This window comes from Buttiauxella ferragutiae (genome assembly GCF_022637515.1).
Lineage (GTDB): Bacteria > Pseudomonadota > Gammaproteobacteria > Enterobacterales > Enterobacteriaceae > Buttiauxella > Buttiauxella ferragutiae.
In genome coordinates this window covers 3917937-3975607 of record NZ_CP093332.1, presented here as the reverse complement: position 1 = coordinate 3975607, position 57671 = coordinate 3917937, and the positions used below count along the sequence as shown (strand labels likewise).

Sequence of the window (57671 nt, the reverse complement as noted above, 5' to 3'; positions counted from 1 at the left end):
TTCTTTTTGGCCGTGAAGTCAGCCACAAAACAACGCCACCTAATGCCGCAATCCACAGCCACGAAGCCGCCAGCTCGCTGTAAATTCGCCCTATATCCCCGAGCAATAAACTGCGATGAAGCTGGTCAATCCAGGTGCGTAGCGGGAGCACGCCGCTGGTGCCATAAACCGTCAAATCCCCCTGAATGGCCAGGGTTACCGGTGAGACAAAAATAGCTCTTGACTCCGATTCCCCTAATGCAGAATCAACAAACTGCACGCGCGTAGTATCGCCAGTTTCAGGAGCCGGGCGCACTGCGTAAATCGTGGCATCTTCGCCGATAAACTTGCGTGCTGCGGCAATTTGCTGCGAAAGCGGCTGGTTTTCACCTGTGTCTTGAGTGCGCAATGCCTGGTGATAAAGCGCGTTCTCAATTTGTGGTGTCAGCACATAGAGTGTGCCCGTCAGGGCTGCGACGAAAATAAACGGGCCGACGAACAGGCCAATATAGAAATGCAGGCGACGCAACAGCGTCAGCAGCGCGCCACGACAGGCGAGCTGCGATTGATTTGCAGGCATGATAATCCTTTGTCGAATTGTGACGTTAAATGATGTTTGTATTAACGAAACAGTGCGACAGGAGGGGCGCGGGGCAGGGCTTCGGCATCGTCATGCTGAGCCAGAAGCGGGGCGATAACCGGCGAGGGAGGCGTACGCGAAATTCGCCATGCCAGCCAGATAAAAGGAATAAACAGCCAGACGATGAGCGGGATATGCAGCAGCAACTGGCAGTATCCACAGGCAATATCGTCCATCAATGAAGCGCCCGCACCCGGCATCAGATGTGATGAGGCGGGCATTTTCATCGCCCCCATGTCCATCATCATGCCAGCCGTGTGACTCATCATTTTATGCTCGCCGCCTTGCACTGCACGCTGTTGCTCCAGTGATTTTGAAATCACCGGGGCGATAAAAAGCATCAGCATCGCCAGTAATGCGAGCGCTGATAGCCATTTATGGCGTGAAAGAGTGAAAAGTGACGGCAAGCGGGCAATCTACCAAAGCTGATTATTGTTGCGCGATTGTACATGGAATGGATGAATTGTTAAAAATATAGATGATGGGGAAAATAAAGATTAAGACGCCCTCTCAGTAGCCAGAGAGGGCGCGAATATCAGGCTTTCAGCGACGCCATATCAATCACAAAACGGTACTTCACATCGCTTTTCAGCATTCGCTCATAGGCTTCGTTAATATCCGCAATGTTGACCATTTCGATATCCGACACGATTCCGTGTTCGCCGCAGAAATCCAGCATCTCCTGGGTTTCTTTGATGCCGCCAATGCAGGAACCGGCAACGGAACGACGCCCCAGAATCAGCGGCAAGGTGCTCACGGGTGGCTCAATACTGCCCAACAACCCGACATACACCAGGGTTCCGTCCAGCGTCAGCGTTGGCATATAGGGGTTGATGTCGTGGGCGTAAGACACCGTGTCGATAATCAAATCGAACTGGTTGTGGACTGACGCCATCTGCGCGTCATCGGTAGAAAGTACAATGTGGTGCGCCCCTAAGCGGCGAGCATCCGCCTCTTTGCTGGCCGAACGGGTGAACAGGGTGACTTCCGCACCCATCGCGTTAGCCAGTTTCAACGCCATGTGACCCAGGCCGCCCAGCCCAACCACCGCGACCTTACTCCCTTTACCCACATTCCAGTGGCGCAGCGGCGACCAGGTAGTGATACCGGCACACAGCAACGGTGCCGCGCCTTTCAGGTCCATCCCTTGCGGCATTTTCAGCACAAAATCTTCAGAGGCGACAATGGCTTGTGAATAGCCGCCATACGTGGGCTGGTGGTCATGGCGGTCTACACCATTGTAAGTCTGTATGTTACCTTCTTCGCAATACTGCTCCAGCCCTTCCTGACAGGGATGGCAGGTGCGACAAGAATCCACCATGCAGCCGATTCCGGCGTAATCGCCCGGCTTGAATTTCGTCACGTTGCTGCCCACCGAAGCCACGCGACCGACGACTTCATGGCCTGGCACTAACGGATACTGGCTGAAACCCCAGTCGTTGCGCGCCTGGTGGAGGTCTGAGTGGCACACGCCGCAATACATCACTTCAATGACTACATCATCAGGACGCGGTGAGCGTCGGATAAATTCGAATGGAGCAAGGGGAACCTCTGCGGACTGCGCCGCATAACCGAGCACTTTCATCGTCATGGTATTTCTCCGGGTGAAATGTCGCGACCCGCCATGCGGCGGGCGGTGAGGGAGTTGACGAAATTCGCCGTTTTACTTTTTGTACTGATCGTCGCTAACGTGTTCCATCCACTCAACGGGGCTGCCATTGAGCGACTCAGCAATCGCGATGTGGGTCATGGCGTTATCAGGCGTTGCGCCGTGCCAGTGTTTGATGCCTTCCGGGATCCAGACAACATCACCCTGGTTTATTTCACGAATTCCAGCACCCCATTCCTGTAGCCAGCCATGACCGTGCGTGATGATCAGGGTTTGGCCCAGTGGATGGGTGTGCCAGGCAGTACGAGCGCCGGGTTCAAAAGTGACGGTTGCTCCGCCGGTACGCGCGGGCGGTGTGGTCTGGAAAGGGGCATCAATACGGACTCTTCCTGTGAAGTAACTTTCCGGACCAGATTGTGATGGCTGAGATCCCGCTGGGGTGATTTTCAATTTTTCTTCCATTTTCTCCTCCACTTCGGCATGTGCTGCCGAGGTTAAATGGACAACATGACTCTGAAGTATAGGAAACTCGTTCAGGCTTGCCGTGTTATCCGAAAATGAAACTCTAACACTGCGGGAATTTGTAGATTAGCCTGCTAAATAAGAATGGCACTATGAGCTGGATTCATGAATGGAGAGTGAGGCCGTTCCTCCCCCAAAGGTGGAGGAGGGTAGGGAAGAGGAAACGATCAGTGATGCGGAATGAAAGGATTAATAGTCAAATTACGCAGGTAGTACTCATTAAAGTTTGAGAAACCACTTTTCTTAATCGCGATTTGCTTGTGATGGCTCACCGTTTTAATCGAGATCCCTAACTTGTTTGCGATATTTTTAGGTTGAATACCTTCCAGCAACATCGATACCACTTCAACTTCACGGTGTGAATGCGTATTACGATAGTAAAAATCAGAATTCAGGAGTGTCTCTTTTTCATTACATTTCAGCAGGATCTTACACAGTTCATCCAAATTAACTGTCGGTGGGATGATGATGCCCGCCGGAGATTTATTATTAGACTTCAAAATATAAAATACCTGCTTTTCAGCGATAAAATAGTTAACCGTATTAGCATCATCCTCCTGCTCTTTTAACGCTTCAAAAAAGCAGTGGAGATTATTGTTCGCAATGTGATTAACGCTGAACGTAACGTCTTGTTGGTCAAGGGTTGACAATAGATGCTTCACACCAGGTAGTAAAAAACAATTATCACTCAGAATATAAATGTTTTTCATTACGCAATTTGCTGAGTTGTTCATGCTGTAAATCCTTTTAACAAATACTTGGCACTATCACGGTAAGTTATTACTTTCCGTTCTAAATGGTAGGGGCGTTATTGAGAACGACTTTAGCATGTCTATTCATGAAGTAAATTGCCGGAAATAGTAAGCATTAATTAAGTAATAATTAATGGGCGCTGAATTTATTTATATCTCAATAACTTTGCGCATAATAATAATGCTGCAAAGTATTAAATCAGAAAAAAATTAATCAGTTGCCCAAATTTCACAATGCTTGCGTATCAACTCAGTTAACAGTCCACCTTCGCTAATAAATTGGCGGATACGACGGGTGTCACTGTCATTTATGCGTACATAACCTTCTATCGCTTCTAAAGCAGAGGTCGCCTGAAGTTGTGCTGCATAGGGGGCGAGAGTATCAAGCAGAGGCAAAATATCTTCTGCCAGCGTGCGTTGCTCACCGCAGCGCACATCAGTCAGTTTCCCTTCAAAGCCAAAGCGGCTGGCCTGAAAACGGTTGAAACGGTACAGCAGATAATCTTCGGAACGCGGAACGAAAGGACGTTCGCTCAGCAGCCAATGCGCCAGCGCCTGAATAAAACCGGCAATGTTGACCGCACGAGTCATAGTCAAAGGTGTATCCATCACGCGTACTTCTATGGTGCCAAAATTTGGGCTGGGGCGAATATCCCAGTGCAGGTCTTTCATCGACTGAACGATGCCGCTGGACTCGAGTCGTTGGTACATCCATTTAAACTCTTGCCAGTCGCTAACAAACGGGGCCGGGCCGTTGTCCGGAAACGCCGAGAAAATATTCAGCCGTGATGAAGCATAAGTCGTATCCCCGCCCTGAATATAGGGTGACGAGGCGGAAAGGGCGATAACATGAGGAACAAAGCGCGATAAACCATGCAATAAATAGATAGCGTCTTCTTCATTTTCGCAGCCGACATGCACGTGTTGGCCAAAAACTGTGGCCTGTTTCATTAAATAACCGAATAGCTCCAGCGTCTGGTTATAGCGTTCGCTTTGACATACTTCCTGGCGCTGCCATTTTTGAAACGGATGTGTGCCGCCGCCGCAAATAGTCAGATGATGTTGGCTGGCAGAGTGCAGGACGTGTTGGCGCAAACCAGATAACTGGGAAAATGCCTCGCCGATATCAGCGCAGACTCCGGTGGCAATTTCCAGCATGCTTTCGGTGATGTCATGTTTGACTTCGCCTTCGGTCACCACGCCTTTTAGCGAGTCAATCAGCAGCGAAGAATCCTGGCTGAGGTCGTTGGTTGGCGGATTGATTATTTGCAATTCCAGCTCAATACCAAGGGTGTATGGCTCAGAATGGACAAAATCACTTAGCGGCATACGGTCATCTCGTTTTTGGCACCCGCACTGAGTGCATTCGTGCGTTTAGTATAGTCAGCCGTTTGGTCTTCACCCTCTAAATTTATGTGGGTATATGTCGCTATTATTTTAGCTTAAGAATTATCTTTCATATCAATGCAATGAAAATATTGTAAAGAATATTCAGTGCGTTAAAACTGCAATAATGGTTGCAGATGAATTTATGACCCCGCATTATATGTGTCGTTTATGAAGGAGTTATTATGAAAGATTTGGTTTCATTTTTAAGTACTTTTGGTATTGCCCTTGATCCGACCACTTCGATATTAGTGGTTCTGGGAATTATCTTTATATTTTCATTAGCGGTGCATTTTATTCTCCATAGAATTGTTCTGCGGACGTTTGAACGACGTGCAAACTCCAGCCAGCATTTATGGCTGCAACTTATCACCGAAAACAAATTATTTCATCGGCTTGCACTCACCTTGCAAGGGATTATTGTCAATATTCAGGCGGTATTGTGGTTGCAGAAAGGCAGTGATGTTAGCCAGATACTGATTATCTGTGCGCAACTGTGGATTATGCTCTACTCGTTGCTGTCATTATTCTCCTTGCTGGATGTGATTTATAATTTCTCACAGAAATTTACTATTACCTCAGATATTCCGCTGAAGGGAATATTCCAGGGGGTGAAACTGATCGCCTCGATTATCATTGGTATCATGATTGTCTCGCGTATTATTGGGCAGTCACCCGCCATCTTAATCAGCGGCCTGGGTGCCATGGCGGCGGTACTGATGTTGGTGTTTAAAGACCCGATTCTGGGCCTGGTTGCCGGTATTCAGCTTTCAGCCAACCGCATGTTAAAGCTCGGCGACTGGCTGGAAATGCCCAAGTATGGTGCCGATGGCGCGGTAACTGATATCGGCCTGACCACCGTGAAAGTCCGTAACTGGGATAATACAATTACCACTATTCCCACCTATGCTTTGGTTTCTGATGCTTTTAAAAACTGGAGCGGTATGTCGCAATCAGGTGGCCGTCGTATTAAGCGTAGTATTAATATCGATACCACCAGTATTCATTTTCTTTCTACCGATGAAATAGAACATTTAATGAAGGCGAGACTATTAAAGCCTTATATCGATTCGCGGAGTAAGGAAATTGCAGACTATAACCGTACGCATAATAGTGATGGGGTTTCAGTACTGAATGCGCGCAGCATGACTAACGTCGGGACATTCCGGGTTTATCTGACCGAATATCTGCAAAACCACCCGCGCATTCGCAAAGACATGACATTAATGGTGCGCCAGTTAGCGCCGGGTGCAGAAGGTCTGCCAATAGAGATTTATGCTTTTACTAACACTGTCGCATGGCTGGAATATGAATCCATTCAGGCTGATATTTTTGAGCATATATTTGCTGTGGTTGATCAGTTCGGTTTGCGGATACATCAGGCACCGACCGGTAACGATATTCGTTCGATTGTCACGGTGATGAAAAGCTAATCTATTTCGTAGGGTGGATAAGCGATAGCGTCATCCACCAAAAAAATGCCAGATGGCGCTACGCTTCCCGGTCAATCGAAAACCAACGTCGCCAGATAAAGCGAATCACGAAATACTCAACCGCACCTAACGCCAGAAACCACAGGCAAAAGATGATGGTGTAGAGTTGGTTCATATCCAGCAAATGGAACATCTTGATAAGTTTTTGTGCCAACTCGATAGTCAGCGCTGGAGCAGGTAGCAGCAGGCAAGACAAAAAGGCCAGCAGTAAGATGCCGCCAGCACTCATCAGGGCTTCAAGAGGGTGTTTCATGTCATGGTTACGCCGGGGGGTTAAAAACACAGGCAAAAACACATTGTCCGGGAAAATTACCGCTGTTTCAAATCGCCCTTTGTTCATTCCCGATACAACAAGTCGCGATAAATCTCCGTCAGCAACCCACCTGGCGCAAACTGTTTTTTAATCCACCGTGTCACCTGGCCGGTTGCCGCGTGCTGAGTGGCGAGCAGCATTCGCGAATCCTGGCGCGGGTTGCTTATCTGCTTGGTGACTAACAGGCCACTTTCCTGTGCTTCACGCACCATATAATCAGGCAAAAAACCCACACCTTCACCCAGAATTTGGCACTGGCATTTGGTATTAAAGTCCGGCACCAGAATCGCTTCCTGGCCGTGCAGGAGCCAGCCCACTTTTTTATTCAGCGTCAGCGCGGTGTCTTCCACCATGATATTCGGATACAGGCGCAACTGGCTTTCAGCAATCGGCTCCGGCATAAACGCCAGCGGGTGAGTCGGGGCGATGGCGAACTCCCAGCGGATCGCGCCAATTTCGGTGTAGTCGATACCGCCGCCATCCAACAGCGTATCTGGTGCGCCAATCGCGATATTAGCCTGGTTATTAATAATCGCGTCCCAGACGCCGTTGTACACCTCGGTGGTAATAGTAATCAGGCAGGTCGGGAACTGTTTTTTGAGGATTTGCAGCAGCTTTGCGGTGTGGCGTGGGGTGTAGAGTAACTGATTAATACAGATACGAACCTTGACCTCAATCCCTTGAGAAATGGTATCGACGCCGCGCTTGATGGCATGAAAGTCATTCAGCAACTCGGTGGCTTTGCGATAGAAATAGTACCCGGATTCGGTTAATTCGATGCTGCGCGTGTTACGCACAAACAGCACCACGTCCAGGTAAGTCTCGATTCTTTTAATGGTGTAACTGATGGCCGACGTGGTGACATCTAACTCTACGGCCGCCTTGCTAAAGCTTGAAAGCCGCGCTGCGGTGGTGAAGGCAAGCAGGTTCTCTTCGGTAAAAATGGAATTCATGTGCCGCTCCGCTGTGTCCTTTTGGTGGATGACGCTGTGCTTATCCACCCTACAACAACCCATTTCGTAGATCGGATAAGCGAAGCGTCATCCAACACCCACCCAACTCTATTGTTGAATGTATTTGTAATCCTTATGATCCGCACCCCAGTCTTGAACCATATTTAACACTGCCGTTACAACTGATTTGAAGAGTATCACACTTCTTCAATCCCATTTTTCCCGCGTTCGGCAAGGCCTCGTGGCACACTCGCCAGTGGGGACTAAAGCCATCAGAAACAGGTTTTATCATAGGTAAAAGATTGCGCTAACCCACATTTTTCTCACATTGTTGAGTTTAATTCAATAATGTTGTCATTAACGATGAATGATTTTTAAACGGATGTTAAAGCGACTTGAGTGTTGCTATTCTCAGTTCATCAGCAATAGCAAAGTATCGGAGTATGGATATGTCTCAGAAAGAACTGATTGCCGAATTTCTAAATGCCGCCGAACATGGCCAGCTGGAAAATATAAAACAATGTCTTAATGATGGGGTGGATATTAATGCCACAAACCGTCAGGGGCGCACCGCAATTACACTCGCCAGCTTGCATAAGAAATATGATTGCGTTGAGTATTTAATCTCAGCGGGTGCGGATGTTAATAAGCAAGACCAAACCTGTTTTAACCCCTTCCTGTTAAGTTGCCTGAATAATGACTTAACGTTGCTGCGTTTAATTTTACCGGCTAATCCAGACCTGAACTGTTTATCTCGCTTTGGTGGTGTGGGTATTACCCCGGCCAGTGAAAAAGGTCATGTTGAAATTGTCCGTGAATTAGTGACGCGCACTGAAATTAATGTCAACCACACTAACTTTGTTGGCTGGACACCGTTGCTCGAAGCCATTGTGCTGAATGACGGCGGTGCTAAACAGCAAGAGATCGTCAAGCTACTTCTTGAGCATGGCGCTAACCCGCACATGACCGATAAATACGGCAAATCCCCACTGACGCTGGCGCGTGAAAAAGGTTACCACGAGATTGCCGAACTGCTGGTGAAAGCCGGAGCATAAAACACAGGAGATGCACTATCGCAGGCTATATTCAGCGGCAGTGTTTCTTTGCTCAAACGGCAGATAGCGCGTTTCTAAACTCTGTTCTGACAAATGGATATGTTGAGCAGGTGTTCTCCAGGGCGGTGAATATTCACTTCCCAGAACAGCAACAGATGTTCACCTTGTTGAGCATCGATTGTGATAACGCGCCAAACAGCTGCCGTTTAGCACTTAAGCATTGCCAGCCTTTCTTCCAGCCCGGTGAACGGGTCAATTTTCACCGTAGTGGCATTGATATTGGCGACGATAAACGCATCGATTTATCACGCTGCACACGCTGGCAACCCGATGCACTTTATTTAAACCCACAACGAATACAGGAAATAGACTGGCAAACTGTTGCACAAATCATCCAGGCCAGTGTGAAACACAGTTCGTCGTTATTTTATTTTCGCAGCGATAATATTTTTTATCAGGAAATGAGCCGTTTACTGCAATTGCATCGGGCGAAACTTATTTTAGCGCTACAGGAAGGAAACTGTTCCGCGATTGAAAATGAAATGACCGCATTGCTGGGGTTGGGAGTTGGGTTGACGCCGTCCGGAGATGATTATCTCGCGGGGTTAAGTGCGGTGTTATTTATTGACGGGCATCCGGCGCAACATTATCGCGCGCTATTTATTTCTGTATTAGCACGAAGAAAAAATAAAACAACATTGCTCAGTGTTATTACGCTGCGCGAAGCCATTGAACAACGTTTCCGTGAAAGTATTCACGAGTTTCTTTATCACGTAATTAATGGTGAGCAAAAACCTATTCAGCAGTTTATTAATGAAATTAAAAAAATAGGGTCAAGTTCAGGATGCGACATGCTTTGCGGCATGGCGGACGCCTTCGCGATGACCCGACCTGACGGAGGAAATCATGTCAACCAGGATTGTGATTAAAAAGAATACCTATTTTGATTCTGTCTCACTGATGTCTATTTCAACCAAAGCTAACCAGCTTGACGGGGTTGAACAGGCGTTTGTAGCGATGGCCACCGAGATGAACAAAGGGGTGCTGAAAAACCTCGGCTTGTTAAATGATGAACTGGAACAGGCCAAAAATGGCGACCTGATGATCGTTATCAAAGGGGCGAGCGATGCGGCGAACGTTGCCACGCTTGAAGCCATCGAAGAGTTGTTCACCCGCAAAGACAGCGGCGGTTCTCGTCACGAAGCACGCTATGCCACGATTGCCAGCGCACATAACAACGTCCCTGAAAGTAACCTCGCGGTAATTTCCGTCAACGGTGCATTTGCCGCCCGTGAAGCGCGCCAGGCACTGGAAAACAATCTCAACGTGATGCTGTTTTCCGATAACGTTTCTTTAGATGACGAACTGGCACTGAAACAACTCGCTCATAGCAAAGGTCTGCTGATGATGGGGCCGGATTGCGGTACGGCGATTATCAATGGCGCGGCGTTGTGCTTTGGCAACGCGGTGCGCCGTGGCTCGATTGGTATTGTTGGCGCATCTGGTACCGGCAGCCAGGAATTAAGCGTGCGTATTCATGAGTTTGGCGGCGGTGTTTCCCAGCTTATTGGCACCGGCGGGCGTGACTTAAGCGAGAAAATCGGCGGCATCATGATGCTCGATGCGATAGGGATGCTGGAAGATGACACGCAAACGGAAGTGATTGTGCTGGTTTCTAAGCCGCCTGCTGAATCCGTGGCGCGTAAAGTGCTGGAGCGGGCGAAAGCGTGCCGCAAGCCAGTAGTGGTCTGCTTCCTTGGCACCAAAGACGCCCGTGAAGATGAACCCGGTTTACAGTTTGCTCGCGCCACCAAAGAGGCGGCGCTGAAAGCCGTTCTGCTGACCGGTATCAAAAAAGAGTCACTCGATTTACATCCGCTCAACTGGCCGCTGATTGAAGAAGTGCGCGCACGCCTGAAGCCCGAGCAGAAATACATTCGTGCGCTGTTCTGCGGCGGCACCTTGTGCGACGAAGCGATGTTCGCGGCACTGGAAAAATACCCGGACGTTTACAGCAATATTCAGCCCAACCCGGAATATCGCCTTAAAGACGTGAATGTCAGCGTTGCTCACACCTTCCTCGATTTCGGCGATGACGATTTCACCAACGGCAAACCGCACCCGATGATTGACCCAACCAACCGCATCAGCCGCCTGTTGCAGGAAGCGCGTGACCCGCAGGTGGGCGTGATTGCGATGGATTTCGTGCTCGGTTACGGCTCGCATGAAAACCCGGTCGGCGTGATGCTCGATGCAATCAAAGAAGCGAAAGCCATTGCCGCACGCGACGGGCGGCATCTGGAAATTCTCGGCTACGTGCTGGGCACCGATTTAGATACCCCTTCGCTTGCACAGCAGTGCCAGATGCTGACCGATGCAGGTGTTATCTGGGCAAGCAGCAGCACCAACACCGGTCTGCTGGCGCGTGAGTTTGTCTGCAAGGAGAAAGCACAATGAGTCTGTTCAACCAACCGCTGAACGTGATTAACGTCGGCATTGCGATGTTTAGCGACGATTTGAAAAAGCAGAACGTCCCCGTCACGCAACTGGACTGGACACCGCCGGGGCAGGGCAATCTCGCCGTGGTGAAGGCGCTGGATGCTATTGCCGCGCCAGGGCTTGCGGAAAAAGTAGCGGCGGCCAACAAGCTGGCCGTTGAACGCATTATTCAGTCGCAGCCTGTTTTGGTCGGTTATGACCAGGCGATTAACGTTGTTCCCGGCATGACACGCAACACCATTTTGCACGCCGGGCCGCCTGTCGCCTGGGAAGATATGTGTGGCGCGATGAAAGGCGCGGTTACTGGCGCACTGGTATTTGAAGGGCTGGCGGCAAACCTCGATGAAGCCGCGACACTCGCCGCTTCCGGTGAAATCATCTTCTCGCCTTGCCACGAACACGACTGCGTGGGCTCGATGGCGGGCGTGACGTCTGCCTCAATGTTTATGCACGTCGTTGAGAACAAAACTTACGGCAATCGCGCGTATACCAACCTCAGCGAGCAGATGGCGAAGATCTTGCGCATGGGGGCCAACGACCAGAGCGTAATCGACCGTCTGAACTGGATGCGCGATGTACTTGGCCCAATGCTGCGTGATGCGATGAAGCTCGCCGGTGAAATCGACCTGCGTTTGATGCTGGCGCAAGCGCTGCATATGGGCGACGAGTGCCACAACCGCAACAACGCGGGCACCACGTTGCTGATTCAGGCGCTGACGCCGTGGATTATTCAAACCAACTTCACTGTGACGCAGCAAAAAGAGGTGTTCGATTTTGTCGCCAGCAGTGACTACTTCTCCGGCCCTACGTGGATGGCGATGTGCAAGGCGGCAATGGACGCGGCACACGGCATCGAATACAGCACCGTGGTCACCACCATGGCGCGTAACGGTTTTGAGTTTGGCCTGCGCGTCAGCGGCCTGCCTGGGCACTGGTTTACCGGCCCGGCACAGCAAGTGATCGGCCCGATGTTTGCCGGTTATAAGCCTGCCGATTCTGGCCTCGATATTGGCGACAGCGCAATTACTGAAACCTACGGCATTGGTGGATTTGCTATGGCAACGGCTCCGGCCATTGTTGCACTGGTGGGTGGCACGGTGGATGAAGCCATCGATTTCTCGCGCCAGATGCGCGAGATAACGCTCGGTGAAAACCCTAATGTCACGATCCCGTTGTTGTCGTTTATGGGTATCCCGACTGCCATTGATATTACGCGGGTGGGCGACAGCGGCATTCTGCCGGTGATCAACACCGCCATTGCCCACAAAGACGCGGGTATTGGCATGATTGGCGCCGGGATTGTGCATCCGCCGTTTGAATGTTTTGAGAAGGCTCTGCTCGCCTTTAGCGAGCGTTACTCTTTCTGAGGGAAACAGCGATGAAAAGCATAAAGCTGGAGTGGAAACGTGGTGACTGGGCAGCTTACTTCGGGTTAATGACCAACAACCTGACCAACTTGCTGACCATGATGGGGTTACTGATTTTTGTCGTCGGTATTCCTACTGAAATTGTTTATGGGCGTATTGCGCCAGCCTTCGGGATGGCGGTACTAGTCGCCAGCGTGTGTTATGCGTGGTTTGGTTTGCAACTGGCGAAGGAGACAGGGCGTAAAGACGTGACCGCGCTGCCTTCCGGGCCAAGTGCGCCGTCGATTTTTACCGTGACATTTTTGGTGCTGATGCCGGTCTATCAGCAAACCGGCGATGCCGAATTTGCCATTCAGATTGGCCTGGTGTGGTGCTTTGTTGAAGCGATGATTCTGGTGGGCGGTTCGTTCCTCGGCGAAACCATCCGCAAGATGATCCCGCGTACCGTGCTGCTGTCGTGTTTGTCGGGCTTAGGTTTGTTGCTGCTGGCCATGAACCCAATGCTGCAGGCATTTGAAGCGCCAACGGTTTCCTTCATCGTACTGCTGCTTATCTTCATCAACTGGTTTGGCAAAAAACCGATTTTTGCCCGCATTCCAACGGGTTTATTACTGCTGATTGCTGGTACTGCGCTGGCGTGGGTTTCTGGCCTGCAAAGTCCGGAAGCCATCAAAGCATCGATGTCATCATTCGGCTTTAACCCACCGTCGATTCATGTTGATAGCTTCCTGCAAGGATTGCCGCACGCGTTGCCTTATCTGGCGTCGGCGGTTCCGTTGGGGCTGGCGAACTACATTTTTGACCTGGAAAACATCGAGAGCGCCCACGCGGCAGGTGATGAATATAACACCCGCAAAGTGATGCTGACCAACGGCCTGGCCTCCACGCTTGGCTGCCTGATGGGGAATCCGTTCCCGGTCACGGTATACGTCGGCCATGCTGGCTGGAAAGCGATGGGTGCGAGCATTGGCTATACGCTGGCGTCCGGTGTGACGATGTTTATCGTGCCGTTGTTTGGCCTCGGCGCGTTCATGCTCGCCATTATTCCGATGACCGCGATTGTACCGATTCTGGTGTTTATCGGTGTAGTGACGGCCAACCAGGTGGTGCGCGAAACGCCGAAAATAGAGGTGCCGGTTATCTTCATCTGCCTGTTCCCGTGGATAGCCAACTGGGCGCTGACCATGGTGAATAGCGTGATGGCGGCGGCAGGGACGTCGGCGGCAAAAATCGGCTTTGAGACCCTGGCGCATAAAGGCGTGTTTTATCAAGGCCTGGTACATTTGGGCAACGGCGCACCGCTCGCCAGTATGTTGTGGGGTTGCGTGGCTATCTTCGCCATTATCAACAAGCCGTTACGCGGCGCAATTGCGGCAGCCGTCGGCGCATTGCTGGCGTTGTTTGGTGTGATTCACGCACCGATTGTCGGCTTTGCACAGGGCAGTTCGCTGATGTTTGTCACCGCATATTTGATGATGGGCGCAATGTTTGTGGTGAAGCATGTGCTGGACAGGCGTGAAGCGGCGTCTGAGGTTGCGACTTCCGTTTAATACTCCCCCTCACCCTAGCCCTCTCCCCCTGGAGAGGGAATTGTCCGGTTTTCTCCCTCTCCAGGGGGAGAGGGCCGGGGTGAGGGCGTCCGTACCCTAAAGGATAAAAATAATGAAACAACTCGTGGTAGTGGCGATTGGCGGCAACAGCATCATCAAAGACAATGCCAGCCAGTCGGTTGAACATCAGCAAATCGCCGTCAAAGAAGTCGCGCAAACCGTGCTGGAAATGCTCTCATCGGACTACGATATTGTGCTGACCCACGGCAATGGCCCGCAGGTGGGGCTGGATCTGCGCCGCGCAGAGATTGCCCATGAGAAAGAAGGCTTGCCGCTCACGCCGCTGGCTAACTGCGTGGCGGATACCCAAGGCGGCATCGGCTATTTGATTCAGCAAGCGTTGAATAACCAGTTGGGGAAACACGGCGACAAGAAAGCGGTCACCGTGATCACTCAGGTGGAAGTCGATCCCAATGATCCTAATTTCACTCATCCAACCAAACCAATTGGCGCGTTCTTTAGCGAACCGCAGTGCGAAGCGCTGAAAGTTGCGCATCCTGACTGGCAATTTGTGGAGGATTCCGGGCGCGGATACCGTCGCGTGGTGGCGTCACCTGAACCGCTGCGCATTGTCGAAGCGGATGCCATCAGTGCGCTGATTAAACAAGGGTTTGTGGTGATTGGTGCGGGCGGCGGCGGTATTCCGGTGATTCGCACCGCACAGGGCGATTACCAGAGCGTGGATGCAGTCATCGACAAAGATCTCTCTACGGCTCTACTGGCACGCGAAGTGAAGGCTGACATCTTAGTCATCACCACCGGTGTTGCGAAAGTGTGCATTCACTTCGGCAAACCGGAACAGCGTGCATTAGACGAAGTGACGGTTGAGCAGATGGCGCGTTTTAGCGAAGAAGGGCATTTCCCTCCGGGAAGTATGCTACCGAAAATTACCGCAAGCCTGGCGTTCCTGCGCAATGGCGGCAAACGGGTGATTATCACCACTCCTGAAAAATTACCCGCAGCTCTGCGTGGCGAAACCGGGACTCATATTGTTAATGCTTAATAGCGGGAGAATTCGATGAATAATGCAGAAAAAAGTCGTCGTGAATTTTTAAGCAGCAGCGGCAAAGTTGCCGCCGCCTGCGCACTCTTTGGCGCGACGGGCTCCATGGCGTATGCTGCAAAACCAGCATCCACAACCTGTGAGACGGGCAATCGCATGAGCGCCATTAAAGAATCGCACTATTACCTCGACAACGTTCTGCTGGAAGCCGGGTTCCGCCGCGACGGGCAGAATGTGGTGGGCACCGAAACTGAGCTAAAAACACTCGAAATCAAAGACGGCGTTATTGCGGCATTGCTCGCAAATAAACAACATCCGGACGCCACGCTTGCGCACTATGATGCTTCGGGAAAATTGCTGCTGCCTGCGATGCGCGACATGCACATCCACCTTGATAAGACCTTTTACGGCGGCCCGTGGCGTGTGCATAACCGCCCGGCGGGCACCACCATCCTCGATATGATTGCCCTTGAGCAAAAACTGCTGCCGGAACTGCAACCGGTCACTCAGGAACGGGCAGAAAAGCTGATTGATTTGATTCAGTCGAAAGGCTCGACCATTGCGCGTAGCCATTGCAACGTCGAGCCGGTTTCCGGGTTAAAGAACCTGGAGAATCTGCAAGCGGTTCTGGAGCGTCGCAAAGCGGGTTTTAGCTGTGAAATCGTTGCGTTTCCGCAGCACGGTTTGCTGCATTCCAACTCCGTTCAACTGATGCGTGACGCAATGCAAGCGGGCGCGCACTACGTTGGTGGGCTTGACCCGACCAACGTCGACGGCGCGATGGAAAAATCGTTAGATACCATGTTCCAGATAGCCATCGACTACAAAAAAGGCGTTGATATTCACCTGCATGAAACCAGCCCTGCGGGCATTGCGGCGGTGAAATACATGGTGGAAACGGTGGAGAAAACCCCAGAGCTGAAAGGCAAGCTGACCATCAGCCATGCGTTTGCACTGGCGGTGATGAACGAACAAGAAGTGGATGCAATTGCCACGCGCATGGCCGCACAGCAAATCACCATCGCTTCAACGGTGCCGATTGGCACTATGCACATGCCGCTCAAAAAGTTACAAGAAAAGGGCGTGTTTGTGATGACCGGCACTGACAGTGTTATCGACCACTGGTCGCCGTATGGCCTGGGCGACATGCTGGAAAAAGCCAACCTGTATGCACAGCTCTATATGCGCGTGAGTGAAGTGAATCTTTCCCGTTCACTGGCGATTGCCACCGGCAACGTGCTGCCGCTAAACGACAGGGGCGAACGCGTGTGGCCGAAAGCGCAAGATGAAGCCAGCTTCGTGCTCGTGGACGCCTCGTGTTCCGCTGAAGCCGTCGCACGTATCTCGCCACGCACAGCCACATTCCATAAAGGCAATTTGGTGTGGGGTGAGCTTAGCGTGTAATTTTGTCGGATGACGCTGGCGCTTATCCAACCTACCCCAGAATGGGGTTTGTAGGGTGGATAAGCGCCCGTTCTGTCTGATAATTAACTCCTCCAGAACGTCCTCGAGAACAAAATCAGCACCGGGTAAATCTCAAGTCGGCCCAATAACATCGCGGCGCACATCAAATATTTAGCGCTATCGCTTAGCGTCCCAAAACCTGCCGCGGTCTCGCCAAAACCTAATCCCATGTTGTTAATACAGGCCGCAACAGTGGCGAAAGAGGTTAACAGGTCATATCCCTGTAAGTTGAGCATCCAAATAAAGAAGCAGGTGCACACCACATAAAGGAAGAAAAAGCTCCAGACCGAGCGCAATACCCGGTCGTTCACCGGTGAGTTCCCGACACGAATACTCATAATGGCGCGCGGGTGTGCCAGTTGATGGACTTCATGGCGGCTTTGCTTAAATAGCACCAGGAAACGCAGCGCTTTAATCCCACCGCAGGTAGACCCCACACAGCCGCCAAAAAAACTGGCTGACAACAGCAAAACGATGGTGTGTACCGGCCAGGACGCGTAATCCGCCGTCGCCAGGCCGTTGTCGGTAATCATCGAACTGGTGAGGAAAAAGGCGTGTACGAAGGACGCAGGCAAGGAGTACATACCTGCTCGCCACACTTCCAGGGTAATAATCAGAATGACAATACTGGCGATCATCAGGAAGAATCGCAGCTCAGCACTCTTGATAAATGGGGTAATGCTGCGGCGGGATAGCGCCACAAAATAGAGCGTAAAGTTTATCGCCGAAAGTAACGAAAACCCGCCAGCAACCAGTTCAATGGCGTAGCTGTTGTAGAAACCAATACTGTCTGTTTGGGTCGAGAATCCGCCAAGTGACACGGTAGAAAGGCCGTGACAAAGCGAATCAAATAAAGGCATTCCCGCCAGCCAGAAGGCAAGGGTACAAGTACCGCCCAATAGCAAGTAAGTCAGCCACAGGCTTTTCGCGGTATCAGCAAGGCGAGGGGTGAGGCGTTCTTCTTTAAATGGCCCTGGCATTTCGGACTGATAAAGTTTCATCCCCCCAATACCGAGCAGCGGCAGCACCGCAACGGCCAGCACGATAACCCCTAAACCGCCAACGAAATTGAGCTGTGCGCGATAATAGAGAATCGATTTCGGCAAACTTGAGACATCGTGAAAAACAGAGGCTCCGGTGGTGGTAATCCCCGAAACACCTTCAAAGATGGCATCGGCAAGCGACACATTGTAGCTGTCATCAAGCCATAGCGGCATTGCACTGATAAGAGAAAAAAGCAGCCAAAACAACACGATGATGATAAATCCATCACGTGTTTCGAGCTGTATATTTGTGCGCCCGGTTAATCCCCAGCCAATGCTTCCCAGCGTAAAAGTGATGATAAACGTATAAAGAAAACCAAACAGGCTGCGATCTTTCTCAATCAATGCCAGCAACATGGGGGGAATCATGGTCAAACTGTAGAGCACCACCAAAAAAGCGCAGAGGTGGATCACAATTCTAAAACGGGTTGATATATACATCAGATAAACCCAAATACCTGTGTTATTCAGGTATATCAATCAGGTACGGATGGCAAAGTATAGGGTATTTTGGGGGAATCTGGCGACAAAGCAGATTCGGAAGTTTGAAATGAATGGCTAACGAGAGCATTCGTATGGTTGTTTATTGTGCAGAAGGACTGGGGTGGGACAGAATGAGCAACACGGTGGTTGCCCATTCTTAATTAGCTGAAGCGGTGATTACTTCTTGTTATACACGTCCGCAGTACCGTGAATTTTATTCTCGGTGTCCGCAGAGGTGACAACATAGAACTTGCCGCCCAGAGCATCCGCTTTCTTAGACAACTCGTCTTTAGCGTCGCTCGGTGACATTTCACCACTGGTGGTGATTGTCCCGACTTTCACATACTGATCTTTGTGGTCGTTATAAGCTTCTTTCGTCAGCAACTCTGCTGAAACTGCACCGAATGATACTGCACCCAAAGTTAATGCTACCAAAATACCCTTAGCTATCTTCATGAAAAACCTCATCTTTGATAATGGTAGATAGACTCTTGATAGCTCCCGTTGCAGGTTTGCCTGCAGCGTTGTCTATTTAGAGTAAAAAATGCAATCCCTACCCTAAGACTATGGTCGAGGATTTCGTATTTCGCCACCCCGAAAAGCGGATATTTTGGTGTAAAAATAGAAACCTACAATCATTTATGCTGGTCTTGTCGGGTGTTGCTAGCGCTAACGCGACCTGCGAAGAGCAGTTATAGGGAGGATGAGCGCCAGCAGCATTAGAATGCACTTTTTAAAGTTTCCAGAAGAATATGTTCATCAGCAACCTGCGGCAGTGCATTAGATTTACTGTAGAGTTGGCGAGCCAGTGTTTATTGTTGGCACCATGAAAATTCCTAAATAATAAATTTATTTTAATCCAGATAATTAATGTTTAATTAAAAATAAAAAACAAATTGCATTGTTATGTGCTACTGGTGGTAATTTTAATTACCCTGCTAATGGAATGAGGTAAGTAATTCTATTGTTTGGGTTTGCCTGCTCAATGCCACTTTTTATCTATCCTTAAGGCAAATTTATTAGCTATTACATGCCATATAACGCTTATGTATGTTGGGCGGTAAATGCTATCGGGCTAATTCTTTAGTAGTATTTTTATCGGATTTGGGAGTATTACAACTGCTTACATAACACATACCATTAAACAAGTGGTTACATACAGGATTTAACGCTGCATTATTGTTTTAAGTCTCGTTGTTAATGCTGCTGGGAAATGAAAATACGATTATATTGAATGGTTTTTTATCTTTGTTATTAGATATTAAACTGTTCATTCATCCTTGCTGCTCCATTCTTTGCAAGAATGCCTGATTGTTCTATCATGGAAATAGTGGAATGAATTCAATCATTATTGAGTTGATTCTTATTACTGTAATAACACTCACCTATTTTATTGCAATACCAGTTATCGGCTGGCCTGCCTTTATTGTGTCCGGCCAGGATAACTACGTGGTCACTATTAATTGGAATAACCTCATCATGGAAAATAACGAACTATCCACCGTCGTCGAGAAAAGACTGGTTGCCAGATTTCTGGATATGTTCATCAAGCTCGGTCTTATCCTGGCACTAGGTTCCTTCTGTTTTACTATCATTTCACCTTTCATGAATATGTTGCTGTGGGCGCTAATTTTGGCGGTCACGCTGTATCCGCTGCATCAGCGTTTTGCAGCTCGAATGGGGGAAAAACAAGGCAGGGCTGCAACGGTACTGGTATTACTGGGCGTGTTGTTGATCGTGGCACCAACCGTTGCCATGGTCAGCTCTTTGGGTGATAGCGTAAGTAGCGTTGTGGATAAAGCCACCAGCGATAGCCTGGTTATCCCGGCACCTTCCGCTGACGTCGCTTCTATTCCTGTGGTCGGTGGCAAAGTTCACGCATTGTGGAGCAAAGCCTCGACGGATTTACCTGGCCTTATCAACAACTATCGCCCGCAGTTAGGGGATATCACCAAGCAGGTTGTTGGTGTGCTGGCTAGCATGGGTGGTGGGTTAATCGGTTTTGTCTTCTCCTTCATCGTGGCCGGTATCATGATGGCCTGGGGTGCGCCGGGTGCAAGGAGTGCTGAACGCATTGCTATGCGTATCACCGATGAACGCCGCGGCATGGCGTTGACCAAACTGTGTACCAGTACCATTCGTGCCGTTGCGATGGGGGTTATTGGTGTGGCCTTCATTCAGGCATTGCTGGCAGGTGTCGTGATGGCGATTGCCGGTATTCCTGCAGTGGGGATCTTCTTTGTCCTGGCGCTGATTCTGGGTATCGCTCAGGTTCCTGTCATCCTGGTGACGGCTCCGGCTATCGCCATTATGTGGATGACCGGCGATAACGGTACGGTGATGAATATCATCTTCTCCGTGCTGCTGGTGATTGCGGGTATGGCAGATAACGTGCTCAAACCATTATTGCTGGGACGCGGTGTAGATGCGCCGATGCCAGTGGTGCTGTTGGGTGCGTTGGGAGGCATGGCAGCCAGTGGGATCCTCGGCATGTTCGTTGGTGCGACCTTGCTGTCCATTGGTTATCGTATCTTTATGGCCTGGGTCAACCAGGGTCCAGATGGCGCGGCGGTGAGCGGAACAGATGCTCGATGATTGTCGCTTTGGGCGCTCCCTGTTAGCAGGGGGCGCCTGCCTGGTCTTGTCCGCGTGTACTGTTTTGGGGCCTGATTATAAAACCCCACAGGTTCCGGAAATGAACCAATGGCAACCTACAACTAAAGGCATGTCTTCCAGGACATCCTCGCAGAACTACGACCAGTGGTGGATCCAACTCAACGATCCGACGCTGACGGCGCTGATTAACGAAGCTTTACGCAAGAACCCTGACGTGAAAATCGCCGGGCTGCGGCTGTTAGAATCCCGCGCCCAACTAGGGATTGCCGAGAGCTTACTTGGCCCGCAGGCGACCATTGGTACTGGCGAGGTGATTACTGGCGGCCAGCGTCGTGATAACCGCTACATTTCCAGCACCACCTATGGCGCAGGTTTCAACCTGGGCTGGGAAATTGATTTTTGGGGTAAGTTCCAGCGCGGCGTTGAATCTGCCGATGCGAGCTACTTCGCAACCCTTGCGCAGTACGATGACATTCAAGTGCTGATGGCCGCACAGGTGGCACAGATTTATGTGAACATCCGTACGCTTGAAGCGCGGTTAGATATCACGCAGAGCAACGCCAAAATTCAGCGGCGTAGCCTCGAGATTACCGAAAAGCTATTCCTCAGCGGTAACAGTGCCGAGCTGGATGTGCAACAAGCGAAAACTCAATACTTGTCGACTCTTTCCAGCATTCCGCAACTTGAAACTAGCCTGCGTCAAAGCCAGAACGCCTTGAGCGTATTGCTGGCGCGCAAACCAGGCCCGCTACCAGAAATGGCGACCAACACTGGCGAGCTGCCGCAAGGCAATCTGGCGCTGGTTTCCGAACTACCTGCCGACTTGTTACGCCGTCGTCCTGATGTGCGAGTTGCCGAAAATCAACTGGCTGCGCAGTCGGCGCTAATCGGTGTGGCAGAAAGCGAACTTTATCCTTCCATTTCGCTTATCGGTAGTGTCGGGATTAACGGGCGTAATGGCGACAGCAGCACGCTGTCCTGGGCTGCGGGGCCAACGTTCAGCTGGAACCTGCTGGACCAGGGGCGGCTGGGCAACCAGGTACTGGTGCAAGATGCCCGCTTCCTGCAACTGCACGAACGCTATCGCGATACCGTATTCCAGGCCGCGCGTGAAGTTGACGATGCCGCCGTCGCCTATGCCAATGACAAAGATGAAATCGAGTTGCTGACCCAAACGGGGGAGGCGGCGAACCGTTCTCTGGATATCGCCAATACGCAATATCGTGAGGGGATGGCCGACTTCCAGCGCGTGCTGGATTCGCAAAGAGCCTTGTTCAATCAACAGGAACGTCTGGTGAACAGCCGGGGTGCTCTGATGCGTGATCTGATCACCCTCTACAAAGCACTGGGTGGCGGTTGGGAAAAAGGGCGTCAGCGTCCATTGGTTGACTCAGCCACTGACGCCCACTTACGTGAGCGTGATGACTGGGTTCCTCTGCTTGATGCCCCTCTGCCTGCAGCAACTGATTCTAAAGAAGGTAAACAGCAATGACCGAACCCTCATCCCCGGCGGGAAAAGCCAGTCGTCGCGGAGTCTTCACTCTGCTCGGCGTGATCGTTTTACTGCTTTGCTGGTATTTAGCGGCGGACAGGCTCACGCCCTATACCTCGCAGGCCAGAATTCAGGCGTTTGTGATCCCAATCTCTGCCGAGGTTTCCGGCCAGATCCAGAAAGTGTATGTGAAGGACAACCAGCGGGTGGCACCAGGCGATCCGCTGTTTGAACTTGATCCTGAGCCTTACGACATCGCGCTGGCAAAAGCGCGCTCGGACTATGAAACCGTGCTCAGTTCGGTCAAGGCTAACAATGAAACGATTGCCGCCGCCAAAGCGGGTTTGCAAGCGGCGACAGCGGCTTATCAGAATGCTGCCAAAGATGCTGAGCGCCAGGAACGACTGTACCGCGAAGACCCCGGCACGATTTCAGTGCGCCGTCTTGAAGTCGCACAAGCCACTCGTGAAACCGCGCGTAGCCAGATGGCGGCTGCGGCTGCCGATTTACGCCGTGCCACTGAAGCCGCAGGTATTGCCGGTGAAAACAACTCACAACTTCTGAGTGCTCGCTCTGCGGTGCGCAAAGCCGAGTTGGATCGCAAAAATACCGTAGTCATTGCCACCAACCCAGGTCTGGTGACAGATCTGCGCACTGACATCGGCCAGTTCCTTGGTGCAGGTGCACCAGTGATGACGCTGGTGGCGATTAACGATGTCTGGATTAGCGCCGACATGACGGAGAACAACATTGGCAATGTGAAGCCGGGTGCTGAAGTGGCGATCCTGCTCGACAGTATGCCAGGGCATATCTTCAAAGGGCAGGTACGCAGTATCGGTTATGGCGTTAGTGCGGCGCAAAGCCAGCCTGCGGGCGTGCTGCCAACTGTCGACAATAACCGCGATTGGTTGCGTCAGGCGCAGCGTTTCCCGGTGAAGATTGCCTTCTCTAAAGATGACCTGCCACCGGTTGAAGGTTTGCGGGTGGGTGGGCAAGTCGATGTGCTGGTGTACGCCAATGGCAGTGGCCTGATGAGCTTCTTAGGTAGCATCTACATACGGTTTATGAGCCTCTTCTCGTATATCTACTAAGGTGCTGCACCATGCATAACGGAGATCGCGCGGTACTGAGAATTAGCAGCGGAACCGCCGTTGCGGCGCTGGTCTGTTATGGGCTGGCGCTACCGATGCCCCATCTTGGGGTCATCATGGCGTGGATTGTGCTGTGCCAGGGCAAACCGTTACCGATCAAAAAGGGGATTGTCGTTGGCGTGGTGCTAATGGCGACCATGATTGGTGGGGTATTGATGGTGCCTTTGCTGACGCACTATCCGATGCCTGCACTGCTGTTCACCGCCTTGCTGCTTTATCTGCTGATGCTGATGGGGCTGGCGGGCAAAAGCACGCAGGCAATGTTACTGACTACCGCACTTACCGTCATTCCGATCGCCGGTCTGATTGAACAGTCGCTAGCCATTGGCATAGCCCAGATGATGGGGCTGGGCATCATTATTGGCACCGTGGTAAACCGCTTTGCGCTGGCACTCTTTCCGCCGCATCCCACTCCGGCTGCGGCTGCGAAAGTGGTGCTGCCTCCTGAGTCGCCGCACCAGTTGGCCTTTCGCGCGGTGCTGATTGTCATGCCCGTCTGGCTTCTGGCCCTGAGCAATCCTGCTTTCTATATCCCGGCAGTCATGAAAACCGTGATGCTGGCACAGCAAACCAACACGCTGTCCGCCAAACAGGTGGGGAGAGAGTTGGTGTTTTCGACTCTGATGGGGGCGGTGTTGGCGGTGGTGTTGTGGTTCGGGCTGAGTATTTGGCCATCGCTGTTGATGTTGGTGCTTTGGCTGGCGCTGGTCAGCCTGTGGGTTGCACGCCGCATGGTGCGGCTGGTGGCTAACCGGTTCACGCCATCTTTCTGGAGTAACGCCTGGATAACCTGTCTCATCCTGTTTGGCCCGGCCATTCAGGATAGCGCTTCCGGCAAAGATGTCTGGCTGGCATCGGCCATGCGTTGTTCTTTGTATGTTGCGGTTGCCCTCTACGGTTGGGCATGTGTTGTGATTCTTGAGCGCTGGCACCCGAGTGGCCGGCCTGCGGTGGAAGCCACCCCTGGAGATTAATATGTTACTGGTTTTACTGACCGGGATGCCTGTCATCCTGCTGAATATGTTGTTGCAGTCGTGGGTGTCTATCGGTTGTATTCGCTTTTATATCAAACACTTTCACCAGCGCGAGGGGATGGTGGCTGGGGTGCTGGCGCTGTTCGGCATCATTATGATTGTCCTGATCGGCAACCTGCTGCAAATCATGCTCTGGGGAATGTTGTTCCTGTGGCTGGGGGAGTTTTCCACCCTGCAAGAAGCCGTTTACCATTCGGGCGTTAACTTCGCCACGCTGGGATATGGTGACATCGTGATGAGCGCGGAATGGAAGTTGTTAGGCCCACTGGAAGCGGTAAATGGTGCGCTGATGATTGGTTTGTCTGGTGCCAGTATGTTGGCGGTTTTACAGCATCATATTCGCAAGCAATTTGGGCACTCTGCATAATTTAATTATCGACGTTTCGCTTTGAAAAACAATATCGATGAAGAGAACATCTTCATCGATATCTGCAATAAAACCCCCGCTTCCTCACCCCTTATTTATTGAAATTATAACGATTAATTGAATGTCGAGTTTCATACCTTTTTTGTTGTGTAACTCATTGATATTTATTGTTTATTTTTCTGTTTTTTATTTTTGATATTTTAAAGCAGATATTGAGTTTTCTTTAAATAACCACACTGGTCCTGTGGCTGGAATGTAAATTAATTCACTTTTCAGGTATACTGCGCTCGCTAAATTCATCTGGCGACTGATTGTCCATATTGTTGTTTAATTTTTTACCAGTTATCGAATGCTCTAAACGAAATAATCAAAAGGTATTTTATGAGTCAAAACGACACGGAAAACGTGGCCCGTCGTAGTCATATCAATCCCCCGGTATTTTTTATCTCTTCTGCTCTTATCGTCGCCCTTGTGGCATTTTCCTCACTGTATCCGGAACTTGCCGATCGCAAATTCAAAGCGCTGCAACAGGGCATTTTCGCTAACGCCAGTTGGTTCTACATTCTGGCGGTGGCGCTGATCCTGATGGCTGTGACGTTTTTGGGACTATCGCGTTACGGCAATATCAAACTGGGGCTGGATCACTCGCAACCTGACTTCAGCTACGTTTCGTGGTTTGCGATGTTGTTCTCTGCGGGAATGGGCATCGGCCTGATGTTCTTTGGCGTCGCGGAACCTGTGATGCACTACCTTTCTCCGCCGGTCGGTACGCCGGAAACAGTGGAAGCGGCCAAACAAGCTATGCGCTTGACCTTCTTCCACTGGGGCCTGCACGCCTGGGCGATTTACGCCATCGTGGCATTGATTCTGGCGTTCTTTAGCTATCGCCACAATTTGCCGCTGACGTTACGCTCAGCACTGTATCCGCTTATCGGCAATCGTATTTATGGGCCGATTGGCCATGCGGTCGATATTTTTGCCGTGATTGGCACCGTGTTCGGCGTGGCAACCTCGTTGGGTTATGGCGTGTTGCAGGTTAACGCGGGTCTGAATCATCTGTTCGGTCTGCCAATTAACGAAACCGTGCAGGTGGTGTTGATTGTGACGATAACCGGGCTGGCTACGCTGTCGGTGGTTTCGGGACTGGATAAAGGCATCCGTATTTTGTCCGAATTAAACCTTGGCCTGGCGGTGTTGTTGCTGGCGCTGGTGATGATTCTTGGCCCGACAGTGTTGCTGCTGAAATCGTTTGTCGAAAACACCGGCGGCTATCTTTCTGAGATAGTTAGCAAAACCTTTAATTTATATGCCTACGAGCCGAAATCCAGCAACTGGCTGGGTGGCTGGACGCTGCTGTATTGGGGCTGGTGGCTGTCCTGGTCACCGTTTGTGGGGATGTTTATCGCCCGTGTTTCGCGCGGGCGGACCATCCGTGAATTCGTGACTGGCGTGCTGTTCGTCCCGGCGGGCTTCACGCTGCTGTGGATGACCGTGTTCGGCAATAGCGCCATTCACCTGATCATGAATGAGGGCGCAACGGATCTGGCAACCACGGTGCAAAGCGACGTTTCGCTGGCGTTGTTTAACTTCCTCGAACACTTCCCGTTCTCGAATATTTTGTCGTGCATTGCGATGGCTATGGTGGTGGTGTTCTTTGTCACCTCTGCGGATTCTGGCGCGTTGGTTGTCGATTCTCTGGCTTCCGGCGGTTCGGACCAAACCCCTATCTGGCAGCGGATTTTCTGGGCGGCCATGATGGGCGCGGTGGCTATTGCTTTGTTGATTGCCGGTGGCCTGGGGGCGTTGCAAACCGTGACCATCGCCAGTGCGTTGCCGTTCTCGGTCATCCTGCTGGTGTCGATTTACGGTTTATTGAAAGCGTTGCGCATCGACGCTTATAAACAAGACAGCCAGATGATGACCACCATTGCGCCAACGGCGGCACGCAACCCTATCTCGTGGCAGCGCCGTTTGCGTAATATCGCCTACTTCCCGAAACGTTCTCAGGTAAAGCGCTTTGTCGGTGAAGTCGTGCAACCGGCTATGTCGCTGGTAGAAGCTGAGCTGGCAAAACAAGGCTCGGTTGCCACCATCGATGAGTCGGACGATGACCGTATTCGTTTCGAAGTCGACTTTGGTGAGGATTTGAATTTTGTTTATGAAGTGCGCCTGCGAGCTTATATCCAGCCCGCTTTTGCGATGTCCGGATTAAGCGATGATGAGCGCGTAGAAGAGCTGAAATATTATCGCGGCGAAGTGCATTTGAAAGAGGGCGGGCAGGATTACGACGTAATGGGCTGGACGCAAGAACAGATCATTCACGATATTCTCGACCAGTACGAGAAACACCTGCATTTCCTGCATTTGGTTCGATAATTTGTACCGCCCCTCTTGTGGGGCGGCTATTTCAACAAAACTTCATACTGCGGGTTAAATTCATCGAAGATCGGTAATGCGGCGGCACCTAAAGCAGGCGTGTCGCTGCCGGACATTCCAATACGAATTCTGGCACTTTTCGGATAACGGCTACGCACGGAATTGTACAGCGGTGTCAGGCGGTTAATCAGTTTTTCAACCAGCGGTTGCGGCATCATCCCACCAATAATCACGCACTGCGCGTCGAACACACATTCCATAATATTGATGGCCTGGCAGGCAGGCTCTACGGCAGTATCCAGCCAGCTATCGAACAACGCTTCATCGACGCCTAATAGGTCTTCAGGCATCGCCGACATGGGATCCAGCCCGCAGGCTTCGTATGCCGACTGTAACGACACATAGCGTTCGAGGCAGCCCTTGTTTCCGCAATAACAGTCGCGGCCGCCCGGTTGCACCACCATGTGGCCGATTTCGCCCGCATTGTGTGCATGCCCGGTGTAAATTCGCCCATCGGTAAAGATCCCGGCCCCCAGCCCCGTGCCAATATACAGGTACACGAATGAGGATAATTGCCTGGCGACCCCGTGAAAACGCTCACCAATAGCGGCGACCGTGGCGTCATTTTCGAGGGTGACAGGCCAGCCGGTTAGCGCACTCAAACGTGCCTCAATATCCACATTATCCCAGCCGTGCAGCGTGGTTGGCCCTTGTGAGGAAATACCTTCAACACCAAAAGGGCCTGGCATCACCACGCCGATGCCTAACATTTTTCGCCAGTCGATTTTCACTTGTTGGCGCATTTCTTGCTGTATTTGATCAATCAGGGCCAGAGTGGGTTCCGGCTGGGGTTTTTGCACATGGACCAGTTTGCGAAAGCGAACCTGGCCCGCAAGATCCACCAGTACAACCAGCAGCGATTGATGATCAAGATGGATGCCGATGGAATAGGCGCTATCGGGATTGAGTGTCAGTGGCGTTGCTGGTTGACCCCGCCCGCCGGCACGGCGCGGCAGATGAGCGGAGATAATCCCCACCTGTTCAAGTTCCGTGGCGATGTTAGAAACGGTTTGCGGTGTTAACGAGGTCAGACGGGCAATTTCAGCGCGGGTAAGTTCGCCATTAAGGCGAATCACTTCAATAACCACCCGCCGATTGTGGGCGCGAGCGTGTTCGAGATTGGTGCCAGAAGTTGTTATCACATCACTCTCCCCACGGAAAACCTTACCGGCAGTATGCGGAGTGTGAATACAGCAATCAATTTGATTTTATTAATACGGCGATATGAATTTGACGGTCGCATCACAGCTTTGAATGTTATTGACGTGTTAATGATATTCGTCAGTAATTATTTGTTTTTAACATGCTTCGATTTTTAATGCCCAGTAGCAAAGCATCATCCGGCAGGGACGCAGGGCTGGCTAACGCCATGCCATTTTTTTTAGTCAATTAAAGCAATCAAATTGATTTAATCAACTTAACCCTGTTTCGGAGAATGACGATGAGCCTACGATTTACCCCTGCGGCCACCCTGTGCGCCCTCTCTTTATTCACTCTGGGATACAGCGCCAGTGCGCTGGCTGAAACCACGCTCAGTGCGCTGTTTATGACCCAGGCGGCGTACAGTGAAGCCGATATCCGCGCGATGACCGCAGATTTCACTAAGCAGCATCCTGACATCAAAGTGAACCTCGAATTTGTCCCTTACGAAGCGCTGCACGACAAGATTGTTGCCGCTCGCGGTGCCGGTGATAAAGGTTATGACGTGGTGCTTTTCGATGCCATCTGGCCTGCTGAATTCAACAAATTTGGGCTATTGCAGGACGTGACCACCCGTATTCCGGCAGACGTCAGCAGCAAAATTTTTGATGGCGCGATTTCCACCGTGACCTACAAAGACAAACGCTGGGGCATGCCGTGGATCCTCGATACCAAATATCTGTATTACAACAAAGCGATGCTGGCAAAAGCGGGGATCACCACGCCGCCCGTCACCTGGGCTGATGTTGAGAAGCAGTCGGCGATCCTGAAAGAAAAAGGCATTGTGAAATACCCGCTGGTCTGGAGCTGGTCGCAGTCCGAAGCGCTGCTGTGCGACTACACCACGCTGGTGTCGGCGTTTAAAGGTGAGTTTTATAAAGACGGCAAGCTGAACTTCACCAATGCCGGAGCCATGAAAGCTATCGATTACATGAAACAAACGCTGGATAAAGGGCTGACCAACCCGAATTCCCGTGAATATCTGGAAGAAGATGTGCGTAAGTCCTTCTCCAACGGTGATGCCGCTTTCGCCCTGAACTGGACGTATATGTACAACATGGCGAACGACCCGAAACAGAGCAAAGTCGCGGGTGATGTTGGCGTGGTTCCGGCACCGGGTGAAACCGCAGGCGGTGCGGCTGGTGTGAATGGTTCGATGGGGCTGGGTATCGCCAAAGCCAGTGCGCATCCGGATCAGGCGTGGGAATACATCAGTTACATGACTTCGCAGCCGGTACAGGACAAATACGCCAAATTGAGCCTGCCTATCTGGAAATCGTCTTACGATGATCCGGCGGTACAGAAAGGCCAGGAGACACTGATTGCTGCCGCGAAAACCTCGCTCAACGTGATGTTGTCTCGTCCGGTCACCGCGGATTACTCGCGTTTGTCGAACATTTTGCAGCAAAACATCCAGGCAGTATTGCAGGGTAAAACCCCGGCGAAAGAGGGGATGGAAGCGGCAACCGCCGCCGCCGATCGTTTGCGTTAATTATTCACCAACACGCCCGCCATAGTCTGGCTATGGCGGGCCGGGAACACTGAATGCTCACATTACCGCAACGCGAGAAACGCCAGGCCTGGTTACTTCTGGCCCCTATGCTTCTGATGATGTTCTTGCTCACCGCCTGGCCACTGGCTCGCACGTTGTGGCTCAGCTTTACCGATGCCGGATTAATTGGCGATGGCAGCGCACCGGGCTGGGTGGGCAGTGATAACTTTCTCTATGCGCTGACTGACCCCGACTTTCGCGAAGCACTGTGGCGAACGCTCTATTTCACCGCTGTCTCCGTGATTTTCGAAGGGATTCTTGGCGTGCTGACGGCGCTGTTGCTCAACCAGCAGTTTTGGGGGCGTAGCATTCTGCGCGTGCTGGTTATTTTACCGTGGGCGCTGCCGACTATCGTCAATGCCACGATGTGGCGGCTGAACTTCAATCCGGATTACGGCAGCATCAACGCCTTGCTAACCCAGCTCGGGCTGATTGATAACTACCGTAGCTGGCTTGGCGACCCGTCATCCGCCATTAACGCGGTGATGTTTGCCGACATCTGGAAGAACTATCCGCTGGTCACGTTACTGGTACTGGCAGCATTGCAGACTATCCCGGACGACCTCTTTGAAGCAGCACGACTGGACGGCGCATCGGCCTTCCGGCGTTTTCGCAAAATTACCTTGCCGGCGATTGCCGCACCGTTGGCAGTGGCGCTGATTTTACGCACCATCGACGCCTTTAAAGTGTTCGACATTATCTACGTGATGACCCGTGGCGGGCCGCTCGACAGCACCAAAACCGTCAGCTTCTTTGTCTACCAGGAATCGTTCAGCTATTTGCGTGCCGGTAGCGGCGCGGCTTACGCGATTCTGATGACGCTGATTTGTGCTGTGCTGATTCTGATTTATATGCTGATGTTATTGCGCCAGCGCCGTTCAGGGAGCGTCGAATGAAACAGAAAATCCGCCTTATTCTGCGTTATCTGGCCGCGCTGGTGTTAGCTGTGTCGATTCTTGCGCCGTTGTTATGGATGTTCCTGATGAGCGTCAGTTCGGCTGCCGACTTGACCCGAGTTCCGCTGGAATGGCTGCCACGCCAGTGGGATTTCAGCCGCTATGCCAGCCTGCTGACGTTAGAGGAGGGCAAACCAGGCGCGCTGTTCCTGCATGCGCTGGGCAACAGTTTGCTGGTGGCTTGCGGTTCGACAGTGATTTCGCTGCTGCTGGCAATTCCGGCGGCGTACAGCTTTTCACGCTATCCGGGGCGCGACATCTGGCTGTTTGGCGGGCTGGCGATTTACATGGTGCCACCCGTGGCGTTCGTGCTGCCGCTCTATTTCATCCTCGAAAAGCTGACGCTACTTAATACACACCTTGGGCTGATTCTGGTGTATTGCTCGATGATTATTCCGTTCCTCACCTGGATGCTGAAAAACCAGTTTGATGCGCTGCCGATTGATATTGAGCAAGCCGCGCGTCTGGACGGTTTGCGTTACTGGCAAGTGTTGCTGCGGATTACGTTACCGCTGGCAAAACCGGCACTCGGCGCCTCGGCAATGTTTGGCTGGCTGCTGGCGTGGGATGAATTCTTTTACGCGCTGCTGTTTACCAACAATATCAACGCCCAGACGCTGCCGGTCACCATTGCCGGTTTCACCGCCGGGCGTGCTACCGACGACGGGTTAATTGCCGCCGTTGGTATTCTTGCGGCTATACCGCCGCTCTTTATTGCGCTTTGGCTGCAAAAAACACTGGTCAGCGGATTAACTGCCGGTGGCAGCAAAGGCTGATGATGGACACGGAGAATCCTCACCCATGAAAGCAAAACCTGACACCCGCGCCACGCTGTATGTGGTGGGCAATATCAATGTGGATTTGATCATGAGCACGCTGCACGAGTGGCCGAAAAAGGGCACCGAAGCAATGCTCGAAAGCAGCTCGCTGCGCCCCGGTGGTTCTGCCGGAAACTGTGCGCTGGCGTTGGCGGCACTGGAATCGCCCTATCGTTTAGTCGCCAATCAGGGCAACGATCAGTTCACCGGTTGGCTGGCGAGCCTGTTTCCGGAGAGTGCACCGCACTGGCCAACCTGTGAGTGCGAAACGTCACTGACCTTTGGCGTCACTCATCCCGACCACGAACGTACCTTTTTCAGTAACCAGGGACATATTGTCCGTCTTTCGATGCAGGATGTTCTGGCGCAAATCCCGGAAGCCGCCCAGCCTGGCGATTGGGTTTTGCTGTGCGGCACCTGGCTTTGTACCGCGCTGTATGCCGAGTATCCGCAACTGCTGGCCACGCTCAAACAGCGTGGTTATCGGGTCGCCGTTGATAGCGGTTGGCCGCCGCAGGGCTGGAATAATACGTTGCGTGAGCAAACCGCCACATGGCTGCCGTTCTGCGATGCGTTGCTGCTTAATGAAGTTGAAACGTTAGGGCTGGCGGATAAGCCAACGCTTGATGAAGCCGCGCGTAGCCTGTTGGCTAACATGTCAGAAAATGCCTTTTGCATTGCAAAATGTGGCCCTGATGGCGCGCGTTTATGGGCGGCGAACCTGGCGCTGACTCAGTCAGCCGAGCCGGTTGCGGTGGTGGACACCATCGGTGCCGGAGACAGTTTTAATGCTGGCTTTTTATCCGCGCTGATTTATGGCCTGCCGCCTGCCACGGCGCTGCACTGGGGGGGTCGCGTCGCGGGTTGTGCGATTAGCAGTTCCCCGCGCCGTTATCCCGATTGGCAATCGCTTTTTGGCCTTGTGGAGAAAAACTGAATGGCTCAGGTTGAACTGGTAAAAGTCGCGAAGAATTACGGCAAAGTGCAGGTGCTAAAACCGCTGAATCTGACTATTCCGGATGGCAGTTTCACCGTGCTGGTCGGCCCGTCGGGGTGTGGAAAATCCACTTTACTGCGCCTGCTGGCAGGGCTGGAGTCGTTATCTGACGGTGACATTCTGCTCGATAAGCAGCAAATCAATAATTTTGACCCGGCCGACCGCGATATTGCGATGGTGTTCCAAAGTTATGCGCTCTATCCACACCTGACCGTGGCTGAAAATATGGCCTTCCATATGCAGGTGAAGAAAGTGCCCAAGGCCGAGCAACAGGCGAAGGTGCAGCAGGCAGCGAAAGTGCTGGGCATTGATCATCTGCTCAAACGGTTGCCGAAAGATTTGTCCGGCGGCCAACGCCAGCGTGTGGCGATGGGCAGGGCGCTGGTGCGTAACCCGAAAGTGTTTCTGTTCGACGAGCCGCTGTCCAACCTTGATGCGCAGTTGCGCATGGAATTGCGTGCTGAAATTAAATCGCTGCATCAGCAGTTTCGTACCACCACGGTGTATGTGACACACGATCAGATTGAGGCAATGACGCTGGCGGATAACATCGTGGTGATGAAAGACGGTTTGATCGTTCAGCAGGGCGACCCGTTGTCGATTTACGACAAGCCGGTGAACACCTTTGTGGCGCGGTTTATTGGCTCGCCACCGATGAACCTGTTGAGCGGCGTGTTCCAGAATATCGGCGGTAAAGCGGGCGTGAGCTGCAATCAGCTGTGGTTTGGGCTGCCGGAAAAATGGGCGCGCCAGGCCATGGATTGTGCGGGCAAACCGGTGACGCTTGGCTTGCGCCCGCATGATCTGAAACCCGTCGCGCACAGTGAGCAACCCGCCGCCACGCTGCGCTTGCTGGAAGTGACCGGAGAGAGCAGTTTGCTGCACATTGACTGGAGTGGTTTCCCGCTACATGTGCAGTTCGCCGGACGCGCGCGCGCCAGTACCGAACAACCTTTGTATCTGGAAGCCAACAGCGAAGCGATTCATTTGTTCGATGCCCAGACCGGTGAGCGGCTCGCGGAAGAAACTGATTTTGTCGGATGACGCTGGCGCTTATCCGACCTACGAGCTTGGTGATGTTGTGTCGGATGACGCTGGCGCTTAGCCGACCTACAGGCCTGGTGATGTTGTGTCGGATGACGCTGGCGCTTATTCGACCTACGAGCTTGGTGATGTTGTGTCGGATGACGCTGGAGCTTTTCCGACCTACGGGGCTGGTGATGTTGTGTCATCCATCAAATTGTCATAGTTGTTAATATTGTGTTTCAGTTTGTTTTAAGGATCAAAAACTGCCTTATTGAAATAAATCCAGAAGGACATAACGTGTAAAGGGTGATGACCCCTATCAAAGTTAGGGGGTGGAATTGTGCTATCATCGCGCCTTTTCCTTTTGGGCTCTTTTTTATGCAGCAACCTGTTGTTCGCGTGGGGCAGTGGCTGGTTACACCTTCTGATAACCAAATCAGCCGGAAGGGACGCCAGCTTACGCTAGAACCGCGTCTTATTGATCTCCTGGTTTTCTTTGCCCGCCACCCTGATGAAGTGCTCAGCAGGGACGAGCTTATCGATAACGTCTGGACGCGTAACGTGGTCACCAGCCACGTCGTCACGCAGAGTATTTCTGAGCTTCGTAAATCGCTGAAAGATGGCGAGGACGGCAGCCTGGAATACATTGCGACGGTGCCAAAACGCGGCTATAAGCTAACGGTACCGGTAGTCTGGTGTACCGAAGAGGGTGAAGCGCCAGCGCCTGTGATTACACCCGCGGCGTCTGCGTCAGCAGTGGATCTTCCTGCCCCAAAGTCCGCAGCAGCAATAACGCAAGATCAACCGCCTCGCGTGAAACCGGTGAAGCCGAAACGTATCGCCACCATCTGGGTCTGGCTGCTGTTTTTACTGGCGTTAGGCACTTGTGTGGCGCTGGTTGCACTATCGACGATGGACTCGCAACTGCCGCGTACCAAAGCGCGTTTGCTTTTGAATCCGCGCGATATTGATATCCATCTGCTCAAAGGTAATTCATGTGTTAACCGGGCCTCACAAGATGCCTATGCGGTAGGACTGGGCAGCCTGATGACCACTTCGCTGAACACCTTCTCCACTTTTATGGTGCATGATAAAACCAACTACAACGCCAATGAGCCAAGTAGTTCAGGTAAAACGCTGACCATTGAGTTCGTTAATCAGCGGCACTATCGTGCGCAGCAGTGCTTTATGTCTGTGCAATTGGTGGATAATGCTGACGGTTCAACGATGATGGATAAGCGTTATTTCATCACCAGCGACAATCAGTTATCGATTCAGAGCGACTTGTTGAGCAGCTTATCGGAAGCATTGAAGCAGCCGTGGCCGGACCGCATGTTGACGATGCTCAAACTTTACCAACCGTCGCATGGCTCGGCGTTAATACACTTCTACCAGGCGCATCAGTTATTAATGAATGGCGATGTCGATTCATTAGATAAAGCCAGTGCGCTACTGGACGATGTGCTGGCAGATTCTCCTGACTTTTCTTACGCCTTTGCAGAAAAAATGCTGGTGGATGTATTACGTCATTCGCAACAAACGCTGGATAAAGAACAACTCAAAACGCTTTATACAGAGGTCGCCAAATTAGGCGAGATGCCCGGCGCTAAAGAACTGGCGGTTTACTATCAAATCAAAACCGTCTATCTGCTAGGTCAGGGAAAAATAGATGAAGCCTATGCGGCTATTAATAGCGGTATCGACCTGGAAATGTCATGGATGAATTATGTGCTGCTTGGCAAAGTCTACGAAATGAAAGGAAAGAACCGTGAAGCTGCGGATGCTTATCTGACCGCTTTCAATTTACGCCCAGGTGATAATACATTTTACTGGATTCAAAATGCGGTATTCCAGACCTCAGTGACCAGTGTTGTTCCTTATTTAGACAACTTCCTCGCTTCAGAATAAGTAAACCCTCATCATGCTCATGGTTTTGAGTATGATGAGGTTAAACTTATGTTTCTCACCAGCACTCTGAATGTTACCTGTATTTGGCATTTTAACACCTGCATACAACACAATTCTAACACTGTAAGGTGTATGTAAGTTGCTGTAAATAAACTATGTTTATCTTTTTATGATATCAACATGTCATCCTTATATGTTAATTAAAAAAGGTCAAGATGTCATTTGTCTGATGTTTGCTGTTATTTCACTTTATCTTTAGGACTTATCTTTTATGAATCTTTAATCTTGTTGGCAGTAGGTCGGGTCAATACCAGTTTCAATATCATGACCTGTACCGCCCAAATAAACTTAGGAGATAAGCAACATGGGTTCTGCCAAGAAAATAGGGCTATTTGCATGTACCGGCGTTGTCGCTGGTAATATGATGGGGAGCGGTATTGCATTATTACCTGCCAACCTCGCTGGCATCGGTGGTATTGCTATTTGGGGTTGGGTTATTTCTATTATTGGTGCAATGTCTCTGGCTTATGTTTATGCCCGACTGGCAACCAAGAATCCACAGCAAGGTGGCCCAATTGCTTATGCCGGGGAAATATCTCCAGCATTCGGTTTCCAGACTGGTGTACTTTATTATCACGCAAACTGGATTGGTAATCTGGCAATCGGTATTACCGCTGTTTCTTATCTCTCTACATTCTTCCCAATTCTGAATGACCCCATTCCGGCTGGCATCGCCTGTATTGCTATCGTCTGGATATTTACCTTCGTGAATATGCTCGGTGGTACCTGGGTGAGCCGTTTGACCACTATTGGTCTGGTGCTGGTATTAATTCCGGTGCTGATTACTGCGATTGTCGGTTGGCATTGGTTTGACGCGGCAACCTATCAGGCGAACTGGAACACTTCCAACACCACTGATAGCCACGCGGTCATCAAAAGTATCCTGCTCTGCCTGTGGGCCTTCGTGGGTGTTGAATCCGCTGCGGTCAGTACCGGTATGGTGAAAAATCCTAAGCGTACTGTTCCACTAGCAACCATGCTGGGAACAGCGATGGCGGGTGTGGTTTATATCGCAGCCACTCAGGTTATCGCCGGTATGTATCCTGCGGCTCAGATGGCGGCATCCGGTGCGCCGTTCGCTATCAGTGCTTCAACGATTATGGGCAGCTGGGCGGCTCCAATGGTTTCCGCATTCACCGCCTTTGCGTGTCTGACTTCTCTCGGTTCCTGGATGATGCTGGTGGGTCAAGCCGGTGTTCGTGCAGCAAGTGACGGTAACTTCCCGAAAATTTACGGTGAAGTGGATAACAACGGTATTCCTAAGAAAGGTCTGTTGCTGGCTGCCGTGAAAATGACTGCGCTGATGGTGCTGATCACCTTGATGAACTCCAGCGGTGGTAAAGCTTCTGACCTGTTTGGCGAGCTGACTGGTATCGCGGTACTGCTGACCATGCTGCCTTACTTCTACTCCTGCGTTGACCTGATTCGTTTCGAAGGCTTCAACATTCGCAACTTCGTGAGCCTGATTTGCTCGGTACTGGGTTGTGCGTTCTGCTTCATCGCGCTGATGGGTGCAAGCTCCTTCGAACTGGCCGGCACCTTTATCGTCAGCCTGATCATCCTGATGTTCTACGGCCGCAAAATGCACCAGCGTCAACATGCTAACGACGCAACCGACAGCTCTACCGCTGACGCGCTTTAATCGCTAACCCCTTTTCCTGGAGCACCTTCCTGACCTGTCACTTCGTGATGGGAGGGGCTCCCCATACCTGGAGATTCTACTATGAACGTTATCGCAATCATGAATCACATGGGCGTCTACTTTAAAGAAGAGCCTATCCGTGAACTGCATCGCGCCCTTGAACGCCTGGACTTCCGTATTGTCTATCCGAATGACCGCGAAGACTTATTGAAGCTTATCGAAAACAACGCCCGCCTGTGCGGTGTGATTTTCGACTGGGATAAATACAATCTCGAGCTGTGCGAAGAAATCAGCAAATGCAATGAATACATGCCGTTATACGCATTTGCGAACACCTACTCTACGCTGGACGTTAGCCTGAACGATCTGCGTTTGCAGGTTCGCTTCTTCGAATACGCGCTGGGTGCTGCTGAAGATATCGCGAATAAAATCAAACAGAACACCGATGAATACATCGACACTATTCTGCCGCCACTGACCAAAGCACTGTTCAAATATGTCCGTGAAGGTAAATACACTTTCTGTACTCCAGGCCATATGGGCGGCACCGCTTTCCAGAAAAGCCCGGTAGGCAGCATCTTCTATGATTTCTTTGGTTCCAATACCATGAAATCAGATATCTCAATTTCAGTTTCTGAACTGGGTTCTTTGCTGGATCACAGCGGCCCGCATAAAGAAGCAGAAGAGTATATCGCTCGTGTGTTTAACGCTGAACGCAGCTACATGGTGACTAACGGGACTTCAACGGCTAACAAAATTGTTGGCATGTATTCGGCACCTGCCGGTAGCACCGTGCTGATTGACCGTAACTGCCACAAATCGCTGACCCATCTGATGATGATGAGCGATATTACGCCGATTTATTTCCGTCCGACTCGTAATGCTTACGGTATTTTGGGTGGTATTCCGCAGAGTGAATTCCAGCGCGCCACTATCGCCAAACGTGTGAAAGAGACCCCGAACGCGAGCTGGCCGGTGCACGCGGTTATCACTAACTCCACCTATGATGGCCTGCTGTACAACACTGATTTCATCAAGAAAACCCTCGATGTTAAGTCAATCCACTTTGACTCAGCATGGGTGCCATACACCAACTTCTCACCAATTTATGCTGGCAAATGCGGTATGAGCGGTGGCCGTGTGGAAGGGAAAGTGATTTATGAAACTCAGTCCACGCACAAACTGCTGGCGGCGTTCTCTCAGGCTTCAATGATTCACGTGAAAGGTGATGTCAACGAAGAGACCTTCAACGAAACCTACATGATGCACACCACCACTTCTCCGCATTATGGTGTGGTTGCGTCGACAGAAACCGCTGCGGCGATGATGAAAGGCAACTCTGGTAAGCGTCTGATTGATGGCTCAATTGAGCGTTCTATCAAGTTCCGTAAAGAGATCAAACGCCTGAAAGGCGAGTCTGAAGGCTGGTTCTTCGACGTCTGGCAGCCAGAACATATCGATGGTGCGGAATGCTGGCCGCTGCGCTCTGACAGCGCATGGCACGGTTTCAAAAACATCGACAACGAACACATGTATCTTGACCCGATCAAAGTCACCATGTTGACGCCGGGGATGAAGAAAGATGGCACCATGGATGAGTTCGGTATTCCGGCCAGCATCGTAGCGAAATATCTCGATGAGCACGGCATCATTGTTGAGAAAACCGGCCCGTACAATCTGCTGTTCCTGTTCAGCATCGGTATCGACAAGACCAAAGCTCTGAGCCTGCTGCGTGCGCTGACCGACTTCAAACGTGAGTTCGACCTGAACCTGCGCGTGAAAAACATGCTGCCGTCTCTGTACCGTGAAGATCCTGAATTCTATGAAAACATGCGTGTTCAGGATCTGGCGCAAAATATTCACAAACTGGTCGCGCATCATAACTTGCCGGACCTGATGTTCCGTGCATTCGAAGTGCTGCCAGCCATGATGATGACTCCGTACGTGGCATTCCAGAAAGAGCTGCACGGTCAAACCGAAGAAGTGTATCTCGAAGAGATGGTGGGCCGCGTCAACGCCAACATGATCCTTCCGTATCCTCCTGGTGTTCCGCTGGTTATGCCTGGTGAGATGATCACCGAGGAAAGCCGTCCGGTACTGGAATTCTTGCAGATGCTGTGTGAAATCGGCGCTCACTATCCGGGCTTCGAAACCGACATCCATGGCGCATATCGCCAGGCGGATGGTCGTTACACCGTTAAAGTGCTGAAAGAAGAAAACAACAAGTAATTGAAGTTCCAGGGGAAGTGGCTTGCCACTTCCCTTTAGATTGCGGACAAAGGTCACTAAACAGGTGTTGTAGGGTGGATAAGCGATAGCGCCATCCACCATTTTCGCCTGTTGTTACAGATAAAAGTGTCGGATGACGCTGCGCTTATCCGACCTACGCATAAAGGTTTGCTATCAACCATTTCCCTCTTTACCTGCACCAGGGAGACTTCATGAAAACACCCTCACAGCCGCGCGCGATCTATTACATCGTCGCGATTCAAATCTGGGAATACTTCAGCTTTTACGGCATGCGTGCCTTACTTATCCTCTATCTCACCCATCAGCTTGGCTTTGATGACAGCCATGCCATCAGTCTATTCAGCGCGTACGCTTCTCTGGTTTATGTCACACCCATTCTCGGCGGCTGGCTTGCCGACCGCCTGCTCGGCAATCGCACGGCTGTGATTGCCGGTGCACTGTTGATGACGCTCGGCCACGTAGTGCTGGGCTTCGAATCAGACTCAACCTGGAGCCTCTATCTCGCGCTGGCGATCATTATTTGTGGCTATGGTCTGTTCAAATCCAATATCAGCTGCCTGCTGGGCGAACTGTACGCCGCGGACGATCATCGTCGCGACGGCGGTTTTTCGCTGCTTTATGCGGCGGGAAATGTGGGCTCAATCGCCGCACCCATCGCCTGCGGGTTGACGGCACAGTGGTACGGTTGGCACATCGGTTTTGCGCTGGCGGGGATCGGCATGTTTATCGGTCTGCTGATTTTTTTAAGCGGCCATCGCCATTTCAGCAATACCCGTGGCGTCGACAAGCAGGGGCTGTGCGCGGTGAAGTTTGTGCTGCCAACCTGGGGCTGGCTGGTGGTGATGTTATGCGTGGCTCCGGTTTTTTTCACGTTGCTGCTGGAAAATAACTGGTCAGGATATCTGCTGGCGATCGTTTGTGTCTTTGCCGCTCAGATGGTGGCGCGGATCATGATTTCATCCCCGCATCACCGGCGCGCGTTGTGGCAAATCGTCCTGCTGATGCTGACTGGCACACTGTTCTGGGTTCTGGCACAGCAGGGCGGCAGCTCTATCAGTCTGTTTATCGATAACTTTGTTAACCGCCGCTTGTTCAATATTGAAGTGCCAACGGCGCTGTTCCAGTCGGTCAATGCTGTTGCGGTGATGACCGGAGGCGTAGTCCTGGCCTGGCTGATTCGCCCAGATGGAAAAACGCGTTCCGTGTTCCGTGTGTGGCTGAAATTCGCCTTCGGCCTGCTGATGATGGGCTGCGGATTTATGATGCTGGCCCTCAACGCCCGTCACGGCACGGTTGATGGCCAGGCCTCGATGGGGCTGATGGTGGGTGGACTGGCGCTGATGGGTTTTGCCGAACTGTTTATCGACCCGGTCGCCATGGCGCAGATCACACGTCTGAATATGCCTGGCGTAACCGGAATGTTGACTGGCATCTACATGCTGGCAACGGGTGCGGTGGCGAACTGGCTGGCGGGGTTGGTGGCGCAACAGACCACTGAATCCAGTATCAGTGAAACGGCAATTGCCGCTTACCAGCACTTCTTCTCACAAATGGGTGAGTGGACGATTGGCTGTGTGGCGGTGATTGTGCTGCTGGCTGTTGGTGCCCGATTGCTGTTTTCCCCACCGGTGCCTTGCCTGCATGAACCTCACAGTGATTGATTTTTATCCATACAAGGAGCAGGTGTAAACCTGCTCCTTGCACCGTTTGGCTGTTAGGAGGAGGATGTTCTGGTGGTGGTGTAAGCCAGCGATTAAATAACTTAAGTTTGGCTATTGCTGAGTGAAATCAGCCTGAAATGAATCTAAGAGCGCCATTATTATATCGTGCAATTTTTTGGCAATGATGCCTGAAATGAGGAACCAACATGTCTGAACAACAAGCACAATGTGCCGATGAGGCAATTGACCTTAATAATGAACTGAAAACTCGTCGTGAAAAGCTGGCTGCGCTGCGTGAGCAGGGTATTCCTTTCCCGAATGATTTTCGTCGTGACCATACTTCTGACCAATTGCATGCGCAATTCGATGGCAAGGATAACGAAGAACTGACCTCCTTGAACGTTGAAGTTTCTGTTGCTGGGCGAATGATGACTCGCCGCATCATGGGGAAAGCTTCCTTCGTGACTTTGCAGGATATGGGCGGTCGTATTCAGTTATACGTTGCACGTGATGCTTTGCCTGAAGGTGTCTATAACGAACAGTTTAAAAAATGGGACCTTGGCGACATTATTGCCGCTCGCGGTACGCTGTTCAAAACCCAAACTGGCGAGCTGTCTATCCATTGTACCGAGCTGCGTTTGCTGACCAAATCGCTGCGCCCGCTGCCGGACAAATTCCACGGTTTGCAGGATCAGGAAGCCCGCTATCGCCAGCGCTACCTGGATCTGATCGCCAACGACAAATCGCGTCACAATTTTAAAGTCCGTTCGCAGATCCTCGCCACTATGCGCGAGTTCATGGTGGCTCGCGGCTTTATGGAAGTCGAAACCCCAATGATGCAGGTGATCCCTGGCGGCGCATCTGCACGGCCGTTCATCACCCATCACAACGCTTTAGACATGGACATGTACCTGCGTATCGCGCCGGAACTGTACCTGAAACGTCTGGTGGTTGGCGGCTTCGAACGGGTATTTGAGATCAACCGTAACTTCCGTAACGAAGGGATCTCCGTGCGCCACAACCCAGAGTTCACCATGATGGAACTCTATATGGCGTATGCGGATTACAAAGATCTGATCGAACTGACCGAATCGTTGTTCCGTACTCTGGCGCTGACTGTGTTGGGTAAAACGGAAGTGCCATATGGCGAACAGACTTTCGACTTCGGCAAACCGTTTGAAAAACTGACGATGCGTGAAGCTATCAAAAAGCATCGCCCGGAAACGGATATGGCGGATTTGGATAACTTCGATTCGGCAAAAGCTATCGCCGAGTCTATTGGTATCAAGGTTGAGAAGAGCTGGGGCCTGGGCCGCATTGTTACTGAAATCTTTGACGAAGTGGCAGAAGCACACCTGATTCAGCCGACTTTCATCACTGAGTATCCGGCCGAAGTTTCTCCGCTGGCGCGCCGTAACGACGTGAACCCGGAAGTGACTGACCGCTTTGAGTTCTTCATCGGCGGACGTGAAATCGGTAATGGCTTTAGCGAGCTCAACGACGCTGAAGACCAGGCTGAGCGCTTCCTCGAGCAGGTGAACGCGAAAGCAACCGGTGACGACGAAGCAATGTTCTATGACGAAGACTACGTGACCGCGCTGGAATATGGCCTGCCGCCAACCGCTGGCCTGGGCATCGGTATCGACCGGATGGTGATGCTGTTTACTAACAGCCACACCATTCGCGACGTTATCTTGTTCCCTGCGATGCGTCCGCAGAAGTAACTTGCTATAAAGATAAGGCCCCCTCGCTCAGACAGGTGAGGGGGCTTTTTTGTGGTGCATTAGTGTGTGACGACTTTGGTTGTCAGTGTCGGTATCTCCCAGGCACCGCCTGGCCGGATCATCTGACAACGCCCGGTGCTCCGGGCTGCACTGTGCACAAAATGTTTACCATCCCATACCCATTGTTCCACACTCAGGCAGTCACCCAGACCACGGCCTTTCATGAAAAATTCAACGATGCCATCGTCCCAGGAGGTTGCGCTGTCGGTCACTATTTCTGGTGGGCTGGACATATCGTTGCTAATCACAAAATACATATCCCCGGAGTTGTAGGCAGCCATCCAGCATGGCGCAATCACCAGTGACTGGTTTTCATTGAGGCTGGCAATTTGCCAGGTGCCATTGATTCGCTCTTCATCGCAGTCACTATCTGCACCGGTAAACTTGATGATAGAAGGTTTAATCAGCGCAGTTTCCTGCGGTGTCATGTCACGGCTTTGTTTATCGCGCACCGGGGCTTTCACTATCACCGGTTCCGGGACGGGCATTTTGACCGCCGATTCGTTGTTGTTCCCTTTCTTTATCAGCGCACCGGTGGTACCCACGCGGCCCTGAACATCATCCATTTTCAGCAGTACTGCACTGGAACCTGCACCGGAGAAAACGTATTCATGAAGATTGTTTTTAAAGCTGATTTTGCTGTCGCGACGCAAAGCCTGCTTAAAAGCTGTGAACTGCGTTTCACTCATTGTCCAGACATCGCCATCCGCTGTGGAAAGTTTGCCCAGCGATTGGTTATCTATTAGCAGCAGGGGTTGCCCTGGTGTTTTGCTGGCGGCTTCACTGTCATAGTCGGCAAGCATAACCTGGTTGATAACAGTGGTCGATGGCCCCGCTTTGCGGGTTATCAAGACGGTTGATGCAGGATCGACATCGTTTGCTGAATAGCCAGCTGCACGGCAGGTCAGCGTGTTATCACACACCAAATCCCAGTCTTTATGTGTGAAACTTAACGCATCCGATGAAGAAGCTGCGCCAGCGCTCTGAGATATGGCTAATACCAGACCCGCGATACAAATACGGGCGCTGTGCTTACTAAAAACGTTGGGCGTGTATTTCCATTTAGTCATAGTGCATCCATTGAATTATTTAATGTTTCTGAATCGGATATAATTGTGCACTTTTTTTGCTAAAAGCTCTGTGATTAATGGTATGAATCTCAATCGTTTCTGTTTTTTGCTTTTGGCCTTAGCGGCTATGGGCAGCGCATTCTTGCCTCACCCTGTGGTGATGTGGTTCCTGTTTGCTAACCTGCTGACGGTAGTGATTTACGGTGCGGATAAAATGGCGGCTCGTAAAGCCTGGCGCAGAGTGCCTGAGTCCACTCTGCTGATGTTTGGTTTGGTTGGCGGATGGCCTGGCGCGATTGTCGGTCAGCAGGTTTTCCGCCATAAAACGCAAAAGCAGCCGTTTAAAACCTGGTTCATCATTAGTGTGATGGTGAATATCGTGGTGCTGGTGGCGTTATCACGCTATGTCTGGCAATGAAAAAGGCCAGTCGTCTGACCGGCCTCTTTCATTAATTGCGGGTGAAGATATTACAAATCAGGCATGGGTCGCCGGTTTTTGTTGGGCATTTTCCAGCATTCTGCGTACTGGAATAATCAGGACGAACAGCACCGCCGCACAAATCAGTAACGCAATAGAACAACGTGCGAACAGATCAGGCAGCATATCCAACTGGTCGGCTTTCACATGGCCGCCAATCAGGCCTGCCGCCAGGTTACCCAGCGCACTGGCGCAGAACCAAAGTCCCATCATCTGGCCACGCATTCTTTCTGGTGCCAGCAATGTCATGGTCGCAAGCCCAATTGGGCTCAGGCACAGCTCGCCTAGTGTCAGCATCAGGATGCTTCCCACCAGCCAAAGTGGCGATACACCCGCTCCGCCGCTGTTCAAGACATTTTGTGCCGCCAGCATCATCAAACCAAAGCCCGCAGCGGCGCATAAAATACCGATGATAAACTTGGTGATACTGCTTGGGCGGATGTTATTTCGTGCAAGGCGCGGCCACGCCCAGCTAAACACCGGTGCCAGTAAAATGATAAACAGCGCATTGATTGACTGGAACCACACGGCAGGGATCTCAAAATCGCCGATCATGCGGTCGGTATAGTCGTTCGCAAACAGGTTGAACGAAGTGGGTTTTTGCTCAAACGCAGACCAGAAGAAGGCCGCAGAAACCAGCAGAATAAAGCAAACCAGCAGCCTGGCGCGCTCTTTGCGGTTAAGCCCGGCGAACATGAACAGATAGATAAAATAGAGCGCTACCGACGCCGCAATCACGTATACCAGCACACTGGCAACCGCCACGGGGTTAATGACGATCACACCTTGTGCAATCAGTGTAACGATAACCGCCGTGCCGGCAGCCAGTACCAGCAACCAGCCACCGACACCTTTTTTCTTAGCAACAGGGCTGTTCCAGGTTGAATCCAGGCCCACTTCACTGTCGTAACGTTTCATTGCCGGAACGGCGAACACGCGGAAAATAACCAGCGCAACCAGCATTCCGATACCACCGATGCCGAAGCCCCAGTGCCAGCCGTGGGTTTTTATCAGCCAGCCGGAAATCAGTGGTGCGATAAACGAACCCATGTTGATGCCCATATAGAACAACGAGAAACCGCCGTCCCGACGCGCATCACCTTTTTTATACAGCGTCCCAACCATGACCGAGATGCATGTTTTGAACAGGCCAGAGCCAAGAACGATAAACATCAGGCCGATGAAGAACAGGTTGTCGCCGAACACAGCAGACAAGGCTATCGACAGGTGGCCGAGGGCAATGAGAATCGAGCCATACCAGACCGCTTTCTGCTGCCCGAGCCAGTTATCGGCAAGCCACCCACCAGGCAGTGCTGCCAGATACATACAGCCAGCAAAGATACCGACGATGGCTGACGCGTTTTCACGCGCAAGCCCCATACCGCCGTCGTAAACCGTCGCCGCCATAAACAGAATGAGTAAGGGACGGATCCCGTAAAACGAGAATCGCTCCCACATTTCAGTGAAAAACAGTGAGCCTAGTGGGTAAGGGTGACCGAAGAAGGTTCGGCTCTCGTTGTGGTTAACCGAGGATTGCATAAATTCTCCAAAGAAGGTGCGTCGTTGTTTTTATGAGTGGCGAAATGCCCGGCGGCTAGCTGACTTGCCGCTCTTTAACATTCAGCAATTATTATTAGATAGCTGGATTTGTCTAATGCCAACCGCAGAACTTTTAGATGAAAAGTCGAGAAATGTCCACTTTTACAGATTTTATAGCGGAAGATATGAGATGTAGATTGGCATCCAGGGGGGAGTTTTGAAGTTATGCTAACGCGGCAAAAACCGCCATATGGCGCTCAGTGTGATTGAAAGCTAGTCGGCTTAGAGAGATCCTGGCGGGAGATAGTGCTTAACACTCAGGAAGAACGGACGCTCACATATTTTGAAGGTGAGCGTCCGGAAAAATTAATCTGTTTGCGAAGGGGATACTCACACTAGCTCTCGGAGTTGCTCCCGCATATATGAAGTAAAGTATTCAGGGTTTTTAATAATCACACGGTTGCCAGACTCTATCTTCTCAGCCCAACCAGCCATTTTTTTCGTGAAGTCACTATTCCATCCCTCCTGATCGCCTCGTGCGGTAACATCAGCAGCGCTTGCCGGTACCCCCAACTCCTTCAGATATTTAAACATCCCCTTAGCTGTGCTTTCGTCCATGGAATGTGGCACTGACACTGATGTGTTCATACCGCCAATGTAGTCCAATGCTTTATCAACGACTGCTGGCATATTCTTATCCTTAAAATTAACCATGTAAAAAACAAGCCTTTGTATACATTGATATCTATCAGCTAACCATATGAGATAAAAGTCACCTCTGCTCAGGATAAGCATTTTTTTTTAATATTTGTGATGTGCGTAGGATGGACCTGTCTGGGCTGGCCAGAAACGAAGCGTTCAGGTTCATTCCCACTGATACCCGTCATTCTGAAATCATGGATTCGATGTTATCTGAAACTTGTTGTTGATCCATCACGTGGCGTTCATTGATGCCGATACCAAATGTTGCCAGGCTTGAAAGTAATTTTTCCAGTGATTCTTTATCATCACGCAGACAGAGAATATAGGCATTTTCAAAAGGCGTAAGATCGACCAATCTCACGCCATGAGGCTTCAGATAAAAATTAATATGCTCAAACCACGGCATAATATAGGGCAACTCGTAGGGGTCAATACTGGCTGTTGACCAGTCAATCTTTTCTATAAGAGTGAAAATAAAATCTGCTGGTTCCTCAGAGAGGAATACGTTATCCAGAGGCTTTAATTCAGGAATATAACCGCTATATTCTGTCCATTCCTCATAGACCATCAGATTCTGTTCTGCGAGATGTTCATACAACCACTCCAGTACAGAATATTGTTCAATATTTACAGGTAAGTTTGCATACAGTGGTGCTGTTTCCAGTTCTGGAATACATTGCTGTAAGGCGGTGATCAAATTTTTTATCTGTTCCATTTAATATTCCCTTTTGTTAGTCGTCAGATGAGAGAAACACACTGCCTTTATCGTCACGCTTGAGCAGCTTCCAACAGGCATGGTGTTTCTTACCGTATTTATCCTCAAACGCTGGCATTTTCTGTCCTTCGCGCGTCTGGATATACTCGGTTGTTCCGTTAACAATCGATGCCCACTGCCCGGCGTGGGGCGCAATTTCATCAGTCCAGCGGGTAATACGCACCGGTTCGTAGGATTTACCGAGATCGTCTTTATCCAGCAGGGCGCTGGCTTCGTCGAAACGGGCAAACCATTTCATTGAAGACGCTTCTTCAAACTGAAGTCCTTCATATTCTGAGTAAAAATGCAGACCATTGTGTCCATCATAGCGAATGGGACGAATAATCTGGTTCACCTTCACCAGCAGCGGCGATAAACCTTCTGTTTTCATCTCGCCCAGTGGCGGGGGAAGTTCACCGGCTTTAAGTACGACACCATTGTTATAGGGCAGCAAGTTGATTTCGGGGATTTTGGCTAAACGGTGCTTTAATTTTTCTGCTCCGCCCAGTTTTTCCAGCCACGGTGTGCCCAGAATGGTATACCAGCAGGCACCTTTCAGCCCCTCAATGGCTTCCCCGCCTTCAAGCGTCCCAAGAGAATCCACCATCACGCCGGAAAAACGCTGCGCCAGCGCATATTCATACGGGAACATCCGTTCACGGGCATAAGGGAGTGCAAACGACAGCCCGGCATAACCGCTTTCTACCGCAAAGGAGTCACAGAGCCACATCAGCCAGGCTTCATAACGCTGCTTTCCATCAGGTTCTTTCAGCAATGAGAACGGGAGTGTTAACTTAATGACGGAGCGATCATTGTCATTATGAAAAACTCGTTCCCCCAGTATCAAAATACTGTAATCAGGGGCCAAAAAATCCTTCTCCGCGCTACCCAGATACCAGGAAAAAATCTCTTCGGGTGTTGAGTCGAGGATCTCCTGCCGCTTTTTGGCGTAATTCTTTTCAGTAATACCCACCCAGTTTTTGGTGATCGTTTTTTTCAGCCAGGGCTTAAACTCGCCATAGAAGCGATCCACGCACTCCACCATCCTGCGGCGGACTTCTGGTGTATGCCCGTCTTTAAAAAAGACGGTGATAATCAGACCGAGATTGACCGCCGGGCTGCCGTCTTTGTACTTCACGGAGGCTTCCGGTAGCCATTTCTCAATGTAGCTCAGCTCAAAATCCTGCAATTCCATACCTGCTCCTGTTTAACCGGCTGCCAGTGCCGCTGTACCCGTACCGAGAATAGCCGCCAGTGTTCCCCAGGCGCTTATTGCCAGACGAACAATCAGTAAAAATGCCCCAATAATGGCTTCCGGTATACCCAGCGTCACCACCAGAACGCCGATACCCACGGCAACCAGAATAACGCCGACCGTTTTAGCCACATTGGTTAAAACCTGTACCCAGTCCACCTGTTTGAGCATATCGAGCGTCATATCGGTGGCGTACTGTATTTCTGCCCATGCGGCTTTAATCTGGGCGTTGGTCCAGGACTTCACCGACTTACCGGTTTTGCTGGCCCAGACCCAGGCCTCGCTTCCCTGATAGTAAACCCACTCACCGCCGTCGTTAAGCCAGTCTGCCGCTGAATTCAGGGCCTGCTGTGTCTCTTTTGATAATGCGTTCCAGCCTTCAGCTACGCCACGCACCGCACCCTCACTGAGGTCGGCCACGGCTTTACCGGCATAAGTCCAGGGGTCTATTCTGGCAGCAACGGGTGTGGATGGTGGACGGGGCATAAAGATTGGCGGGTAAAGAACCAGCGGCCAGTATTTCGCGCCGCTGGTCTGCCAGGCTTTCATCGTCACGTTGACCACCTGGTCAACCCACTGCTGCTCTTCCGGGCGGCAGTCGTGGATCTCCAGAATGGTCATGCGATCTTCGTGACCAAATCCCCCGACAATTTTCATGTAATCCCTATATTGACCTTCACCCAAATCATCCCCCGGAAATTTCACTTCCACCAGACGGGCCAGATTGTCACTGTGCATATTCCCTTCGGTATCTGGCCCCGCCAGTCACGCCCAGCGATCATCCTTGTCCTTAACGATAATGACATCTGGGCGACGATAGATACCCTTTCCCGTCACAGGGAATGGGTTGGTGGTATGACGCCTTTTTGCGCCGTATTTGCCCAGCAATGTACTGCTCATAAAAGGACGGGGCGGCGTGGTGCGCATGTCAAACGCCACCTCCGCCTTGTAGTACCAGCAGTAGTTTCGCGCGATTTCATCCACGCGAATAGGCCCAGTGGGAGCGAAGCTGCGATTTGACGACATTTGACTTCGACCCATGAAGCCAAACCGCACGCTATAGATAATTATTAGCCAAGTGGAGTGTCAAAACCCAGAAAATTCCTGACATATGATGTTGTTAGTGATCTTTCGGTACATCAATAACTCCATCAGCAATACCCTGAGCCAGTCGTTCCATCCACTTTGCAAAGCGCAAATATCCAGGGTATTGCAGGCAGATATAGTCCATCTGGACTTTTGAAGCGCTGTCCATCACCCGTTTAAAGGCTTCCATATAGTCATAGCAGCCCTGCAATAGCTGAGCGTCACCATTCTCTGTCGGAGGAAATTGGCTGGCGTAGTCATGAACTATCTTCGCCAACTGTTGCTGCTCTGCGGTTAAGTCGATCATTCTTTTCCTCGTGAAAGCGCCAGATATTTCCTGCATGCAACCTAAGAATACTTTGATGCCGGCACCCTCTATGAGAATGATTTAGCACATGACGTTACTCAGGAAGTGTATAGACGCTACCTTTATCATCACGTTTCAACAGCTTCCAGCACGCGCGATGCTGCTTACCGTATTTATCCTCAAAGGGTGGCATCTTCTGCCCTTCACGAGTCTGGATATACTCGGTTGTGCCGTTAACAATCGATGCCCATTGTCCGGCATAGGGCGCGGTTTCATCGGTCCAGCGGGTGATGCGTACCGGTTCGTAGGATTTACCGATATCGTCTTGATCCAGCAGGGCGCTGGCTTCGTCGAAACGCCTGTACCACTTCATGGTGGATTCTTTGTTAAATTGAAGCCCTTCATATTCCGAATAGAAATGAAGGGATCTCGAACCATTAAACCGGACAGGACGAATAATCTGGTTCACCTTCACCAGCAGGGGCGACAGGCCTTCGGTTTTCATCTCGCCCAGTGGCGGGGGAAGTTCACCAGCTTTAAGTACGACCCCATTGTTGTATGGCAACAGGCTGATTTCAGGTGTTCTGGCCAAACGATGCGTTAACTTTTCCGCGCCACCCAGTTTTTCCAGCCACGGTGTGCCCAGAATGGTATACCAGCAGGCACCTTTCAGGCCTATGAGGGCTCCACCACCTTCAAGCGTGCCGATGGAGTCCACCATCACGCCGGAAAAACGCTGCGCCAGGGCATATTCATACGGGAACATTCGCTCACGAGCATAAGGGAGTGCAAACGACAACCCTGCATAACCACTTTCCACCGAAAAGGTGTCACAGAGCCACATCAGCCAGGCTTCATAACGCTGCTTTCCATCAGGTTCTTTCAGCAATGAGAACGGGAGAGTTAACTTAATGACGGAGCGATCATTGTCATTATGAAAAACTCGTTCCCCCAGTATCAAAATACTGTAATCAGGGGCCAAAAAATCCTTCTCCGCGCTACCCAGATACCAGGAAAAAATCTCTTCGGGTGTTGAGTCGAGGATCTCCTGCCGCTTTTTGGCGTAATTCTTTTCAGTAATACCCACCCAGTTTTTGGTGATCGTTTTTTTCAGCCAGGGCTTAAACTCGCCATAGAAGCGATCCACGCACTCCACCATCCTGCGGCGGACTTCTGGTGTATGCCCGTCTTTAAAAAAGACGGTGATAATCAGACCGAGATTGACCGCCGGGCTGCCGTCTTTGTACTTCACGGAGGCTTCCGGTAGCCATTTCTCAATGTAGTTCAGCTCAAAATCCTGCAATTCCATACCTGCTCCTGTTTAACCGGCTGCCAGTGCCGCCGTCCCCGTACCGAGAATAGCCGCCAGTGTTCCCCAGGCACTTATTGCCAGACGAACAATCAGTAAAAATGCCCCAATAATGGCTTCCGGGATACCCAGCGTCACCACCAGAACGCCGATACCCACGGCAACCAGAATAACGCCGACCGTTTTAGCCACATTGGTTAAAACCTGTACCCAGTCCACCTGTTTGAGCATATCGAGCGTCATATCGGTGGCGTACTGTATTTCTGCCCATGCGGCTTTAATCTGGGCGTTGGTCCAGGACTTCACCGACTTACCGGTTTTGCTGGCCCAGACCCAGGCCTCGCTTCCCTGATAGTAAACCCACTCACCGCCGTCGTTAAGCCAGCCTGCCGCTGAATTCAGGGCCTGCTGTGTCTCTTTTGATAATGCGTTCCAGCCTTCAGCTACGCCACGCACCGCACCCTCACTGAGGTCGGCCACGGCTTTACCGGCATAAGTCCAGGGCTCTATTCTGGCAGCAACGGGTGTGGATGGTGGACGGGGCATAAAGATTGGCGGGTAAAGAACCAGCGGCCAGTATTTCGCGCCGCTGGTCTGCCAGGCTTTCATCGTCACGTTGACCATCTGGTCAACCCACTGCTGTTCTTCCGGACGGCAGTCGTGGATCTCCAGAATGGTCATGCGATCTTCGTGACCAAATCCCCCGACAATTTTCATATATTCTTTATATTGATCTTCATACAGCGTATCGCCCGGAAACTTCACCTCAACCAGGCGGGCCAGATTGTCACCGTGCATATTGTCTTCACTATCCGGCCCTGCCAGTCCCGGCCAGCGATCCTGTTTGTCTTTCACAATAATGATGTCAGGACGGCGGTAAATTCCCCTGCCAGTCACCGGGAAGGGATTGGTGGTATGGCGCCTGCCTGCGCCGTCTTTTTTCAGCAGCGTACTGCTCATAAAAGGACGGGGTGGCGTGGTGCGCATATCAAATGACACTTCGGCCTTGTAATACCATTTGTAATCGCGGGCGATTTCATCGGCACGGATCAGGCCGCTCATCATTAATTGCTTGAGGCTCATTTGATATGTGCGACCCTTACGGCGGATCATTGCCGACAGCCTGGGGAACCGCATGGCGTATTCCACTTTGAGATGCAGGTACTGACGGTTTTCAGTGGTTGGCAGACGAGACTGCTTCTCGACCATTTCGACGCCCGTCGTGGTGCAGTCCCACGGCTGGTTAGTCGCCCTGGTGGGCGTATCAGGTGTACCTGTCGGTAAATCGGGTAGTTCCATTATGATTTTACCTCCCTGAGTTCGGTTTCTAGTTGCTGGGTATCGGTTTCACCAATAAACCACATTGCTTCTTCAGGCTGTGCCGCTTTCGTCAGAACATGCAGTTCAACATTTTCCTGCTGGCGGGTATAAATGGGTACGGAACGACCTTCGTCATCGCTGTACCCCGTTGCCGTATGGCCTGATGGCGTGGTGAGACGGTAGGGTGTATTGACCAGAATATTGCCGTGTTTATCCTGCAACTGATAAATTGCCGAGTAAATATATGCCGTTCCCATACGGGGCATTTTCATCGGCATACTCAGTGCAGCCGCCGCCATCGTTCGCTTTACCCGCCGCAAATACGTTCCGGTGGTGCCGTATTCCACTTTCCCCGCTTCCAGCTTCAGATAACTTCCGCCACCAATCAGCGTGATGCGTTTCTTGCCGGTAAACGAGATATCATCTTCAGACGTCAGGGTGAGCTTTTTCTCAGCAAACAGACGCATGTTGCCGTTCTGGGCCTGCATCTCTATCGCACCTTCACTGGCTTTCAGGCTCAGTTGACCGGTACGGGCGAACATACCGATTTTGTCACCCGCCAGCGCCGTCATATTGCCCATCACGCCCATGCTGATATCGCCTCCGGCATTGATAGCGACGTTTTTACTGGCGGCAAGTTGCATATGTTCACCGGAGGTGAACGCTATACCTTCCGGGGCGGAGAAGAGCAGCGTTTCATTGAGGGGCTTGAGGCGTTCATTGAACATGCGGATCTGGCTGTCCACGTCAGCTTTCAGGGCCTGCGCCTGTTCTGCCGCCATTTCCAGTTGCTGGAGCTGTTGCAGACAGAGGTCGATTTCCCGCAGCGCGGTGTCCATATCCAGCACGTCTCCGGCGGCTTTTTTTTGCCCGTCGGCGCTGATAAACAGACCCTTTGCGACACGAATAACGCCCCGTTCATCAGTCCTGAGTTCAAAGCCCTGACCACGCGGTTTGTCCTGCGCATCGGTGATATGCCCCAGGTTTTGCTGGCTTTTAGCGAACTCAGTGGAGAGAGCGATATGCTCCTCGCCGCGCTGGTCTTCCATGCGAAATTCATTACGGGCAGCGGTGCGCAGGATGTTCTGGCTACGATTATCGCGATTAACCACATCGCGGTGTTCTGAGTCGTGGAAGGCGTGTGAGATATACGGCAGGTCGATATCACCGTTGCTGTAAGCAATCGCCACTTCTGTCCCGTCGATAAGAGGCGTGTGCCAGCCGTAGCTATCGCCGGTATAGGGTTTTGCCATCCGAAGCCAGGGGTGTGCGTAGCCCGGCTCGCAGTCGTCCAGATTGAAATCCAGCCGCACCCGGTAGCGCCCGCAGTCATCAAGATGAGCGTAAGTGTCGCTCTTTTCGCGGCTTTCCACCCGCCCCGGAAGGGTGCCGTGAATTTCCGGGCGGGAAATTTCAGCCGGGCGGAAGCAGTATTCTTCACGGTACGGCATTCCCCACACAGAAACGTGCAGCCGGGAGTCGCGGGAGCCAATAAATGATGTAAAAGTGATAATCACACCGTCGTGCAGGTCACGAAGGTTAACGCCTTGCGGCTCAATCACCGTCCCCGGGCAAACCCCGTACGCATTGCTGAACAGATGCACGCGGGCAGATTTATTCAGCTCACGTTCATGGTGAAGGCGGGCGTAGAACGCACCACTTTCGGTTTCCGGCTCAGAGGTGGTGTCGTCTCCGGCATCACGATACGGTTCAGCGTAACGGTAATGCTCGCCTGTGGTCACGGCAGGAGAACGGGCAGAAACAGTGGTATCCATTGGCTCTGATGCGGCTCGGGGATTGTAATCACGGGTACTGACCGCCCCCGTCACCGTATTATGCCAGGTGCGAATCCCCCAGCAACACAGCTCTGCGCCGTCATAAAGACCTGAAGGCTCGTGATACGGCAGGGCACCGTTAAACAGATAATGAAGCTGACTGTCGCCAAACACCGTCACATCCATTTCAGTGACGTCGTTCATCGTCTGACGAAACCAGATACCGACTTCAGAAAGGATACGCTGAATAAATTCAAGGTCAGTTTCACGCCACTGTGTTATCAGCTCACGGACAGGATACTGCCGTGACAGACGAAACTCGAAGTCAGCACCTTCCAGACCATGTTTACGCAGCACCTGCTCCACCACCTCGGGTACAGAAAGGTTCTGGTAAAGGGCACAGCGGCGGGAGCGGGATAAAAGGGCGAGGCGGGATTCGAGGACAATGCTGTAGTGGGATTCATCGGCACTGGTAGAAAGCCACTCCAGGCGGGTAATGATGCCATGCACCACCTTGCTGTTTCGCATGGTGAAGCTGGCGTATTTCATCAACACCTGTTCGGGGAGAATATTGCTCTGCGGGGTGGTGAATTCAATACACCAAGAGAAAGGTTTGCTTAATGCCTCAGTCCCCCGAAAGCGCAACACATCGGGTTTTACAGGGCTGTCGTTGATATCAAGGGCATAGAATGAAAGCGTCATGGTTCAATCCTGAATACAATCAGCAGATTAGCCATGAATTTTCTATGACTTATTTAGCGTAGGCAAGCCATCTGGTGACTAATCCCTCAAAACAGCACTCTTTATGCAAAAATCAGATTAATCATAGAGGTGCTTTCCCTCCCTTTATGGTCTGGCATTCTCCCTCTCGTGATATCGACATTATTTTTTGTCTAAAATATTCGGCTTACAGTCACTCTTTCATGTGATAACCAGGAAAACTACACTTCACCTGAACATCAGTCGGACATCAATGCCAGCCGGAAAGGGCTGGCATTTGTTTTTATATTAAGGAGAAAATTTATGACAGATTACAGACCAGGACATAATGTCCGATCACACTGATATTATTTGCTCTACCAGTATTGAACGAGTGGTCACTGGTCGAGATGCCGCACTGAAACAGATAGAACAACTACCCGCAATATTGACCGTAGTATCTGGCGAGACTTGATGATGAAGTCTGGCATGATGGCCTTGATGGATGCTCAGGCCCGTGAACAGTGGCATAAGAACCTGGAGGAGGGCGATCTTCCTGCTATCAGCGAGGTGAATATCCTCAGTACCTTTGAGCAGTTACATCTGAACAAAATGGATGTTTTTGAGCGAGGTATTATCAATGTATTTAAGGGACTTAGTTGGGATTACAAAACTAATAGTCCTTGCAGTTTCGGTAAGAAGATTATCATTAACAGTCTGGTGACACATAACCGCTGGGGATTTAGTCTGAACTGGGGCTGGAGGCGGGATCAATTGACAGATTTGGAGCGGATGCTGTTTTTACTTGATGGCAAACCGATACCTGACAACCGTAGTGATATCTCTACCCGATTGATGGAGCATATTCGGGATAATCCGACTAAGGAAGTTTACGAGGATGAGTTCTTCAGCATTCGCTACTTTCAGAAGGGAACAGCACACATCACTTTAAAGCGGTACGATCTGATTGAAAGGATGAATGACATCATCGCTAAGTACTATCCGGGAATGCCGGCTAAGCCACGCTAATGTTGATGGGCGTTGAGAAATTTTACTTACACCAGCCGTTACATAAACTTTTTGGGTGCGTGGTTTTTAGTGAGGGGCTTTGCGTAACTCATTGTTTTAAATGGTACGCCCTACAGGGCTCGAACCTGTGACCTACGGCTTAGAAGGCCGTTGCTCTATCCAACTGAGCTAAGGGCGCACTGTATTCCTTTCGGAAGCATTGCGGACTCGGATTATACGGTCAGTACCTTACGAGTCAATGGCTTTTCAACTGCCTGCGCGACAATTGAGCATAAACACTTAACAATGCCTGACAGCGAGCCGCGCTTCTGACAAAATAGAAACAATCCCCTCCCTTTTCGATTACAGACGGAATCATCTGACTGATGGCAGCAAAGATTATTGACGGTAAAACGATTGCGCAGCAGGTACGGCTTGAAGTTGCTGAAAAAGTGAAAGCCCGAATTGCCGCAGGAAAACGCGCCCCTGGACTTGCAGTTGTGCTGGTTGGCGAGAACCCTGCATCGCAGATTTATGTCGGTAGTAAACGTAAAGCATGTGAAGAAGTTGGCTTTATTTCTCGCTCCTACGATTTGCCTGACACCACCTCCGAAGCAGAACTGCTGGAGCTGATTGATACGCTCAACGCAGATAAAGAAATCGATGGCATTCTGGTTCAGTTACCGCTGCCTGCGGGCATTGATAACGTGAAAGTTCTGGAACGTATTGACCCGGATAAAGACGTTGATGGTTTCCATCCCTATAATGTGGGCCGCCTGTGCCAGCGTGCGCCGCGTCTGCGTCCTTGTACACCGCGTGGTATCGTGACGCTGCTTGAGCGTTACGGTATTGATACCTACGGCCTGAACGCCGTGGTGATTGGCGCATCCAACATTGTTGGCCGCCCAATGAGCATGGAACTGCTGCTGGCAGGGTGTACCACCACAGTGACGCATCGCTTCACTAAAAACTTACGCCAACATGTCGAGAACGCCGATCTGGTGATTGTTGCGGTCGGCAAACCTGGCTTTATCCCGGGCGAGTGGATCAAGGAAGGGGCGATTGTGGTGGACGTGGGGATTAACCGTCTGGAGAGCGGTAAAGTCGTCGGTGACGTAAATTATGATGAAGCCGCAGTCAAAGCCTCGTATATTACGCCGGTTCCGGGTGGCGTTGGCCCAATGACCGTCGCCACTCTTATCCAGAATACCTTGCAGGCTTGCGAGGAATATCATGATGTCGATGGAG

The 57671-nt window shown here is 51.2% G+C and carries 46 protein-coding genes, 1 tRNA gene and 2 pseudogenes (2 of these 49 cut by a window edge); 27 read left to right on the top strand and 22 right to left on the bottom strand.

Going from position 1 to position 57671, the window contains the following annotated elements; genetic code table 11:
- The 6 genes from MNO13_RS18350 to MNO13_RS18325 form a co-directional block, all read right to left on the bottom strand.
- Positions 1-559, bottom strand: partial view of a PepSY-associated TM helix domain-containing protein gene (locus MNO13_RS18350; RefSeq protein ID WP_241939110.1) — the 5' end (the start) only. Its footprint begins 821 nt before the window's first position; only the first 559 of its 1380 coding nucleotides appear in the window; its start codon is at positions 557-559; the stop codon falls past the left edge of the window.
- A gap of 41 nt (positions 560-600) precedes the next feature.
- Positions 601-960 carry a DUF2946 domain-containing protein gene (locus MNO13_RS18345; protein WP_232886103.1) on the bottom strand — a complete coding sequence of 120 codons (360 nt, stop codon included), beginning with the start codon at positions 958-960 and terminating at the stop codon, positions 601-603.
- 194 nt (positions 961-1154) lie between these two features.
- Positions 1155-2210, bottom strand: a complete 1056-nt coding sequence (locus tag MNO13_RS18340) for an NAD(P)-dependent alcohol dehydrogenase (protein WP_277881110.1) — start codon at positions 2208-2210, stop codon at positions 1155-1157.
- A gap of 72 nt (positions 2211-2282) precedes the next feature.
- Positions 2283-2690: a (R)-mandelonitrile lyase gene (locus tag MNO13_RS18335; protein WP_064548872.1), complete on the bottom strand. Its 408-nt coding sequence runs from the start codon at positions 2688-2690 to the stop codon at positions 2283-2285.
- A 227-nt stretch (positions 2691-2917) separates the two neighbouring features.
- Complete coding sequence (locus MNO13_RS18330) at positions 2918-3484, bottom strand: response regulator transcription factor (protein ID WP_064548870.1); 567 nt, start codon at positions 3482-3484, stop codon at positions 2918-2920.
- Between the two features lie 228 nt (positions 3485-3712).
- Positions 3713-4831, bottom strand: coding sequence for a YbdK family carboxylate-amine ligase (locus tag MNO13_RS18325; protein WP_241939109.1), 1119 nt, complete (start codon positions 4829-4831; stop codon positions 3713-3715).
- Positions 4832-5073: 242 nt separating this feature from the next.
- On the opposite strand from MNO13_RS18325, the gene MNO13_RS18320 reads away from it, so the two are divergent.
- On the top strand, positions 5074-6321 hold the full coding sequence (locus tag MNO13_RS18320; protein ID WP_241939108.1) for a mechanosensitive ion channel family protein: 1248 nt from the start codon (positions 5074-5076) through the stop codon (positions 6319-6321).
- A gap of 58 nt (positions 6322-6379) precedes the next feature.
- Here the strand turns inward: MNO13_RS18320 and MNO13_RS18315 are convergent, their stop codons facing one another.
- Both MNO13_RS18315 and MNO13_RS18310 read right to left on the bottom strand, forming a co-directional pair.
- On the bottom strand, positions 6380-6634 hold the full coding sequence (locus tag MNO13_RS18315; protein WP_064549024.1) for a DUF1158 domain-containing protein: 255 nt from the start codon (positions 6632-6634) through the stop codon (positions 6380-6382).
- Positions 6635-6717: 83 nt separating this feature from the next.
- A complete protein-coding gene (locus tag MNO13_RS18310; protein ID WP_064548865.1) occupies positions 6718-7647 on the bottom strand; it encodes a LysR substrate-binding domain-containing protein in 930 nt (309 codons plus the stop codon).
- Positions 7648-8096: 449 nt separating this feature from the next.
- Between MNO13_RS18310 and MNO13_RS18305 the strand changes: the two genes are divergently transcribed.
- The 7 genes from MNO13_RS18305 (at position 8097) to MNO13_RS18275 (ending at position 16585) form a co-directional block, all read left to right on the top strand.
- Positions 8097-8702 carry an ankyrin repeat domain-containing protein gene (locus MNO13_RS18305; protein WP_121814147.1) on the top strand — a complete coding sequence of 202 codons (606 nt, stop codon included), beginning with the start codon at positions 8097-8099 and terminating at the stop codon, positions 8700-8702.
- Between the two features lie 125 nt (positions 8703-8827).
- A complete protein-coding gene (locus tag MNO13_RS18300) occupies positions 8828-9631 on the top strand; it encodes an oxamate carbamoyltransferase subunit AllH family protein (protein WP_241939107.1) in 804 nt (267 codons plus the stop codon).
- On the top strand, positions 9609-11159 hold the full coding sequence (gene fdrA, locus MNO13_RS18295) for an acyl-CoA synthetase FdrA (protein ID WP_064548861.1): 1551 nt from the start codon (positions 9609-9611) through the stop codon (positions 11157-11159). Before MNO13_RS18300 ends, fdrA begins: the two co-directional genes overlap by 23 nt.
- Positions 11156-12568, top strand: coding sequence for a YlbE family protein (locus MNO13_RS18290; protein ID WP_064548859.1), 1413 nt, complete (start codon positions 11156-11158; stop codon positions 12566-12568). Before fdrA ends, MNO13_RS18290 begins: the two co-directional genes overlap by 4 nt.
- 11 nt (positions 12569-12579) lie before the next feature.
- On the top strand, positions 12580-14118 hold the full coding sequence (locus MNO13_RS18285) for a hypothetical protein (RefSeq protein WP_064548857.1): 1539 nt from the start codon (positions 12580-12582) through the stop codon (positions 14116-14118).
- A gap of 112 nt (positions 14119-14230) precedes the next feature.
- Positions 14231-15181 carry a carbamate kinase family protein gene (locus MNO13_RS18280; RefSeq protein ID WP_064548855.1) on the top strand — a complete coding sequence of 317 codons (951 nt, stop codon included), beginning with the start codon at positions 14231-14233 and terminating at the stop codon, positions 15179-15181.
- Positions 15182-15196: 15 nt separating this feature from the next.
- On the top strand, positions 15197-16585 hold the full coding sequence (locus MNO13_RS18275; protein WP_121814146.1) for an amidohydrolase family protein: 1389 nt from the start codon (positions 15197-15199) through the stop codon (positions 16583-16585).
- Between the two features lie 83 nt (positions 16586-16668).
- On the opposite strand, the gene MNO13_RS18270 is transcribed toward MNO13_RS18275, so the two are convergent.
- Entirely contained in the window at positions 16669-18129 is a 1461-nt protein-coding gene (locus MNO13_RS18270) for a TrkH family potassium uptake protein (protein ID WP_064548851.1), read from the bottom strand.
- Positions 18130-18348: 219 nt separating this feature from the next.
- Positions 18349-18627: a DUF1471 family periplasmic protein YahO gene (gene yahO / locus MNO13_RS18265; protein WP_064549020.1), complete on the bottom strand. Its 279-nt coding sequence runs from the start codon at positions 18625-18627 to the stop codon at positions 18349-18351.
- Positions 18628-19650: 1023 nt separating this feature from the next.
- Here yahO and MNO13_RS18260 point away from each other — a divergent pair.
- The 6 genes from MNO13_RS18260 to MNO13_RS18235 all read left to right on the top strand — a co-directional run bounded on the left by MNO13_RS18260 (position 19651) and on the right by MNO13_RS18235 (position 27207).
- Positions 19651-20766, top strand: coding sequence for an AI-2E family transporter (locus MNO13_RS18260; protein WP_064549019.1), 1116 nt, complete (start codon positions 19651-19653; stop codon positions 20764-20766).
- Complete coding sequence (locus MNO13_RS18255; protein ID WP_064548849.1) at positions 20756-22279, top strand: efflux transporter outer membrane subunit; 1524 nt, start codon at positions 20756-20758, stop codon at positions 22277-22279. Before MNO13_RS18260 ends, MNO13_RS18255 begins: the two co-directional genes overlap by 11 nt.
- Positions 22276-23370 (top strand): HlyD family secretion protein, encoded by a 1095-nt coding sequence (locus MNO13_RS18250; protein ID WP_064548847.1) that lies wholly within the window; start codon positions 22276-22278, stop codon positions 23368-23370. The genes MNO13_RS18255 and MNO13_RS18250 overlap by 4 nt, the downstream gene beginning before the upstream one ends.
- Positions 23371-23381: 11 nt before the next feature.
- Positions 23382-24404, top strand: coding sequence for a DUF2955 domain-containing protein (locus tag MNO13_RS18245; protein WP_241939106.1), 1023 nt, complete (start codon positions 23382-23384; stop codon positions 24402-24404).
- A 1-nt stretch (position 24405) separates the two neighbouring features.
- Positions 24406-24831 (top strand): ion channel, encoded by a 426-nt coding sequence (locus MNO13_RS18240; protein WP_064548843.1) that lies wholly within the window; start codon positions 24406-24408, stop codon positions 24829-24831.
- A gap of 381 nt (positions 24832-25212) precedes the next feature.
- Positions 25213-27207, top strand: coding sequence for a BCCT family transporter (locus tag MNO13_RS18235; RefSeq protein WP_064548841.1), 1995 nt, complete (start codon positions 25213-25215; stop codon positions 27205-27207).
- Positions 27208-27233: 26 nt separating this feature from the next.
- Here the strand turns inward: MNO13_RS18235 and MNO13_RS18230 are convergent, their stop codons facing one another.
- Positions 27234-28406 (bottom strand): ROK family transcriptional regulator, encoded by a 1173-nt coding sequence (locus MNO13_RS18230; protein ID WP_202914398.1) that lies wholly within the window; start codon positions 28404-28406, stop codon positions 27234-27236.
- Between the two features lie 302 nt (positions 28407-28708).
- Here MNO13_RS18230 and MNO13_RS18225 point away from each other — a divergent pair, with 302 nt between their 5' ends.
- The 10 genes from MNO13_RS18225 to lysS all read left to right on the top strand — a co-directional run bounded on the left by MNO13_RS18225 (position 28709) and on the right by lysS (position 43061).
- On the top strand, positions 28709-29959 hold the full coding sequence (locus MNO13_RS18225) for an extracellular solute-binding protein (RefSeq protein WP_241939105.1): 1251 nt from the start codon (positions 28709-28711) through the stop codon (positions 29957-29959).
- A 53-nt stretch (positions 29960-30012) separates the two neighbouring features.
- On the top strand, positions 30013-30915 hold the full coding sequence (locus tag MNO13_RS18220) for a carbohydrate ABC transporter permease (RefSeq protein ID WP_064548836.1): 903 nt from the start codon (positions 30013-30015) through the stop codon (positions 30913-30915).
- Positions 30912-31751: a carbohydrate ABC transporter permease gene (locus MNO13_RS18215; RefSeq protein ID WP_064548834.1), complete on the top strand. Its 840-nt coding sequence runs from the start codon at positions 30912-30914 to the stop codon at positions 31749-31751. Before MNO13_RS18220 ends, MNO13_RS18215 begins: the two co-directional genes overlap by 4 nt.
- 25 nt (positions 31752-31776) lie before the next feature.
- The gene (locus tag MNO13_RS18210; RefSeq protein ID WP_241939104.1) at positions 31777-32730 is read left to right on the top strand and encodes a carbohydrate kinase family protein; all 954 of its coding nucleotides are present in this window, start codon (positions 31777-31779) and stop codon (positions 32728-32730) included.
- Entirely contained in the window at positions 32731-33834 is a 1104-nt protein-coding gene (locus MNO13_RS18205; protein ID WP_064548830.1) for an ABC transporter ATP-binding protein, read from the top strand. It abuts the gene before it with no gap.
- A 360-nt stretch (positions 33835-34194) separates the two neighbouring features.
- The gene (gene cadC / locus MNO13_RS18200; RefSeq protein WP_241939103.1) at positions 34195-35724 is read left to right on the top strand and encodes a lysine decarboxylation/transport transcriptional activator CadC; all 1530 of its coding nucleotides are present in this window, start codon (positions 34195-34197) and stop codon (positions 35722-35724) included.
- Between the two features lie 364 nt (positions 35725-36088).
- A complete protein-coding gene (cadB, locus tag MNO13_RS18195; RefSeq protein WP_064548828.1) occupies positions 36089-37426 on the top strand; it encodes a cadaverine/lysine antiporter in 1338 nt (445 codons plus the stop codon).
- 81 nt (positions 37427-37507) lie between these two features.
- On the top strand, positions 37508-39655 hold the full coding sequence (gene cadA / locus MNO13_RS18190; protein WP_064548826.1) for a lysine decarboxylase CadA: 2148 nt from the start codon (positions 37508-37510) through the stop codon (positions 39653-39655).
- Positions 39656-39867: 212 nt separating this feature from the next.
- Positions 39868-41337, top strand: a complete 1470-nt coding sequence (dtpD, locus tag MNO13_RS18185) for a dipeptide permease DtpD (RefSeq protein ID WP_241939102.1) — start codon at positions 39868-39870, stop codon at positions 41335-41337.
- A 206-nt stretch (positions 41338-41543) separates the two neighbouring features.
- Positions 41544-43061: a lysine--tRNA ligase gene (lysS, locus tag MNO13_RS18180; protein ID WP_064548822.1), complete on the top strand. Its 1518-nt coding sequence runs from the start codon at positions 41544-41546 to the stop codon at positions 43059-43061.
- 59 nt (positions 43062-43120) lie between these two features.
- Here the strand turns inward: lysS and MNO13_RS18175 are convergent, their stop codons facing one another.
- Positions 43121-44191, bottom strand: coding sequence for a DUF1176 domain-containing protein (locus MNO13_RS18175; RefSeq protein WP_241939101.1), 1071 nt, complete (start codon positions 44189-44191; stop codon positions 43121-43123).
- An 82-nt stretch (positions 44192-44273) separates the two neighbouring features.
- On the opposite strand from MNO13_RS18175, the gene MNO13_RS18170 reads away from it, so the two are divergent.
- Positions 44274-44609, top strand: a complete 336-nt coding sequence (locus MNO13_RS18170; RefSeq protein ID WP_133522395.1) for a DUF1294 domain-containing protein — start codon at positions 44274-44276, stop codon at positions 44607-44609.
- 57 nt (positions 44610-44666) lie between these two features.
- Here the strand turns inward: MNO13_RS18170 and MNO13_RS18165 are convergent, their stop codons facing one another.
- The 9 genes and pseudogenes from MNO13_RS18165 to MNO13_RS18125 form a co-directional block, all read right to left on the bottom strand.
- The gene (locus MNO13_RS18165) at positions 44667-46208 is read right to left on the bottom strand and encodes a peptide MFS transporter (RefSeq protein WP_064548820.1); all 1542 of its coding nucleotides are present in this window, start codon (positions 46206-46208) and stop codon (positions 44667-44669) included.
- Between the two features lie 390 nt (positions 46209-46598).
- Entirely contained in the window at positions 46599-46898 is a 300-nt protein-coding gene (locus tag MNO13_RS18160; protein WP_064548818.1) for a DUF1889 family protein, read from the bottom strand.
- Between the two features lie 193 nt (positions 46899-47091).
- Positions 47092-47625: a hypothetical protein gene (locus tag MNO13_RS18155; RefSeq protein ID WP_241939100.1), complete on the bottom strand. Its 534-nt coding sequence runs from the start codon at positions 47623-47625 to the stop codon at positions 47092-47094.
- 16 nt (positions 47626-47641) lie between these two features.
- Positions 47642-48859: a DUF3396 domain-containing protein gene (locus MNO13_RS18150; RefSeq protein WP_241939099.1), complete on the bottom strand. Its 1218-nt coding sequence runs from the start codon at positions 48857-48859 to the stop codon at positions 47642-47644.
- Between the two features lie 12 nt (positions 48860-48871).
- Positions 48872-49915: pseudogene (locus MNO13_RS18145) on the bottom strand (VRR-NUC domain-containing protein); the annotation flags it as partial.
- A gap of 124 nt (positions 49916-50039) precedes the next feature.
- Positions 50040-50312 (bottom strand): arylsulfatase regulator, encoded by a 273-nt coding sequence (locus MNO13_RS18140; RefSeq protein ID WP_241939098.1) that lies wholly within the window; start codon positions 50310-50312, stop codon positions 50040-50042.
- Between the two features lie 94 nt (positions 50313-50406).
- Positions 50407-51621, bottom strand: a complete 1215-nt coding sequence (locus MNO13_RS18135; protein WP_241939097.1) for a DUF3396 domain-containing protein — start codon at positions 51619-51621, stop codon at positions 50407-50409.
- A gap of 12 nt (positions 51622-51633) precedes the next feature.
- Positions 51634-52920, bottom strand: coding sequence for a VRR-NUC domain-containing protein (locus MNO13_RS18130; protein ID WP_232886075.1), 1287 nt, complete (start codon positions 52918-52920; stop codon positions 51634-51636).
- Positions 52920-55418 (bottom strand): type VI secretion system Vgr family protein, encoded by a 2499-nt coding sequence (locus MNO13_RS18125; protein WP_241939096.1) that lies wholly within the window; start codon positions 55416-55418, stop codon positions 52920-52922. The genes MNO13_RS18130 and MNO13_RS18125 overlap by 1 nt, the downstream gene beginning before the upstream one ends.
- 346 nt (positions 55419-55764) lie before the next feature.
- On the opposite strand from MNO13_RS18125, the pseudogene MNO13_RS18120 reads away from it, so the two are divergent.
- A pseudogene (locus MNO13_RS18120) lies at positions 55765-56444 on the top strand (DUF4942 domain-containing protein).
- Positions 56445-56545: 101 nt separating this feature from the next.
- On the opposite strand, the gene MNO13_RS18115 reads toward MNO13_RS18120, so the two are convergent.
- Positions 56546-56622 (bottom strand) — tRNA-Arg (locus tag MNO13_RS18115).
- 187 nt (positions 56623-56809) lie between these two features.
- Here MNO13_RS18115 and folD point away from each other — a divergent pair.
- A protein-coding gene (gene folD / locus MNO13_RS18110; RefSeq protein WP_064548772.1) for a bifunctional methylenetetrahydrofolate dehydrogenase/methenyltetrahydrofolate cyclohydrolase FolD crosses the window boundary here: on the top strand, positions 56810-57671 show its 5' portion. The gene runs 5 nt beyond the window's last position; 862 of the gene's 867 nt are visible here — the first part of the coding sequence; it begins with the start codon at positions 56810-56812; its stop codon lies beyond the right edge, outside the window.

Excerpts from the sequence above, each read along its gene's own strand:
- MNO13_RS18345 (WP_232886103.1), bottom strand. The coding sequence starts at position 960 with ATGCTTTTTATCGCCCCGGTGATTTCAAAATCACTGGAGCAACAGCGT.
- MNO13_RS18340 (WP_277881110.1), bottom strand. The coding sequence starts at position 2,210 with ATGACGATGAAAGTGCTCGGTTATGCGGCGCAGTCCGCAGAGGTTCCC.
- MNO13_RS18335 (WP_064548872.1), bottom strand. The coding sequence starts at position 2,690 with ATGGAAGAAAAATTGAAAATCACCCCAGCGGGATCTCAGCCATCACAA.
- MNO13_RS18330 (WP_064548870.1), bottom strand. The coding sequence starts at position 3,484 with ATGAACAACTCAGCAAATTGCGTAATGAAAAACATTTATATTCTGAGT.
- MNO13_RS18325 (WP_241939109.1), bottom strand. The coding sequence starts at position 4,831 with ATGCCGCTAAGTGATTTTGTCCATTCTGAGCCATACACCCTTGGTATT.
- MNO13_RS18320 (WP_241939108.1), top strand. The coding sequence starts at position 5,074 with ATGAAAGATTTGGTTTCATTTTTAAGTACTTTTGGTATTGCCCTTGAT.
- MNO13_RS18315 (WP_064549024.1), bottom strand. The coding sequence starts at position 6,634 with ATGAAACACCCTCTTGAAGCCCTGATGAGTGCTGGCGGCATCTTACTG.
- MNO13_RS18310 (WP_064548865.1), bottom strand. The coding sequence starts at position 7,647 with ATGAATTCCATTTTTACCGAAGAGAACCTGCTTGCCTTCACCACCGCA.
- MNO13_RS18305 (WP_121814147.1), top strand. The coding sequence starts at position 8,097 with ATGTCTCAGAAAGAACTGATTGCCGAATTTCTAAATGCCGCCGAACAT.
- fdrA (WP_064548861.1), top strand. The coding sequence starts at position 9,609 with ATGTCAACCAGGATTGTGATTAAAAAGAATACCTATTTTGATTCTGTC.
- MNO13_RS18290 (WP_064548859.1), top strand. The coding sequence starts at position 11,156 with ATGAGTCTGTTCAACCAACCGCTGAACGTGATTAACGTCGGCATTGCG.
- MNO13_RS18285 (WP_064548857.1), top strand. The coding sequence starts at position 12,580 with ATGAAAAGCATAAAGCTGGAGTGGAAACGTGGTGACTGGGCAGCTTAC.
- MNO13_RS18280 (WP_064548855.1), top strand. The coding sequence starts at position 14,231 with ATGAAACAACTCGTGGTAGTGGCGATTGGCGGCAACAGCATCATCAAA.
- MNO13_RS18275 (WP_121814146.1), top strand. The coding sequence starts at position 15,197 with ATGAATAATGCAGAAAAAAGTCGTCGTGAATTTTTAAGCAGCAGCGGC.
- MNO13_RS18270 (WP_064548851.1), bottom strand. The coding sequence starts at position 18,129 with ATGTATATATCAACCCGTTTTAGAATTGTGATCCACCTCTGCGCTTTT.
- yahO (WP_064549020.1), bottom strand. The coding sequence starts at position 18,627 with ATGAAGATAGCTAAGGGTATTTTGGTAGCATTAACTTTGGGTGCAGTA.
- MNO13_RS18260 (WP_064549019.1), top strand. The coding sequence starts at position 19,651 with ATGGAAAATAACGAACTATCCACCGTCGTCGAGAAAAGACTGGTTGCC.
- MNO13_RS18255 (WP_064548849.1), top strand. The coding sequence starts at position 20,756 with ATGCTCGATGATTGTCGCTTTGGGCGCTCCCTGTTAGCAGGGGGCGCC.
- MNO13_RS18250 (WP_064548847.1), top strand. The coding sequence starts at position 22,276 with ATGACCGAACCCTCATCCCCGGCGGGAAAAGCCAGTCGTCGCGGAGTC.
- MNO13_RS18245 (WP_241939106.1), top strand. The coding sequence starts at position 23,382 with ATGCATAACGGAGATCGCGCGGTACTGAGAATTAGCAGCGGAACCGCC.
- MNO13_RS18240 (WP_064548843.1), top strand. The coding sequence starts at position 24,406 with ATGTTACTGGTTTTACTGACCGGGATGCCTGTCATCCTGCTGAATATG.
- MNO13_RS18235 (WP_064548841.1), top strand. The coding sequence starts at position 25,213 with ATGAGTCAAAACGACACGGAAAACGTGGCCCGTCGTAGTCATATCAAT.
- MNO13_RS18225 (WP_241939105.1), top strand. The coding sequence starts at position 28,709 with ATGAGCCTACGATTTACCCCTGCGGCCACCCTGTGCGCCCTCTCTTTA.
- MNO13_RS18220 (WP_064548836.1), top strand. The coding sequence starts at position 30,013 with ATGCTCACATTACCGCAACGCGAGAAACGCCAGGCCTGGTTACTTCTG.
- MNO13_RS18215 (WP_064548834.1), top strand. The coding sequence starts at position 30,912 with ATGAAACAGAAAATCCGCCTTATTCTGCGTTATCTGGCCGCGCTGGTG.
- MNO13_RS18210 (WP_241939104.1), top strand. The coding sequence starts at position 31,777 with ATGAAAGCAAAACCTGACACCCGCGCCACGCTGTATGTGGTGGGCAAT.
- MNO13_RS18205 (WP_064548830.1), top strand. The coding sequence starts at position 32,731 with ATGGCTCAGGTTGAACTGGTAAAAGTCGCGAAGAATTACGGCAAAGTG.
- cadC (WP_241939103.1), top strand. The coding sequence starts at position 34,195 with ATGCAGCAACCTGTTGTTCGCGTGGGGCAGTGGCTGGTTACACCTTCT.
- cadB (WP_064548828.1), top strand. The coding sequence starts at position 36,089 with ATGGGTTCTGCCAAGAAAATAGGGCTATTTGCATGTACCGGCGTTGTC.
- cadA (WP_064548826.1), top strand. The coding sequence starts at position 37,508 with ATGAACGTTATCGCAATCATGAATCACATGGGCGTCTACTTTAAAGAA.
- dtpD (WP_241939102.1), top strand. The coding sequence starts at position 39,868 with ATGAAAACACCCTCACAGCCGCGCGCGATCTATTACATCGTCGCGATT.
- lysS (WP_064548822.1), top strand. The coding sequence starts at position 41,544 with ATGTCTGAACAACAAGCACAATGTGCCGATGAGGCAATTGACCTTAAT.
- MNO13_RS18175 (WP_241939101.1), bottom strand. The coding sequence starts at position 44,191 with ATGACTAAATGGAAATACACGCCCAACGTTTTTAGTAAGCACAGCGCC.
- MNO13_RS18170 (WP_133522395.1), top strand. The coding sequence starts at position 44,274 with ATGAATCTCAATCGTTTCTGTTTTTTGCTTTTGGCCTTAGCGGCTATG.
- MNO13_RS18165 (WP_064548820.1), bottom strand. The coding sequence starts at position 46,208 with ATGCAATCCTCGGTTAACCACAACGAGAGCCGAACCTTCTTCGGTCAC.
- MNO13_RS18160 (WP_064548818.1), bottom strand. The coding sequence starts at position 46,898 with ATGCCAGCAGTCGTTGATAAAGCATTGGACTACATTGGCGGTATGAAC.
- MNO13_RS18155 (WP_241939100.1), bottom strand. The coding sequence starts at position 47,625 with ATGGAACAGATAAAAAATTTGATCACCGCCTTACAGCAATGTATTCCA.
- MNO13_RS18150 (WP_241939099.1), bottom strand. The coding sequence starts at position 48,859 with ATGGAATTGCAGGATTTTGAGCTGAGCTACATTGAGAAATGGCTACCG.
- MNO13_RS18140 (WP_241939098.1), bottom strand. The coding sequence starts at position 50,312 with ATGATCGACTTAACCGCAGAGCAGCAACAGTTGGCGAAGATAGTTCAT.
- MNO13_RS18135 (WP_241939097.1), bottom strand. The coding sequence starts at position 51,621 with ATGGAATTGCAGGATTTTGAGCTGAACTACATTGAGAAATGGCTACCG.
- MNO13_RS18130 (WP_232886075.1), bottom strand. The coding sequence starts at position 52,920 with ATGGAACTACCCGATTTACCGACAGGTACACCTGATACGCCCACCAGG.
- MNO13_RS18125 (WP_241939096.1), bottom strand. The coding sequence starts at position 55,418 with ATGACGCTTTCATTCTATGCCCTTGATATCAACGACAGCCCTGTAAAA.